Annotated in this window: 48 protein-coding genes and 1 tRNA gene; 29 read left to right on the forward strand and 20 right to left on the reverse strand. The window is 38.1% G+C overall.

Annotated features, from left to right (window positions below):
- Nucleotides 1–1,180: Tex-like N-terminal domain-containing protein (locus M0Q17_RS02195; protein ID WP_295082930.1), on the reverse strand; the 1,180-nt coding region annotated here is incomplete at its 3' end.
- The gene (locus M0Q17_RS02200) at nucleotides 1,176–2,090 is read right to left on the reverse strand and encodes a DUF234 domain-containing protein (RefSeq protein WP_295082843.1); all 915 of its coding nucleotides are present in this window, start codon (nucleotides 2,088–2,090) and stop codon (nucleotides 1,176–1,178) included. The genes M0Q17_RS02200 and M0Q17_RS02195, both read right to left, overlap by 5 nt.
- Before the next feature lie 116 nt (nucleotides 2,091–2,206).
- Between M0Q17_RS02200 and M0Q17_RS02205 the strand changes: the two genes are divergently transcribed.
- From M0Q17_RS02205 to M0Q17_RS02215, 3 genes are all read left to right on the forward strand, one after another.
- Nucleotides 2,207–2,282: transfer RNA gene (locus M0Q17_RS02205), tRNA-Arg, on the forward strand.
- Between the two features lie 61 nt (nucleotides 2,283–2,343).
- Nucleotides 2,344–3,918: a flagellar hook-length control protein FliK gene (locus M0Q17_RS02210; RefSeq protein WP_295082845.1), complete on the forward strand. Its 1,575-nt coding sequence runs from the start codon at nucleotides 2,344–2,346 to the stop codon at nucleotides 3,916–3,918.
- Entirely contained in the window at nucleotides 3,915–4,166 is a 252-nt protein-coding gene (locus M0Q17_RS02215; protein WP_295082847.1) for an EscU/YscU/HrcU family type III secretion system export apparatus switch protein, read from the forward strand. The genes M0Q17_RS02210 and M0Q17_RS02215 overlap by 4 nt, the downstream gene beginning before the upstream one ends.
- Here the strand turns inward: M0Q17_RS02215 and M0Q17_RS02220 are convergent.
- Both M0Q17_RS02220 and rmuC read right to left on the reverse strand, forming a co-directional pair.
- Complete coding sequence (locus tag M0Q17_RS02220; RefSeq protein WP_295082848.1) at nucleotides 4,163–4,393, reverse strand: hypothetical protein; 231 nt, start codon at nucleotides 4,391–4,393, stop codon at nucleotides 4,163–4,165. The genes M0Q17_RS02215 and M0Q17_RS02220 overlap by 4 nt on opposite strands.
- A gap of 22 nt (nucleotides 4,394–4,415) precedes the next feature.
- Nucleotides 4,416–5,639: a DNA recombination protein RmuC gene (rmuC, locus tag M0Q17_RS02225; RefSeq protein WP_295082850.1), complete on the reverse strand. Its 1,224-nt coding sequence runs from the start codon at nucleotides 5,637–5,639 to the stop codon at nucleotides 4,416–4,418.
- 149 nt (nucleotides 5,640–5,788) lie between these two features.
- On the opposite strand from rmuC, the gene M0Q17_RS02230 reads away from it, so the two are divergent.
- From M0Q17_RS02230 to M0Q17_RS02245, 4 genes are read left to right on the forward strand one after another with little or no spacing between them, the layout of a single operon-like run.
- Nucleotides 5,789–5,980, forward strand: coding sequence for a YwbE family protein (locus M0Q17_RS02230; RefSeq protein ID WP_295082852.1), 192 nt, complete (start codon nucleotides 5,789–5,791; stop codon nucleotides 5,978–5,980).
- The gene (dbpA, locus tag M0Q17_RS02235; RefSeq protein WP_295082854.1) at nucleotides 5,980–7,350 is read left to right on the forward strand and encodes an ATP-dependent RNA helicase DbpA; all 1,371 of its coding nucleotides are present in this window, start codon (nucleotides 5,980–5,982) and stop codon (nucleotides 7,348–7,350) included. Before M0Q17_RS02230 ends, dbpA begins: the two co-directional genes overlap by 1 nt.
- A complete protein-coding gene (locus tag M0Q17_RS02240) occupies nucleotides 7,338–7,850 on the forward strand; it encodes a YgjP-like metallopeptidase domain-containing protein (protein WP_295082856.1) in 513 nt (170 codons plus the stop codon). The genes dbpA and M0Q17_RS02240 overlap by 13 nt, the downstream gene beginning before the upstream one ends.
- Nucleotides 7,851–7,887: 37 nt before the next feature.
- Entirely contained in the window at nucleotides 7,888–8,649 is a 762-nt protein-coding gene (locus M0Q17_RS02245; RefSeq protein ID WP_295082857.1) for a hypothetical protein, read from the forward strand.
- On the opposite strand, the gene M0Q17_RS02250 is transcribed toward M0Q17_RS02245, so the two are convergent.
- The 4 genes from M0Q17_RS02250 to gltX form a co-directional block, all read right to left on the reverse strand.
- Nucleotides 8,646–10,577 carry a CHASE domain-containing protein gene (locus M0Q17_RS02250; RefSeq protein ID WP_295082859.1) on the reverse strand — a complete coding sequence of 644 codons (1,932 nt, stop codon included), beginning with the start codon at nucleotides 10,575–10,577 and terminating at the stop codon, nucleotides 8,646–8,648. The two genes, M0Q17_RS02245 and M0Q17_RS02250, sit on opposite strands and share 4 nt — an antisense overlap.
- Before the next feature lie 64 nt (nucleotides 10,578–10,641).
- Nucleotides 10,642–12,477 (reverse strand): ABC-F family ATP-binding cassette domain-containing protein, encoded by a 1,836-nt coding sequence (locus M0Q17_RS02255; protein WP_295082861.1) that lies wholly within the window; start codon nucleotides 12,475–12,477, stop codon nucleotides 10,642–10,644.
- Between the two features lie 92 nt (nucleotides 12,478–12,569).
- Nucleotides 12,570–13,109 carry an alpha/beta hydrolase gene (locus M0Q17_RS02260; protein ID WP_295082863.1) on the reverse strand — a complete coding sequence of 180 codons (540 nt, stop codon included), beginning with the start codon at nucleotides 13,107–13,109 and terminating at the stop codon, nucleotides 12,570–12,572.
- A gap of 4 nt (nucleotides 13,110–13,113) precedes the next feature.
- The gene (gene gltX, locus M0Q17_RS02265; protein WP_295082864.1) at nucleotides 13,114–14,502 is read right to left on the reverse strand and encodes a glutamate--tRNA ligase; all 1,389 of its coding nucleotides are present in this window, start codon (nucleotides 14,500–14,502) and stop codon (nucleotides 13,114–13,116) included.
- Nucleotides 14,503–14,604: 102 nt separating this feature from the next.
- On the opposite strand from gltX, the gene M0Q17_RS02270 reads away from it, so the two are divergent.
- From M0Q17_RS02270 to M0Q17_RS02280, 3 genes are read left to right on the forward strand one after another with little or no spacing between them, the layout of a single operon-like run.
- Nucleotides 14,605–15,438 (forward strand): SurA N-terminal domain-containing protein, encoded by an 834-nt coding sequence (locus M0Q17_RS02270; RefSeq protein WP_295082866.1) that lies wholly within the window; start codon nucleotides 14,605–14,607, stop codon nucleotides 15,436–15,438.
- Nucleotides 15,439–15,441: 3 nt separating this feature from the next.
- Nucleotides 15,442–15,885 carry a dCMP deaminase family protein gene (locus M0Q17_RS02275; RefSeq protein WP_295082868.1) on the forward strand — a complete coding sequence of 148 codons (444 nt, stop codon included), beginning with the start codon at nucleotides 15,442–15,444 and terminating at the stop codon, nucleotides 15,883–15,885.
- Between the two features lie 3 nt (nucleotides 15,886–15,888).
- Nucleotides 15,889–16,431 (forward strand): iron-sulfur cluster assembly scaffold protein, encoded by a 543-nt coding sequence (locus tag M0Q17_RS02280; RefSeq protein ID WP_295082870.1) that lies wholly within the window; start codon nucleotides 15,889–15,891, stop codon nucleotides 16,429–16,431.
- Here the strand turns inward: M0Q17_RS02280 and arsC are convergent.
- A complete protein-coding gene (arsC, locus tag M0Q17_RS02285; RefSeq protein ID WP_295082872.1) occupies nucleotides 16,428–16,781 on the reverse strand; it encodes an arsenate reductase (glutaredoxin) in 354 nt (117 codons plus the stop codon). The genes M0Q17_RS02280 and arsC overlap by 4 nt on opposite strands.
- A gap of 68 nt (nucleotides 16,782–16,849) precedes the next feature.
- On the opposite strand from arsC, the gene M0Q17_RS02290 reads away from it, so the two are divergent.
- Nucleotides 16,850–17,305, forward strand: coding sequence for a hypothetical protein (locus tag M0Q17_RS02290; protein ID WP_295082874.1), 456 nt, complete (start codon nucleotides 16,850–16,852; stop codon nucleotides 17,303–17,305).
- Nucleotides 17,306–17,318: 13 nt separating this feature from the next.
- On the opposite strand, the gene M0Q17_RS02295 is transcribed toward M0Q17_RS02290, so the two are convergent.
- Both M0Q17_RS02295 and M0Q17_RS02300 read right to left on the reverse strand, forming a co-directional pair.
- A complete protein-coding gene (locus M0Q17_RS02295; protein WP_295082876.1) occupies nucleotides 17,319–17,750 on the reverse strand; it encodes a DUF4395 domain-containing protein in 432 nt (143 codons plus the stop codon).
- 9 nt (nucleotides 17,751–17,759) lie between these two features.
- Entirely contained in the window at nucleotides 17,760–18,164 is a 405-nt protein-coding gene (locus M0Q17_RS02300; protein WP_295082878.1) for an Rrf2 family transcriptional regulator, read from the reverse strand.
- A gap of 233 nt (nucleotides 18,165–18,397) precedes the next feature.
- Between M0Q17_RS02300 and M0Q17_RS02305 the strand changes: the two genes are divergently transcribed.
- From M0Q17_RS02305 to M0Q17_RS02355, 11 genes are all read left to right on the forward strand, one after another.
- Nucleotides 18,398–18,844 (forward strand): DUF4395 domain-containing protein, encoded by a 447-nt coding sequence (locus M0Q17_RS02305; RefSeq protein WP_295082879.1) that lies wholly within the window; start codon nucleotides 18,398–18,400, stop codon nucleotides 18,842–18,844.
- Nucleotides 18,841–19,761 (forward strand): cysteine synthase A, encoded by a 921-nt coding sequence (gene cysK / locus M0Q17_RS02310; protein WP_295082881.1) that lies wholly within the window; start codon nucleotides 18,841–18,843, stop codon nucleotides 19,759–19,761. The genes M0Q17_RS02305 and cysK overlap by 4 nt, the downstream gene beginning before the upstream one ends.
- A gap of 2 nt (nucleotides 19,762–19,763) precedes the next feature.
- Nucleotides 19,764–19,994 (forward strand): DUF2061 domain-containing protein, encoded by a 231-nt coding sequence (locus M0Q17_RS02315; protein WP_295082883.1) that lies wholly within the window; start codon nucleotides 19,764–19,766, stop codon nucleotides 19,992–19,994.
- Nucleotides 19,995–20,007: 13 nt separating this feature from the next.
- Nucleotides 20,008–20,721 (forward strand): phosphoadenylyl-sulfate reductase, encoded by a 714-nt coding sequence (locus tag M0Q17_RS02320; protein ID WP_295082885.1) that lies wholly within the window; start codon nucleotides 20,008–20,010, stop codon nucleotides 20,719–20,721.
- Nucleotides 20,715–21,626 (forward strand): sulfate adenylyltransferase subunit CysD, encoded by a 912-nt coding sequence (gene cysD, locus M0Q17_RS02325; protein WP_295082886.1) that lies wholly within the window; start codon nucleotides 20,715–20,717, stop codon nucleotides 21,624–21,626. Before M0Q17_RS02320 ends, cysD begins: the two co-directional genes overlap by 7 nt.
- Nucleotide 21,627: 1 nt before the next feature.
- A complete protein-coding gene (gene cysN / locus M0Q17_RS02330; RefSeq protein WP_295082888.1) occupies nucleotides 21,628–23,040 on the forward strand; it encodes a sulfate adenylyltransferase subunit CysN in 1,413 nt (470 codons plus the stop codon).
- Between the two features lie 10 nt (nucleotides 23,041–23,050).
- Nucleotides 23,051–24,610 carry a nitrite/sulfite reductase gene (locus tag M0Q17_RS02335; protein ID WP_295082890.1) on the forward strand — a complete coding sequence of 520 codons (1,560 nt, stop codon included), beginning with the start codon at nucleotides 23,051–23,053 and terminating at the stop codon, nucleotides 24,608–24,610.
- Nucleotides 24,603–25,922: an aminotransferase class V-fold PLP-dependent enzyme gene (locus M0Q17_RS02340; RefSeq protein ID WP_295082892.1), complete on the forward strand. Its 1,320-nt coding sequence runs from the start codon at nucleotides 24,603–24,605 to the stop codon at nucleotides 25,920–25,922. Before M0Q17_RS02335 ends, M0Q17_RS02340 begins: the two co-directional genes overlap by 8 nt.
- Before the next feature lie 58 nt (nucleotides 25,923–25,980).
- Nucleotides 25,981–26,604, forward strand: a complete 624-nt coding sequence (gene upp, locus M0Q17_RS02345) for a uracil phosphoribosyltransferase (RefSeq protein ID WP_295082894.1) — start codon at nucleotides 25,981–25,983, stop codon at nucleotides 26,602–26,604.
- A gap of 7 nt (nucleotides 26,605–26,611) precedes the next feature.
- Nucleotides 26,612–27,496, forward strand: coding sequence for a methyltransferase domain-containing protein (locus tag M0Q17_RS02350; RefSeq protein WP_295082896.1), 885 nt, complete (start codon nucleotides 26,612–26,614; stop codon nucleotides 27,494–27,496).
- 86 nt (nucleotides 27,497–27,582) lie between these two features.
- The gene (locus M0Q17_RS02355) at nucleotides 27,583–28,239 is read left to right on the forward strand and encodes a carbonic anhydrase (protein WP_295082898.1); all 657 of its coding nucleotides are present in this window, start codon (nucleotides 27,583–27,585) and stop codon (nucleotides 28,237–28,239) included.
- Here M0Q17_RS02355 and asnB read toward each other — a convergent pair.
- Nucleotides 28,236–30,041: an asparagine synthase (glutamine-hydrolyzing) gene (asnB, locus tag M0Q17_RS02360; protein WP_295082900.1), complete on the reverse strand. Its 1,806-nt coding sequence runs from the start codon at nucleotides 30,039–30,041 to the stop codon at nucleotides 28,236–28,238. The two genes, M0Q17_RS02355 and asnB, sit on opposite strands and share 4 nt — an antisense overlap.
- A complete protein-coding gene (locus M0Q17_RS02365; protein ID WP_295082901.1) occupies nucleotides 30,041–30,640 on the reverse strand; it encodes a class I SAM-dependent methyltransferase in 600 nt (199 codons plus the stop codon). The genes asnB and M0Q17_RS02365 overlap by 1 nt, the downstream gene beginning before the upstream one ends.
- 136 nt (nucleotides 30,641–30,776) lie before the next feature.
- On the opposite strand from M0Q17_RS02365, the gene M0Q17_RS02370 reads away from it, so the two are divergent.
- Nucleotides 30,777–31,730 carry an NAD(P)-binding domain-containing protein gene (locus tag M0Q17_RS02370; protein ID WP_295082903.1) on the forward strand — a complete coding sequence of 318 codons (954 nt, stop codon included), beginning with the start codon at nucleotides 30,777–30,779 and terminating at the stop codon, nucleotides 31,728–31,730.
- A 16-nt stretch (nucleotides 31,731–31,746) separates the two neighbouring features.
- Here the strand turns inward: M0Q17_RS02370 and M0Q17_RS02375 are convergent, their stop codons facing one another.
- The 7 genes from M0Q17_RS02375 to M0Q17_RS02405 all read right to left on the reverse strand — a co-directional run bounded on the left by M0Q17_RS02375 (nucleotide 31,747) and on the right by M0Q17_RS02405 (nucleotide 38,117).
- Complete coding sequence (locus M0Q17_RS02375; protein WP_295082905.1) at nucleotides 31,747–32,151, reverse strand: thioredoxin family protein; 405 nt, start codon at nucleotides 32,149–32,151, stop codon at nucleotides 31,747–31,749.
- The gene (locus M0Q17_RS02380) at nucleotides 32,148–32,591 is read right to left on the reverse strand and encodes a hypothetical protein (RefSeq protein ID WP_295082907.1); all 444 of its coding nucleotides are present in this window, start codon (nucleotides 32,589–32,591) and stop codon (nucleotides 32,148–32,150) included. The genes M0Q17_RS02375 and M0Q17_RS02380 overlap by 4 nt, the downstream gene beginning before the upstream one ends.
- Nucleotides 32,578–33,750, reverse strand: a complete 1,173-nt coding sequence (locus tag M0Q17_RS02385) for a cation:proton antiporter (RefSeq protein WP_295082909.1) — start codon at nucleotides 33,748–33,750, stop codon at nucleotides 32,578–32,580. Before M0Q17_RS02385 ends, M0Q17_RS02380 begins: the two co-directional genes overlap by 14 nt.
- Before the next feature lie 4 nt (nucleotides 33,751–33,754).
- Nucleotides 33,755–34,600: a biotin synthase gene (locus M0Q17_RS02390; protein WP_295082911.1), complete on the reverse strand. Its 846-nt coding sequence runs from the start codon at nucleotides 34,598–34,600 to the stop codon at nucleotides 33,755–33,757.
- Entirely contained in the window at nucleotides 34,597–35,118 is a 522-nt protein-coding gene (locus tag M0Q17_RS02395; RefSeq protein WP_295082913.1) for a YfcE family phosphodiesterase, read from the reverse strand. The genes M0Q17_RS02390 and M0Q17_RS02395 overlap by 4 nt, the downstream gene beginning before the upstream one ends.
- A 9-nt stretch (nucleotides 35,119–35,127) precedes the next feature.
- The gene (gene topA / locus M0Q17_RS02400; protein WP_295082914.1) at nucleotides 35,128–37,350 is read right to left on the reverse strand and encodes a type I DNA topoisomerase; all 2,223 of its coding nucleotides are present in this window, start codon (nucleotides 37,348–37,350) and stop codon (nucleotides 35,128–35,130) included.
- 176 nt (nucleotides 37,351–37,526) lie between these two features.
- Entirely contained in the window at nucleotides 37,527–38,117 is a 591-nt protein-coding gene (locus M0Q17_RS02405; RefSeq protein WP_295082916.1) for a hypothetical protein, read from the reverse strand.
- Between the two features lie 151 nt (nucleotides 38,118–38,268).
- On the opposite strand from M0Q17_RS02405, the gene M0Q17_RS02410 reads away from it, so the two are divergent.
- The 6 genes from M0Q17_RS02410 to M0Q17_RS02435 are packed head-to-tail and all read left to right on the forward strand — an operon-like array spanning nucleotide 38,269 to nucleotide 43,385.
- Nucleotides 38,269–38,898: a DUF3313 family protein gene (locus M0Q17_RS02410; RefSeq protein WP_295082918.1), complete on the forward strand. Its 630-nt coding sequence runs from the start codon at nucleotides 38,269–38,271 to the stop codon at nucleotides 38,896–38,898.
- Between the two features lie 11 nt (nucleotides 38,899–38,909).
- Nucleotides 38,910–39,656 carry a metallophosphoesterase gene (locus M0Q17_RS02415; protein ID WP_295082920.1) on the forward strand — a complete coding sequence of 249 codons (747 nt, stop codon included), beginning with the start codon at nucleotides 38,910–38,912 and terminating at the stop codon, nucleotides 39,654–39,656.
- Between the two features lie 43 nt (nucleotides 39,657–39,699).
- Entirely contained in the window at nucleotides 39,700–40,170 is a 471-nt protein-coding gene (locus M0Q17_RS02420) for a hypothetical protein (RefSeq protein WP_295082922.1), read from the forward strand.
- Entirely contained in the window at nucleotides 40,167–41,240 is a 1,074-nt protein-coding gene (locus M0Q17_RS02425) for an ABC transporter permease (RefSeq protein ID WP_295082924.1), read from the forward strand. Before M0Q17_RS02420 ends, M0Q17_RS02425 begins: the two co-directional genes overlap by 4 nt.
- Nucleotides 41,237–41,860 (forward strand): ABC transporter ATP-binding protein, encoded by a 624-nt coding sequence (locus M0Q17_RS02430; RefSeq protein ID WP_295082926.1) that lies wholly within the window; start codon nucleotides 41,237–41,239, stop codon nucleotides 41,858–41,860. Before M0Q17_RS02425 ends, M0Q17_RS02430 begins: the two co-directional genes overlap by 4 nt.
- Complete coding sequence (locus tag M0Q17_RS02435) at nucleotides 41,844–43,385, forward strand: hypothetical protein (RefSeq protein ID WP_295082928.1); 1,542 nt, start codon at nucleotides 41,844–41,846, stop codon at nucleotides 43,383–43,385. The genes M0Q17_RS02430 and M0Q17_RS02435 overlap by 17 nt, the downstream gene beginning before the upstream one ends.

Below are 43,385 nucleotides of genomic sequence, written 5' to 3' on the forward strand. Positions count from 1 at the left end.
CTTTGTTGATTCTCGCAAAAAACTCTTGCGTCTCTCTTGAGCCTGTTCCATTGCCGATAGCTATCCCCGTTATGTTATACTTGTTTGTTAGTGTTATAACCTTGTTTCTAGAGTTCTCATAATCCCTCTGAGGCTCTGTAGGGTAGATAACGCATGATTCAAGGTAGTTTCCATTTTCATCAATAACAGCGAGTTTGCATCCTGTCCTAAAAGCAGGGTCAACGCCTAAAATCACTCTTTTTGTAACGGGAGGAGTCATTAAAAGCTGATTTAGATTTTTGCCAAAAACGGAGATTGCGGCACTATCGGCCCTCTCTTTTAGCTCAACGTGAACTTCTCTCTCAAGTGAGGGAAGCAGTAGTCGTTTTAGTCCATCTCTGTATGCTTCAAAAAGCAGCTCTTTTGATGTTGAAGCATGACGGGGGATTTTGTACTCTTTTATATTTGCTTCTATTTTTTCTATGTCGATGCTTATTTTTACACTCAGTTCTTTCTCTTTTACGCCGCGCATAATGGCAAGATAGCGGTGAGATGGAATGTAGGCTACTTTTTCACTTTTGCCTTCAAAGTTTTTAAAAGTTCCATTTTCATCAAAGTTCTTTGTTTTTTTAATTTCCAAAACGCCATGACGTAACATATTGTTTCTTATAGATTCTCGCTCTTTGGGCATGTCAGCATATCGTTCTGCTAAAATATCCTGCGCACCTTGAACTGCTTCATTAGCGCTATTAATATTCCCTTTTACAAACTCTTTTGCTTTTGATGAAAATTCACTTGTAGTAAGTCGTGCTTTTTCTAAGATGTCAGCAAGAGGAGTTAGTCCATTTTCTATGGCAGTTGCGGCACGAGAGCTTTTTTTCTCTTTATATGGACGGTAAATATCCTCTAAAATTCTTAAGCTATCAGCCTCTTCTATGCTCTTTTTTATTGCTTCACTTAAAGTTGCTCTCTCTGCAATTAGCCTTGAGATCTCCTCTTTACGCTCAAGCAGTTTTTTGGCACTCATGTAGATACTCTCGAACTCACGAAGTACTTCATCATCGGCTCCGCCTGTCATCTCTTTGCGGTAGCGGGCGATAAATGGGATGGTCGCACCCTCATCAAGAAGCTTTAGGATGTTTTCAATATGCTCACGTTTAAGAGCAGTTTTTTGAGTTAGTAAATTGATTAAATTATTAATATTTTTTCCCTACGCACTCTATAAAATCTTTTTCGCTCAAGTCTTCTATAAGTGTTTTAAAATTCTTAAGAGCAAAAAGTCTTACATCTTCGCCTTTTAGGGCTTTTAGCTCATTTGAAAAACCGCCCTTTGAGACGATTATGCTGATATCAGGTTTGAGTTTTGCAAGATGGCACTGCTCCTGAAGTTTTGTAAGAGAACTCTTTTTTGCTTTTTGGTTTGAATATCTGCACGCACCCGCAACAACTTTGCCAGACTTAGTTTTTGCCAAAATATCTATCTGCGTATTTCTATCCCAATAGCTTCCAATCTCTACAATAGGGTCATCTTTAAAGCTCTTTTTTACAAGTTCATGTGAGAGTTTTAAAAATGTAAGTTCGAAAAACTCACTCTTTCGGTTAGCAAATGACTCTTTTGCCTCTTTGAAGTCTCCCTCTTTTATAGTTTTGAAAAATGGTGATACAAAGGCAAACCAAAAACGCATAAAGGGAGTGTTAAAGTTTAGTTTTTCATCTACTTTTTCATCAGCATTTGGCGGAGATTCAAGTGAGAACTCAGTTTTTAAAATTCCCTTATCGCAAAGCGCATCAACAGCATCTTCACCCTCAGCTCTTGAGATACGCGCTCTCTTTAGGGCAGAGTGAATCCGTCCATCACCAACGGCAGCAGCACTTAGAAGTGAGTGGCTTATTTTGTCGCTGTGTGTTACTTTTGTAATGTCGCCATGAATATAGGTATAGTTTTTTAAAACTTTGTTCTCAATGAGCTCTTCAAGGCTTTTTGTCATCTCAACACTCCAGCTCATCCCGCCAAAAACCGCAAAATACTCTATAGCCTGCTCTATATCTTGAGGCTTGTTTTGAAAATAAAAAGAGCGAAATTGCTGTAGTAGGGATGGTTTTTTTGACATGTAAAGCCTTGGAATTGTTTTTGAAATTATACTTGAATAAAGATTATATTGTATAAAAAAGTGCTCTATTTGCATATTGAAAGTTTTTAATGCTAGAATTTCACTCTTTAATATTTCTCCTCATCGCTTAATAGGATAAAGCAGTCCCCTCCTAAGGGATAGCTCGAGGTTCGATTCCTCGTGGGGAGACCAGCTTTTATTTAAAATCCAGCCACATTTTTTATTTTTACTTGATAAATGATATACTTTAAACATGATTAACGTATCTATAAACAAGCATCTTGATATCATTCTTCCAAACACAAACAAAGCTCTTGGCATAGTTTTAAAAGAGGCTTCTTCCAAAGAGATAGAGACGATTTTAAAAGATAAAGATTTAAAGTCCGTCATTGGTTCGCTCTTTAAGGAGAGTGCTCAAAGCTCAGATGCTGACAAGACTCTTTTAAATCTTGCAAAGAACAATCCTACACTAAAAGATTTAGGCAATATAACAAGCACTATCAAGGAGCTTCTAAATGCACTAAAGAGCGAAAAAAACTCTCTGCCAATTGAGCATATGCTTAAGAAAAATTTTGCCGATATCAAGGAGTTAAGTGAGCCGATATTAAAACAAAAATTCCAAAATAGCGGTATTTTTTTAGAGTCCAAACTAAAAAATGTACAAAATTCTCAGCTTGAGTTAAAAAACTTGTTGATTTCGCTTGAGAAAAATATAGCAAAAAGTGATATGCCGGGATCAAAAACATTGGCTCAAAATATTAGGGAGATGCTGGGGATTCAACTGCTAAAAGAGGCGACAAACAGCGCTCTTTTTCAGAATCCCAAGGATGAAAAAGCCGCTTTGAGCGGGCTAGCAAAAGGGGTTGAGAGTATAGTCTTGAAACTCTCTGAACAACTCCGTAGCGTTGATATTATCAGCACCAAAGGTTTTGAGAAGCAGCTAGCAAGACTAGAGCATCTAACCTCTTCAAAGATGCTAGGAGTAGAGAATTTTAAACCCGCGCTACTCCTAGATGCGCTGCAGAATTTAAGCGCACAGATGCAACAAAGTACAAAATTTGAAGTAAAAGGCTTGTTTGATGCACTTGCTAAGATTGTTGAGTCTCTAAAAGTCATAGGGCAAGAGAATCCAGCACCAAAGGCTTCATTAGAGGCTCTATTGGAGAAAAAAATACCTCAAGAAGTCCGCACTGTAGTTGATGCTTTAAAGAGTGCGGTTGAAAAAGTTGATCCGATTTTTTCAAAAGAGACGGCAGCGATAAGTTCAAAACTGGCTACATTTAGTAACCCGCAAAAGCTAGAGGCACATGAGAGCGTCAAAGAGATTTTATCTCAGGATTTAAAGTCGGTTTTGTTAAATGCAAAGGAGGAGATAGTAAAGTCCTCCTACGCAAATCAGGCGGAGGTTTTAAAACATGTAGATAAACTTCTGCTTCAGATAGACTACTTTCAACTGCTCTCTCATCTCTCAAATTCGTCATCGCTCTATCTTCCTTTTTCGTGGGATAGCTTAGAGGAGGGGAGCATCAACATTAAAAAAAATAAAAACTCTATATTTTACTGCGATATAAATTTGAAACTAAAAGAGTATGGGGAGCTAACGCTCAAGCTCGCTTTGTATGAGGAAAATCAGATAAATATTCATATATACTCCCAGAATATTGAGTTTAAAGAGATGCTAAAGGAGGGGATTGCTTCTCTTCGCTCTGCTTTGATTGAGTCGCAGATTACGCCAAGAGAGATACGCATTTTTGATGTGTTGAAAAAAGATTCTCCTTATGAAAAGGTAGAAAATCAAATCGATATGGGTTTTGAGGTAAAAGTATGAAAAAAGCAGCTGCATTAAAATACGACACTACAAAAGATAAAGCGCCTCGCGTTGTTGCTAAAGGGCAGGGAAGAAGTGCCGAAAATATTATAAAAATTGCTGAGCTTCACAATCTTCCCATAAAAAAAGATGAAGACCTCATGGAACTGCTCTCAAAAGTGGAGCTGGACAAAGAGGTTCCAGAGGCTCTTTATAGAGCTGTTGCAGAGGTTTTTAGTTTTATTTATAAAGTGAGCAAGAAGAGTTAAAAATCTTGATACTCTTCTATTTGTGTTACATCTATCCCTTTTTCTTTGAGTTTATTTCCTATCTCAAGGACTATTTGGTTATATTTCTCAGTCTCTAAAAAGCCCTCATAGGCATCCATCTTTTTTTCATATACTTTTGCCGCAATGTTAGTTATTTCGTTAAGCGCTTTTTTGAGCTGCTCGTCTAAATACTCAACCGTATCCCCCAAATATTCTTTTTCTTCCATGTTTTATCCTTAAGTTTTGGTTTTAATCTTCATTTAGTTTGGTTATATGTTCAGGCAGATTTTTACTGTTTGCAGCTCCTAGTTTTTGAAGTTTTTGAAACTGATTAGTTATGCTGCCGCTTCCGGAGTGAAGTTTTGAGAATGTCTCCTCATAACTTTTTTGAACCGTCGTTATTTGATTGCCGAGTTTTTCGACACTCTGTATAAATCCTGCAAATTTATCAAATAGCAGTCCTGCTCGTTGTGCAATCTCCTGCGCATTTTTTTGTTGGCGTTCATATTTCCAGCTGTTTTCAACTGCACGAAGCGATACCATAAGAGTTGTCGGTCCGACTAAAATAACATTCTTTTTAAAGGCATGGTCAAAGAGTGCGCCGTCATACTCCATAGCCATCATTAAAGCACTCTCAATGGGGACAAACATAAAGATAAAATCAAGTGTTTTTACGCCTTTGAGATTTGCATAATCCTTTTCGCTTAGCTCTTTAATATGTTTTTTCACAGAAGCAACATGCTCTATGGCAAAGAGCTCTTTTTGCTCCTCATTTTCAGCCGATACATAGCGCTCGTAAGCAAGAAGAGAGTTCTTTGCATCTATGATAATATCTCTACTATCAGGAAGATGCACCACAACATCGGGGCGGTAGCGGCTGCCGTTGCTCTTGTGCTCTAAACTAACCTCCCGCTCATACTCTTTTCCTAGTCTCAAGCCCGAGTTCTCAAGAACACTCTGCAAAACCATCTCGCCCCAGACACCCTGCTTTTTGTTTTCGCCCTTTAGCGCTTTTGTAAGGTTTTTGGCATCTTGACTCATCTGATGATTTATCTCCTTGATGCTTCTTATCTCAGCTTGAAGCATGGAGCGATCTTTTGCCTCTTTTATATATACATCGTTAATCTGCTTTTTAAACTCGTTAAACTGCTCTCTCATAGGGTTAATCATCTTGGATATGTTTTCTTGATTTTGTATTGATAGTTTTTGGGAGTTGTTCTCTAAAATTTTCTCTGCAAGCTCTTTAAACTCAAGTCTCATCTGCTCTTTATTTTGCTCTAATAGTTCAAACTTTTCTCTGTTTTTCTCATTTATGCCCTCAATGCGCTCTTGTAAAACAGCATTTTGGCTTAGTACAGCGGCTGATTTTTCAGTCTCCTGAGCAAGCCTATTTTTTAAACTATTTACTGCACTAATCCAGACGCCAATCGCGCCAAAAAGCAGACCTATTGTTACGTAGAGGGCTTCAAGCATTGCATGTATTCTCCAAATTATTGGTGTATTGTAGCAAAAATATAATATAATCTAAAGATTTAAAAGTGAGGATTTCAAATGCAAAATATCTATTTAAAATATCAATCGGCTTTTGAAATAGCAGTAGCTTCAATTTAAGGATTAAAGAGATGGGTGGAACAAAAAGGGCAAATATTAGAAGCGGTATGAGTGTGGCAATCGTACTTAAACAAGATCAAGAAAGCGGACGCCTAACAGATGGAATAGTCCGTGATATCTTGACAAACTCTCCAACACATCCTCACGGTATTAAAGTCCGTCTGATGAGCCGTGAAGTCGGACGAGTAAAGGTAATACACTAATGAATAAAACAGATTTCTCAACTCTTGCTCTAAGTAAAGAGATGCTCCACAACCTTAGTGAGATAGGTTATAAGGAGATGACTCCCATACAAGCCCAGAGCCTGCCTTTTATACTTGAGGGCAGAGATGTAATCGCTCAGGCTAAAACAGGAAGCGGCAAGACAGCGGCTTTTGGCATAGGAGTGCTTCATAAACTCCAAGTTAAAAAGTTTAGAGTTCAAACTCTTATACTCTGCCCGACACGTGAGTTGGCTGACCAAGTTGCAAAGGAGCTTCGAATGCTTGCGAGATTTGCTCATAATGTAAAAATTTTGACTCTCTGCGGCGGAAGTGCATTTGGACCGCAACTAGGCTCACTTCACCACGGCGCACATATCGTTGTAGGAACTCCGGGGCGGATTTTAAAGCATCTTAAAAAAGAGACACTCTCTTTAGAAGATATGCAGATGCTTGTATTAGATGAAGCGGATAGAATGCTAGATATGGGTTTTAGCGAGGAGATAAACGAGGTTTTGGCGTTCACACCAAAAGATAAACAGACACTTCTTTTCTCGGCTACATACACGGATGAGATTATGGATATAAGTGCCAAAATCCAAAAAGATGCTATGAATATAAAAACTATCTCAACTGAGATAGCAAATAGTATAACGGAACGATTTTATGAGGTTCAAAACTCTCAAAAGATAAGCACGCTAATAAATATTCTAAGTAACTTCAAGCCTGAGAACGTTATAGTTTTTGCTAACACAAAAGCGGAAGTTGTAGAGATTGCCCAGACTTTGCAAAAAAACAAGATAGACGCACTCGCTATTCATGGGGATTTGGAGCAGTATGAGAGAAATGATGTGTTAGTGCAGTTTGCTAACAAAAGTTGCCCGGTGTTAGTGGCAACCGATGTTGCGGCGCGTGGACTTGATATCAAGGAGCTCTCTATGGTTGTAAATTATGATCTTCCTCACTCCCAAGAGATTTACACCCACCGCATAGGCAGAACAGCTCGTGCGGGAGAAGAGGGATTGGCTTTTACTCTTATAAGTCCATACGAGGTAGATAAGGCTGACGAGTACAAAAATGAAACTCGCCTTTTTGAAGATGCAAAAGAGCTTAAAGAGATGGTTGGGTTTGAGATGAAACCTGCATATGTAACGCTTGTAATAGAGGGCGGCAAAAAAGATAAAGTTCGAGCAGGAGATATTTTAGGTGCGCTTACGGGCGAGGCAGGACTTGAGGGGAGCTTCATCGGAAAGATAGATATCTATGATAAACAGAGTTATGTTGCTGTGGCAAGCAGTAAGGTAGATGAGGCTCACGAAAAGCTAAAAAATGGAAAAATCAAAGGTAAAAAGTTTTCGATTTGGATTCTCTAAAATATATAAACCACTACTCTGAAATTACAAAAAAGCAGGTGCTTGAGCTTATAAAACAGGAGAAGTTGACACAGCATCTAAAAAAGAAGTATCCAAATCCGCACACGATAAAGACGGACAAGGCGCTCTTTGCTTATGTAAATGAGATTAAAAACAGCAATATAAAAAATGCGCCCTCGCTTAGCAAAGTTCTTTATGATGGAAAAATAAATGTTATTCACAATGCTTTAGGAACGCATCACTTTATCTCAAGAGTCCAAGGTGCAAAGCTAAAGAGCAAAAATGAGATTCGTATATCTTCTATATTTAAAGGTGCTCCTATGGAGTTTTTAGAGATGATTGTCGTGCATGAACTCTCACACTTTAAAGCCAAGGAGCATAACAGGGCGTTTTACTCCTTATGCGAATATATGCAGCCCTCTTATCATCAGGTAGAGTTTGATTTGAGGCTCTATTTAACGCATATTGATATTTTTGGCAAGATAGATGAGTGGAATTAAATAGATTGGGCAGTTAAGATAACAAAAGGAGAAACAGATGAAAGAAGAGACAAGTTTAGCGATTATTCAGAGCATTGTTGATTCACAAAGAGATTTGATGGTACTGTTTGAAGAGAATAATCCAGTTCTTGTAAACAGAGCTTTTAAAAATTTTTTCTCTGTCTCCTCTTTAGTTGAGTACAGGGAGGAGTTTGGTCCATTTGTAAACAATTTTGTTCCGCATCCTTCCTACTTTCATGGGGATAAGATTGCAAAAGGTAGTAACTGGGTTGATGCTATTTTAGAGCTTCCAACGGAGCAGCGGATTGTCAGCATGATGACGCCTATGTACGAGCCGCATGCTTTTTTAGTATATATTCAAAAGATAGATGAGTATGTTATTGGCGTATTTGAAGATATTACGCAGACGTTGATTAAACGCATCATGATTGAGAATAATGCGAGCATCGACAAACCAAGCGGTGCTTATGCTAAAAACTACTTTTTGCAGATTGCACAGAGTTTTCAAGATGCGGCTGTTTTTAATAAAAAAACAATCAGTGCGATATTGATTAAAACGGCTGAAAAAGAGGTTATTGAGCCTTTGGAACTGGTAAAACATTTTAAAAGCATCATAAGACAAGATGATATGTTGATTCGCTGGCAAGACAACTCTTTTTTGCTTATATATCTTGTTGATAGCTTGAGCAATGCGCAAAAAATGCTAGATAAAGTTTACACAAAAGGATGCTCGTTTACCCTAATAACTCAACAAGAAAAAGAGGGTATTAAAGAGTTTATAAAGAGAGTTGAGAGTTAATTTAACTCTTTTTTACTAAAAAAACAGAATCCGTTTCGCCCACTGTTTTTTGCTTCATACATGGCTGTATCGGCATTTTTAAAGAGTGTTTTTTGGTCGAGTCCGTCTGTCGGGAAGATTGCAATACCGATTGAAGCAGTTACAAGAAGCTCATTTTTGTTAAAGATATATGGTAAGCCGATGATTTTAAGAAGTTTTTTTGCGAGTAAAGAGGCTCCCTTAGCATCACTATTTGGAAATAAAAATATAAACTCATCTCCGCCTAGACGCGATACGGTATCAACCTCGCGTAAAACAGAGATAAAACGCTTAGAGAGTTCAACCAGTAAAGCGTCGCCTGCATCATGCCCTAGAGTATCGTTAATCTCTTTGAAATGGTCAAGGTCTAGAAACATAACGCTGAGTTTTTTGTTGTTACGTTTTGCTAATTTTATTGCATAGTTGGTTCGCTCTTCTAGCTGAAATCTGTTTGGAAGTCCGGTAAGGGAGTCAAAATTTGCAAGATTATAGATGCGCTCCTCGGAGCGTTTTTTATCTGTAATATCCTCTTTTATAGCAACGTAGTGTGAAATTGTCCCATCAGATTGAAAAATAGGGGATGTCTTGACTTCCTCGACATATTCAACTCCATCTTTTGTCAGATTGACAAACTCTCCATGCCAGATTTTTCCGAGAGTTAGATTAGCCCACATATCCTCGTATGCTTTTGTTTTGGTTTTACCTGATTGTAAAAAACGTGGGTTTTTGCCAATTACCTCTTGTTTTTGATAGCCCGTTACTTGGGTAAATGCGTTGTTTGCATACTCAATATTTCCGTTTAAATCGGTAATAATTATGGTGCTTGGGCTCTGCTCGATTGCTTGAGAGAGTTTTAATAGCTTTTGAGCCTGTACTTTAAGCAGATGCCTGCTTTTTAGAAGCGTTAAGACAATATAGAGCAAAAAGAATTGCACAGCCAACCCGCCGGACGTCATCAAGAGCGGGTACAATGTATCTATGGATTCATCAAACTCTTTCGTACTTAAGAAGTGGATTTGCCACGATACGTTATTTATCTCAACTGTTTTTTTTGTGTAAAATTTTGATTTGTATGAAGATGGTTTATAGGATTCGTAGAGCAGATGCTCTTTGCAAATATTGTTGCTGTCATATATTTTAAAATTTAAGATAGACTTTTGCAGAGTGATTTTATCCATAATGTCATTCATACGAAAAGGGCTGTAAACAAAGCCCTCTAAAGCCTCTTGCCTCTCTTTTTTGCTATCTAATTTTGCATACTTTTTATAGAGAGGCAGGTACATTAAAATACCCGCTTGCACGTCATCATAAATCTCTTGAACAAGAGTGACTCTCCCCGAAATCGAAGTCTTGCCAGTATCTCTTGCTATTTGCATTGCAGCTTTGCGGGTTGCTTCTGAAAACATATCATAGCCGATTGCTGCAATATTTCGTTCGTCCATAGGTTCAAGGTATAAAATAGAACTGTAAATTTCGCGTTTGCCTGAGGGGTGTAATGAAAACGATTCAAATCCACCCTCTCTCATCTGCTGCTCAATTTTCGCCACTTCATCTGGCTGAATCATCTTTGCAAATCCAATACCCTGCATCCCGGGATAGTTTTTCTTGATGTTTATTATTTCTATAAAATCATGCCACTCTTTGCGGGTTACAAAGTCGCTTCCATACAAGAAGCCTACTCCGCTTTGGAGTACATTTTCATATTTTTGCATACGGTATTTTATTTTGTCTATGTTCTCATCTACAGAATCTTCAAATTTTTGTGCAGCAATAGCATTGTAGTAGTTTTGGGTTGTAACCCAGATAGAAGCAGCGACAAGAATTGAAAACAGCACTATGAAAAAAACCGTCACTTTATTATAGATGCAACCATTTTTTAACATCATTAAATAGTGAGGGCGTTTTGTCATCTGCTTAAACCTAGCCGTTTATTTAAATATATTTATATGTTAACATAAATCAAAAATTTGTTTACTATATTTGTTCAAATTCGGCTATTTTTTTCTCATAATCGTTTGTAATTTCATCAAATTCACTCTGTAGTATTTCAAGGAGTTCAAACATCTTCTCAACCTCTTTTTGCTCTAAAGATACGAGTTTTGAGAATTCAATGATTTTAAAGCTATCTCCGCTATTTGAGGCTTCTAGCAGTCTCTTTTGATGAGAAGCCAAAGTCTCTTCGGACTTGATGATAGAGGCTTCAAGCTTGTCAATCTTTTTTTTCATCGGCGAAGTGAGCTTGTTTTTTTCTCTAATAAGGTCAGCTTTTACTTTTTTGTTCTCTTTAAAGCTTGCTTTTGGTTTTTGCTTGATTTTATCTTCTTCCTCCTCTTCCCAGCCCATTTTTTCTAAAAAGAGGTCATATCCGCCATCAAAATACTCTGCCCCATTTTTTGTAAAGATGATAAGTCTATCACAGGTACGGCGTAGCAACTCCTCAGAGTGCGTTACGATGATTACGGAGCCTTTGAAGTTTTTAATTGCTGTTGTGAGTGCTTCTATGGAGTCCATGTCTAAGTGGTTTGTAGGCTCATCCAAAAAGAGAAGATTGACATCACGCGCTAAAATCTGCCCGAGCATTACACGACTTTTCTCGCCTCCTGAGAGTAGAGAGACTCTCTTGTCCGCATTATCTGCACTAAACATCATCGAACCGCAGATACTTCTGATAACTTGAGTAGGGAGCTTTGTGTTTGCGGAGTGAATTTCATCTATTACCGTGCTGTTAGGATGCAGTCTTGCGATATTTGTCTGTCCAAAGTGTGCAAAAGCGGTGCTCGGATGCATGTGAACTTCACCACTAAGCGCTTTTAATTCGCCAGCAATGGTGTTTAAGAGAGTTGATTTGCCTTTTCCGTTCTTACCGATAATTCCAAGACGCTCTCCCTTTTCAAGCACAAAGGAGATGTTTTTAAACAAAATATTATCAGGTGTATAACCAAAACTTAAATTTTTAACATCAAGAAGAACTTTTGCCGGCGTATCTTTGTAGTTAAAATCAAATTTCAAAGATGCGTCGTATCCCAAATCCTCAAGTAGGTCCATCTTCTCAAGCTGTTTTACCTTTGACTGGGCAAGAGCGGCTGTTGAGGCACGCGCTTTGTTTCTTGCAATAAAATCTTCAAGCTCTTTTACTTTTTTATCCTGTGAAATCTTCTGCTTCTCATGCAGCTCATCGCTTGATTTTAGCTGCTCATAATATTTATGCGTATCTCCGGCGATAATCCTTAGATTTTTGCGTACAATTCCCATTGTGTGCGTAGTGACGGCGTCCATGAAATCCCTGTCGTGAGTGATTAAAATAACTTCGCCCTCAAAAGCTTTTAGAAAATTTTTCAGCCATCTAAGCGAGAGGATGTCAAGGTAGTTTGTCGGCTCATCCAAAAGAAGCAGATTAGGCTCAGTTACAAGAAGTTTTGCAAGGTTGATGCGGATTTGATAACCGCCTGAGAAAGAGAGAGGGTCTTTTTCTAAATCCTCTTGCGTAAAACCCAAACCAAATAGAATCTTCTCAACTCTGTAGAGATCATACTTCATATCCTCCTCAAGAGCTAAAGCCGCCTCTTCTATTAGAGTGTTTTGGCTAAACTCAAGGTACTGCTTAAGCGCACCTATTTTATATCCTCGTGGTATAATTACCTCTCCCGTGTCGGGGGTGTCCTCGCCTAAAATAAGTTTAAAAAGCGTTGATTTGCCGCTTCCGTTGCGTCCTACTAATCCGACTTTGTTGCCTGAGTTAAGCTTAAAGGTAAGGTTACTAAAAAGCTCCTGTTTGCCGAAACTTTTTGAAATATTTATAAGTTGTATCATACTCTTCTTCTATTTTTATGTTTGAGACCTCTTGCTAGAGCTCTTTTGGGGTTAAATTTGCCAACTTTGCTGGCAAATCGCTGAAGCAATCTCTACTTAATGAGAGAAGCTACCTCTTCTAGCATCCATGGCCACTGTCCATAGCCGCTTTGGCTGTTTATATGCCCTGCATCTTCTAAAACTATCATTTTAATAGCAAGCATTTTTTGAAGTGTTTGTGCTTCTTGTTGCGTCATGTATGGATCGTTTGTAGAAGTGATAAGCAGGCTCTTTTTTGCATAAAGATTTACAGGAGCCTTACAAGGGAAAAAACTCTCTAACTCTTTTATGTCACACTTCAAACTTGGAGGAACAACAAGAAAAAGATTTTCTATCTCCCTAATTTTGCCCTCATTGCAAAGATGAAACCAGAGTATATTTGCCAACGAGTGGCAAATAACGATATCTGGTTTAAAATCTTCTAATTCTTTGGTTAACTGTATTATCCACTCATTTTTATTTGGAAAGTCAAAGTCACTGAATTTTAAAAAACTGACACAACCGTAATTTTTTGCTATCTCAGCTGAGAGCCAACTCTGCCAATGCGGGAAATCACTTCCGCCCCAGCCGTGTAGTATTAAAACTCTTTTCATTCTTTTAGGAGTGCTTGAGGATAACGTTTTCAATTCTAAGAATAGTCTCATCCCTGCCGATTATCGCCATTACATTATCAAGTCCCGGTCCGCTCATTTTACCTAAAAGTGCGATGCGAAGAGGCTGCCCGATTTTACCAAAACCTATTTTCATCTCATCGACTACCTCTTGCATCAGGTGATGATAATCGCTCGGAAGGTGAAGCTCACTTGCCGCAGATACTTTTGCTTTAAAAATATTTAAAATCTCCAATGCATCACCTTTTAGCGCTTTTTCTGCAGCTGCTTGGTCATAATAAGTTGGCGTGCTAATAACCTCATACACAAGAGATGCCATCTCCTTGAGAGTTTTTGCACGCTCCTTTAAGGCATCTAGCAAAATCTCTTTTTTATCATGAGAAGTTAACAGCAGACCGTACTGCTCAAGAAGTTTTGCAAGTTCGTTATTCGGAGTATTTTTGATATAGTGAGAGTTGAGCCAGTCAAGTTTTTCGGTGTTGTAAATAGATGCCGATTTGTTGATGTTTTTTGGATCAAAAAGCTCTCGCATCTCATCTAGGGAAAAAATCTCCTGATCCCCATGACTCCATCCAAGGCGCACTAAAAAGTTTAAAAGTGCTTCGGGCATATATCCCATCTCTTTGTATGCCATAACATCTGTGGCGCCATCACGTTTAGAGAGTTTTTTACCCTCTGCGTTGTGAATCATTGGAACATGATAAAAATTTGGTATATCAAATCCAAGTGCCTCATAAATTACAATCTGTTTTGGCGTATTTGAGAGGTGGTCGTCTCCGCGGATAACTTCCGTAACTCCCATAAGATGGTCATCTATCGCTACGACAAAGTTGTATGTCGGCGAGCCGTCGGCTCTAGCGATAATAAAATCATCCAAGATATCCTCATGCTTGAAAACAACGTTACCTTTTATGCCATCTCTAACAATAATCTCCCCGTTAAGAGGCGCTTTTATGCGGATGGCAGGTTCGATACCCTCGGGAGGAGTGCCGGTAAAATCACGATATTTGCCTTCATATTTTGTTCTTTGTTTGTTTGCCATCTGTGTCTCTCTAAGTTCTGATAGCTCCTCTTTTGACATGTAGCATCTGTAGGCCTTACCCTCATCAAGAAGCTGTTTTATATATTTTGCATATATTTCATCTCTTTTTGATTGGTAAGTTATCTCCCCGTCATGCTCTAAGCCGAGCCAATGAAACGCATTGACAATTGCTTCTGCTGCTTGTTTAGAATTTCTCGCTTTATCGGTGTCTTCAATTCGAAGAAGAAACTTCCCGTTATGTTTTCTAGCCCAAAGATAAGAAAAAAGAGCTGTTCTCAAACCGCCGATATGTAAATAGCCCGTAGGACTTGGAGCAAAACGAGTGACAACCATAAAAAGCCTTTAGTAAATAGTTGTGGAATTTTAGGCTATTATTTGTTAAAAGCGGGTAAAATACTTCTATAAAAATTATAATAATAGAGTATAGGATAGTAAATGTATAAGGTATTTTTATCTCTTTTTTTTAGCGCACTGCTTAGCGCGGAGCTGATTAACGGGGTTAGTGTTGTGGTCAAGGGAGAGGCAATCACTCTTTATGATATAAAAGAGGAGATGCGAATATCTAATGTCCAAGCAGATGTAGCAACCAATAATTTGATAAGAAAAAAATTAGAAACTGCAGAGATTGATGATAGACACATAAGCGTAACAAGCTCCGATGTTTATGATGATATTAAAAAGATGGCTGCTGCAAATAAAATGAGCATAGATGAGTTTTACGAAGTCATCAGAAATACAAACGGACTAAGTTCCACAGAATTTAAAGAGAAGACAAAAGAGAAGATTTTATCGCAAAAGCTCTACTCGGCGATTGCTTACTCCTCTATTGAACTTCCGGATGAGGAGGAGCTAAAAGAGTATTTTGAATTGCATAAAACAGAGTTTTTACGCCCTAGTGCTTTTAAAGTCTCAATATACAGCTCACAAAATAGAGCTGCTCTTGAAAAAAAGATAACTATTGCGATGTTTCACTCAGATGAAATACAAATACAGGGACAAAATTTAGAGTATGGCAGAATACCTCAGGAGCTCTCAAGACTTCTTGAAAATACAAAAATAAACAGCTTTACCCCTATAGTGGCTGATCCAAACGGTTCATTTGTGAGTTTTTTTCTCAAAGGGATTGATGCTCCAAGTAGTGTAGATTATGAGAGTGTGAAAAATGAGATGATAAATCTTATTATGACACAAAAAAGAGAGCAGGTTTTGAGTGATTATTTTGCAAGACTTAGAAATAGCACGGATATAAAAGTCATTAGAGAGCTGTAGCGCATGTTAAATGATGAAAATTTTATAAACATCGCACAAGAGATAGCGAGTGCTTCTAAATGTGTCTCCAAGCAGGTGGGTGCGGTAATCGTAAAAGATGGAAGAATTCTAAGTACAGGCTATAACGGTACTCCCTCAGGATATATAAACTGTTGTGAACACTGGGAAGACAAATATACTTCAAATCATCATGAGTGGTCAAAAACATACGAGATACATGCAGAGATGAATGCCATCATCTGGGCGGCACGAAAAGGAATCCCCGTTGAGGGCGCAACCATTTATGTCACGCTTGAGCCTTGCAGCGAGTGCAGTAAAAATATAATAGCAAGCGGAATCGCGCGCATTGTTTATCTCAAGCCTTATGAGCACAACCACTCCGCAATAATCTCAAAATTTATAAAAGACAACAATGTAAGCATTGAAATGTTAAGTCACAAAGGATAGATAATGAATGAAGAAAAAGAGCTACAAGCAGAGATAGGAAAACATCTTATGCAGCCCGAAAACTACGGGAAAATTGAAGATGCAGATTGTGTTGGAGTCGGAATAGACCATGCAACAAAGAGCTATGTTATTATGTATCTCAAAAGAGACAATAACTCTATAATAGATGTCAAGTTTGGTTCAAACGGAAATCAGGACACGACAACGTTAGGCTCTATATTTACCGAGATGATTCATGGCGACACGATTGAGGGCGCTTTGGAGACAGCATCAGCACTAGAGAAAGATTTACTAGAGAGTTATGCGGCAATTCCTGCTCCAAAAGTTGATACAAGTAAGCCGGAAGGCGAGCAGGTGGAGAGAGTCTCAACGGAGCATCAAGACAGCGCAAATATGGTGCTTACGGCGTTTCGTGCAGCTATGCGTCATTATGAGAGAAAAGCCGGCGGCATAGAGGAGGAGCAGTTTGAGATAAGTATAGTAAAAACTTGTCCCTACTCTACCTCGGAGTGCAACCTTGTACAGAAGCAGAGTAAAGATTCTTAAGCGTTTAAAAATTGTGCAATTCTATCCGTAGGTCTTCCTATGATTGCTCTATCGCCTTTGATTATGATGGGGCGTTCTATAAGTTTAGGGTGTTTAAACATCGCTTCAATTAGAGCGTCATCGCTATTTTCGTCTTTTAGATTTAGTTCTTTGTATAAATCCTCTTTTGTTCTCATAAGCTCTCTTGGCTTGATGCCTAGCATCTTTAAAACAGTTCTAATCTGATTTTCATCAGGAGAATTTTCTAAATATTTTATCACCTCAGCTTTACATCCGCTATGTGTAACTATTTCCATCGCTTCACGTGATTTTGAACATTTTGGGTTATGCCAAATAGTTACTGCTTGCATTTTGACCTCTTTTTTATTTGTATTTTACACTATAATTGAAAAACAAAAAATATTAAAGAGGAGAGAGTATGGTAGATACAATACTCTATATACATATATTGGCAGCAACTGCATGGATAGGCGGAGCGCTTTTGCTGTTTGCTTTAGGCATTTTGCTAAAAGGCAAGGAGGCTCAAGCGCAAACATATGAGCATCTAGGGCCGTTATATGGATATTTTGAGACCTTTTGGCTTGTAGTCTTACTTAGTACGGGAACATTTCTCTTTTTTAATTTTAATCTTATAGAAGTTTTAACGCTTGATGCTGATGAGTCAAAACTCGGCTACATGATGAGCAACAAGCTCTTTTATGTTGCTACTATTACAATTTTTACGATTGTTCACATGAGGATTGCGCTAAAGACGCATAAAAACGAGCGTTCTATCATCCAAAAGATAGTCTCACGCGCAAGCTCTATGATGATTTTCTTTTTAAACCTTATTGTGTTATGGTACGCAATGCAGCTAAGACACATACTCTCTTAGCAGATGGATGCTTTTAAAAAAGTTTTAACTTTTTTAAAAGCATATAGATTTTACAACCTATGCAGTAGTTAAAAAGTGCCTCTAATAGAGCGCATGCTGTTAGCATAGCGATAACTGCAACAGTGGCAAACATTTGATTTAACAAAAAAATAGCAACTGAGAGCAGTGCAAATAAAAAGCCTATTTTGAGTGCAAACTCTTTTGGACCTGCATCAATTTTATCTTTTTTTACCCCAAAGAGTTTTGATATCACTCTTGCCAGATTGTATAACGGGCTTACTTTTTCATAACCGAGCATACGCACAAAAAAATCGTACAACAGGAGTGCTAAAATAGCAAAGTTTGGATAAATTATAAAAAAAATCCCAAGAGCAGAGACTTCAGAAGCAACTATTCTTATTATATTTTGGTCAACGATTTTATATGTAATTGGACAAGATTTCACCTATTTTTCCTATATAGTGTAATTTAAAAATTTATTTTTGTATTTGGAGAGTTCCATTATGCTAATGTCAAAAATATCTTTTATACTCTCTCTTGAGTCGTCAAAAAAGAGATTAAGTATTGGATGCTCTACTTTTGCATCAACAATCTTCAAATCATCCTCTAGAGCAATTAAAATATCTAAAACTTTTATCTCTTTTGGATCGCACGCCAACATATAGCCACCTTTTGCACCCCTTATACTCTTTACAATTCCAGCACGTCTTAGTTTTCCAAGCAGTTGTTCAAGATAGTTTTGAGGAATATTAGCATTTGTGGCTATCTCTTTTATCTGCATAGGAGACTCCCCCTCATGTTTGCTTAATTCGCAAATTGCGGCTAAACCGTATGTTCCCTTTGTTGATATTAGTGGCATTACAACTCCAATATGTATAAATATCAGCAGAAGTATACACTTTTTTTTTAATAATGTAAAGTAATTTTGTCAGATTTAAAAAATAATTTTTAAATCTATTTAAGCCCTATAATATAGGAGTTTATAGTAATCATAACTAATTTAGTGTATATTAACATTACAATTTTGCTTGACTTTAATTTTAAAATAAATTATACTTTCGACTATTAATGAAAAATAGGAGGATAAGTTAGATGTTACATATACAAAGCAGCATACAAAATATTGTTGATGAGAATCAGACACGCGTTCATGCAGGGGTTGTATTACTGTTTATGAGTGCATATCTATTTAGTGCAAATGAGTTATTTATATATATATTGATTTATGATTTTTTAGTTAGAGTTTATGCGATGCCTTTTATGAGTCCTATATATTTAATCTCTACTGTTTTAGTAAAGTTATTTAATCAAAAAGAGAGATTGACTGATGGTTCTGCAAAGGAGTTTGCTTCACATGTCGGCTTGAGTATGCTCTTTGCGGTATTGATAGCGGATCTTTTAAATGAGACAACAGCCGCCTTTTTCTTAACCATTTTTTTGGCTCTGTGGAAAATTGCAGAGGTAGCAAAAGATTACTGTTTTGCATGTAAATTTTATGAACTATTAAAGAGTAAAAATATTGAGGTGGAGTCACTATGAATTATGCAAAAAATGTAACAGAACTTATAGGAAACACGCCTCTGGTAAAGATAAATATGGCAAGCAAGAGCGCATTGGTACTTGCAAAATGTGAGTTTATGAATCCAACTCATTCGGTCAAAGACAGAATCGGAAATCATATGATTCAAGAGGCAATAAAGCAGGGTTTTATTGATGAAAAAACTGTTGTAGTTGAGCCGACAAGCGGCAATACCGGTATAGCTTTGGCAAGCGTGTGTGCAAGTCTTGGAATAAAACTTATTCTTACCATGCCAAGTTCAATGAGCGTAGAGAGACAGCAACTTTTAAAAGCGCTTGGCGCAGAGCTTGTTTTAACGGACGCAAAAAAGGGAATGAGCGGTGCGATTGATATGGCACATGAGCTAGCAAAAGAGTTGAAAAGCAGCTTTATGCCAAGACAGTTCTCAAATATGGCAAATCCTGAAATCCACAGAAAAACAACAGCGCTTGAGATACTAAAAGATACAAACGGGAGTGTTGATATTTTGGTTTTGGGAGTAGGAACGGGCGGTTCTATTACCGGAATCGGTGAAGTCCTAAAGAGCAAAAATCCAAATATAAAGATTATTGCCGTGGAGCCTGATACCTCTGCGGTACTCTCCAAAGAGCCCGCGGGTTCACATAAGATTCAGGGGATAGGAGCGGGGTTTATACCTGAGGTGCTAAACGGCAAAATTTATGATGAAGTCATAAAGGTAAGCAGTGAAGATGCAATCAACTCCTCAAGAGAGCTGGCAAAAAAAGAGGGTCTTTTGGTGGGTATATCATCTGGGGCGAATGTTTTTGCTTCGACTCAAGTCGCTAACAGGCAAGAGAACAGAGGTAAAACCATCGTTACTATTTTGTGTGATACTGGAGAGAGGTATTTAAGCTGCGGGCTCTACGATGAGGGGTGAAAATGCAGGACAAAGCATATAGATCGGTTATTAAAACCATCTCATGGAGGAGTGTCGGGACAGTAGATACGATTGTGATTTCATACATAATAACCGGCAGCTTTGTAATGGCGGCATCAATAGGCTCCATAGAGGTTGTGACAAAAATGATTTTGTACTACTACCATGAGCGAGCGTGGAATAAGATTGAGCTTGGTAGATACAAAGCCACAGCCAATGACTACCATATATAAGAGGAAAAGTATAGTGAGAGAGAAAATAGCAAAATTAAACCCAAGGTTTAAAAATCAAGAGCCGAAAACACTTCTAAAACACTTCTTAAAGGAGTATGAAGGAAAGATAGCTTTTTCTTCAAGCTTCGGGGCCGAAGATCAGGTTTTAACCGACATGATTTTAAAGATTCAGAGCGAAGCTGAAATATTTACGCTTGATACGGGAAGGCTTCCACAACAGACATATGATGTGATGAACAGAACCAACTTAAAATATAAGACAAAAATAAAGGTTTACTTCCCACAGAGCAGAGATGTCGAAAGGCTCTACCAAAAGCAGGGTATCAACGGTTTTTACGACTCCGCAGAAAATAGAAAAGAGTGCTGTTTTGTGAGAAAAATCGCACCCCTTAAAAGAGCACTCGAGGGTGTTGATATCTGGATAACTGGTATTAGGGCGCAGCAAAGTCCAACGCGCCAAAAAGCAGAGCTGCTTGAGTGGGACGAGGCGAACATGGTTGTAAAACTAAATCCGATTGTTTCATGGAGCCAGAGTGATGTTTGGGACTACATAAAAGAAAACGATGTTCCATATAATGTTCTGCACGACAAAGGTTATCCGAGCATAGGGTGTGCGCCTTGTACAAGGGCGGTTGAAGAGGGTGCAGATATACGAAGCGGAAGATGGTGGTGGGAGAATCCCGAACATAAAGAGTGCGGACTACATATCAAGGATACAAAGTGCTAGATACAAAAAGATTGACACATTTAAAACAGCTTGAGGCTGAATCCATTCACATATTAAGAGAGGTTGTTGCGGAGTTTGAAAATCCCGTGATGATGTACTCCGTAGGAAAAGACTCCGCGGTAATGCTCCATCTCGCACTTAAGGCTTTCTTCCCTGCGAAGTTACCTTTTGCACTTTTGCATGTAGATACTAAATGGAAGTTTAAAGAGATGATTGCTTTTCGCGATAAAAGAGCAAAAGAGGAGGGGTTTGAGCTTCTGGTTTATACTAACCCAGAGGGGGTTGAAAAAGATATAAATCCTTTTGTCCATGGCTCGGCTCTGCATACCGACATCATGAAGACGCAAGGACTAAAGCAGGCACTAAATAAATATAAGTTTGATGCGGTCTTTGGCGGAGCAAGACGGGATGAAGAGAAATCCAGAGCAAAAGAGAGAATCTACTCTTTTAGGGATAAGAACCATAGATGGGACCCAAAAAACCAGAGACCTGAGTTATGGAATTTGTATAACTCAAGAGTGAACAAAGGTGAAAGCATAAGAGTTTTTCCGCTCTCAAACTGGACGGAGCTTGATATTTGGCAATATATTTACTTAGAGCAAATCCCTATAGTTCCACTCTATTTTGCAAAAAAACGACCTGTTGTTCAAAAAGATGGAGTCAAGATAATGGTAGATGATGAGAGAATGCCTATAGAAGAGGGAGAGGTTATAAAAGAGGAGATGGTTCGCTTTAGAACTCTGGGGTGCTATCCTTTAACGGGAGCGGTTGAGTCAAATGCAACGACCTTACCTGAGATTATCCAAGAGATGCTTTTGACAAAAACAAGCGAGAGGCAGGGGCGTGTGATTGATAACGATTCAACAGGTTCTATGGAGAAGAAAAAAATGGAGGGGTATTTTTAACATGTCAGCATTAGAGACAAAAATAGCAACGGATATTGAGAGTTATTTAAAAGAGCATGAGAACAAAGAGATGCTCAGGTTTATAACATGCGGAAGCGTTGATGATGGAAAAAGTACCCTTATAGGAAGACTTCTACATGACTCAAAGATGATTTTTGAAGATCAGCTAGCAGCTATAAAAAAGTATTCCAAAAGAAGCGGCACAACCGAGGGAGAGTTTGACCTTTCACTTCTTGTTGATGGCTTACAGAGTGAGCGTGAGCAGGGGATTACCATTGATGTCGCATACAGATACTTTACGACGGATAAGAGAAAATTTATCATCGCCGATACACCTGGACATGAGCAGTACACGAGAAACATGGCAACAGGTGCGAGTACTGCTGATTTGGCAATTATCCTCATCGATGCTAGATATGGTATGCAAACACAGACAAGAAGACACTCTTTTATAGCAAAATTGCTCGGTATAAAACATATAGTTGTTGCAATAAATAAGATGGATTTAGTGGAATTTAGTCAAGAGGTTTATGAAAATATATCAAAAGACTACCTCTCTTTTGCAAAAGAGCTTGGACTAAGTGATGATATTACGCTTATTCCACTCTCTGCCCTAAATGGCGACAATGTGGTTGATAAAAGTGAAAAATCTCCATGGTACAAAGGCGAGACGCTTTTGCACCTTTTGGAAAATATAGAGATAGGTAGTGACAGAGATTTAGTGCATTTTAGATTGCCTGTACAGTATGTAAACAGACCAAATCTCGATTTTAGAGGTTTTTGCGGAACTATATCTTCTGGTGTCATAAGTGTCGGCGATAACATTACCGTTTTGCCCTCAGGGGAAAGTTCAAGAGTAAAAGAGATAGTTATGTATGATGGCAATTTAAATTATGCATATGCACAGCAGGCAGTTACTCTAAGACTTGAGGATGAGATAGATATAAGTCGTGGCAATATTATCGTTAAAAGTGACGAACAGCCAGATAGTGGGGACTCTTTTGATGTAAACATTGTCTGGATGAGTGAAGGGCCGCTGTTAAAACATAAACAATATTTTATAAAAAGAGCTTCATCTTTGAGTGTTGGAAGTATAGATGAGTTTTACTACAAAACTGATGTAAATACGCTACAAGAGCAGAGTGCAAACCTACTTAATCTAAATGAGATAGGGCATGCAAAGTTAGATTTAGAGAGCACTTTGGCATATGATTCTTACAGTAAAAACAAGGCAATGGGAAGCTTTATAATAATAGACAGAATTACTAACAATACGGTAGGAGCCGGAATGATTGTACAAAAATCAGAGGAGCCTTCAAAAACAAAAACTTCAGAGTTTTCAGAATTTGAGGTGGAGTTAAACGCATTAATGAGAAAACGTTTTCCTCACTGGGAAGCAAAAGAGATTTTTTAGGGATAATAAGATGTTAAAAGAGACAAAAGCAAAGAGAGTTGAGCGGATAAAAATAGAAAAAGATGGCTTAGACGTCTTAGGAGATATACATCGCTATGCACAAACAGGTAAAGAGATTGATCCCGAAGACATAGACAGATTTAAGTGGTATGGTCTCTATACCCAAAACAGAAATCTTCAAGACAAAGATGACAACACTCTCTATTTTATGTTAAGAGTAAAACTTCTCGGCGGCAGACTTGACCTTGAGGGACTTGAGGCTGTAGCGGAGATTTCACAGAGATATGCAAGGGGAACTGCCGATTTTACATCAAGGCAGGATATTCAGTTTCACTATATAAAAGTAGAAGATTTGCCGACAATTTTTAAGCGATTAGAGCAAGCTGGACTCACTACTGTTTTTGCGGCAGGAGATGTCCCGAGAAATGTTGTAACATGCCCTATAAACGATGTTGATGTCGAGCGAATTTTTGATGTTGGCACAATTGTAAAAGAGGTAAATGAATATTTTGATGCAAATAAAGAGGTCTCAAATCTTCCTAGAAAATACAAAGTCGGAATCAGTGGCTGTTCTAAACACTGCGCATCGCATGAGATACAAGATTTGAGTTTTAATGCTACAAAATTTCAAGATGATAAAGTTCTCTTTGATGTCAGCGTAGGCGGAGGTCTGGCTTCAAACAAGCGAATAGCCTCCCATTTAGGTTATGTAGAAGCAGAGCAGGTTTTGGCAGTAGCAAAAGCGGTAACTGAGATATACAAGGAGCATGGCGGCAGAGAAAATAGAAACAGAGCAAGAGTCGGACATCTCCTTGAGACTTTTGGAGTAGATAAATTTTTGCAGACACTGCACTCAAAGTTAGATTTTAGCCTTCAAAAAAAAGGAGTTCAAATCTACACTCCATATGCACAAAGAGGGCATTTTGGCGTTCACGGTAGTGTAAAAGAGGGCAGAAGCTATATCGGTTGTGCGATTAACGGCGGTAAGATAGGCGCTGAGGGATTATATGGACTCTTGAAGATACTTCGAAAATATGAAGCTTCCGCTATAAGAGCGACAATATCTCAAAACTTTGTCATCACAGATCTGCCTAGCAAAAGTGCGCATGCTGCAGTAGAGAAGCTCTCTGCAATAGGCATAGATGCAAATCCGTCCTCTTTTAAAGCAGGAAGTCTCTCTTGTACGGGGAGGAATTTTTGCAAATACGGGGTTTCTGAAACAAAGGATTTGGCAATAGAGCTGGCAGAGTATCTAGAGAAAAAATTTCCAGATTTTAGTGAACCGCTCTCATTTAGTGTTAACGGATGTCCGCACTCATGTGCTCATCCACACATTGTAGATATCGGATTGTTGGGGTGCAAGGTTAAACATAAGGGTGAGACTGTGTCCGGATTTGAGCTTATTTTGGGCGGCAACCTTGAGGGAGACAGAAGCAACTTTGGCAGAAAAACAGGGATAAAATTTATTTCTAAGGATGCATTTAAAATTGTAGAAAGTATAATTGAGAGCTACAGAAGCACTCATTATAAAAATTTTCATGACTATGCAGCAGGGGTTTTGTATGAGTAAAGAGTTATTTAGACCGCTTCTTTTGGAGAGTAAAAAAAACTCAAAAGAGGAGATAAGAAAGAGTATTATCGGAATTCACAAGAGGCACTATTTTGACTATACGGCTTCAGGGTTGGCATATAAAGCGGTTGAGTCGCGCATAGCAGAAGTTTTAAAAACTTATGCAAACACACACTCAAGAGAGGCTTCAATGGCAGCAAAAACAGATTTTTTGTACAAGCAAGCGCGCAGACAGTTAAAAAGCTTGCTAAAGCTTGAGCTAGATTTTGCAATTTTACCAGCAGGTTGCGGGGCAACGGCAGCCATTAAGAAGTTTCAGGAGATTTTAGGAATATATATTCCGCCTGCAACTCGTAAAAGATTTAAAATTCAAAGTCAGAGCTCATCACGCCCGCTTGTTATTGTAGGACCTTATGAGCACCACTCAAACGAGGTAAGTTATCGCGAAGCGTTATGCGATACAGTGCGTATCGGGATTAATAGTGAAGGAATGATTGACCTAGAGCAGCTCGAAGATGTTTTAAAAACAAGTAAGCACACGGAAAAAATAGGTGCTTTTTGCATAGCCTCCAATGTTACAGGAATTATTACTCCGTATGAGAAAATCTCTAAATTACTACGTAAATATGGAGCAATTGTCTGTTTTGATGCTGCCGCCTCATCTCCATATATGAATGTTCCATCCTCTTTTTACGATGTAATGTTTTTGTCTCCGCATAAGCTTATAGGAGGTCCCGGTTCATGTGGGCTTTTGGTAATAAGAAAAGCTCTGATTGATGAGAGTATTGCACCTACATTTGCAGGCGGCGGAACTGTTGAATATGTAGATAGAAACAACCATCTTTTTATTGATGAAAAAGAGGCTCGTGAGGATGCCGGAACTTCCCCTATTTTACAGCTGATTCGTGCTGCACTTGCTTATCAGCTTCGCAATGAGATAGGTTTTACTTGGATTAAAAAAGAGAAGAATGAGCTGATGAAGTATCTTATTAAGGGGCTTTTAGAGATACCTGGGTGTACGATTTACGGAAGTCTAAATGAGGAGAACATCGGGATAGTCTCTTTTAATATAGAGAAGGTAGATCCGTATCAGCTCTGCTCTTATATGTCAAGCAAAAATGGTCTGCAGACTCGTGCTGGCTGCTCATGTGCAGGACCATACGGGCATGACCTTCTGGGACTTGATGATAATCATAATCTTGATGAAAAACCGGGATGGCTTCGCATAAGTATTCATTTCTCACAGGAGATTAGTGATATTGACTACCTGCTTTGCGCCTTAAACAAAAGCATTTGCGAGATAAAAAATTAAGAGCTATTGAATATTTACAATAGTACAATTTAACAAAAGCTTATCTAAGGCACACAAAATGGTTTACGAATTATCAAACCCCGTTACAAAAACGTTGATTACGCACTTAAGAGAGCAAAAGAGTGATGCAATTCGTTTTAGACATACAGTTGCAGAGCTTACAAAGCAGCTTGTTTATGAAGCACTAAAAGAGTCCCCCTTAATCCAAAGGAGTATAAAAACTTGGCAAGGTGAACAAAGTTTTGGCGCTATTGATGAAAAAAATATAATCGTAGCAACGGTTTTGCGAGCAGGTATGCCTATGCTGCAGAGCGCTATAGAACTTCTGAGCGATGCTGCGGCAGGATTTTTGGCGATTAAAAGAGATGAGATTACACATAAGAGCGTTTTGTATTATGACAGACTTCCAGATTGCAGAGGTAAAACTATACTTTTGGTTGACCCAATGGTCGCAACAGGCGGGTCAATGTGTGATGCTATAGAGCTTATTAAGGGCAGAAATCCTAAGAAAATAATTGCGCTAAATATTATCGGCTCGCCTGAGGGATTAGAGAGAGTAAGCAAGGCATATCCAGAGGTGGATATTTTTATTTCGCAAATTGATGAGCGACTAAATAGTGATAAGTTTATAATACCGGGGCTTGGAGATGCGGGTGACCGCTCTTACAATACCCCGGAATAGCCCTTTGATGAGAATTGAATTAAGAGATAAAACTTCAAGAGAGATACTTGAGTGCTTTGAGAATTTGCGTGTAAAAGATGGTGAAGTTGTAGAAGTGGAAATTTTGGAGTCTGATATAGAGAGAATAGGCTTTAAAACTTTTGTTGACTTGGCGCAACTCTTTTTTATGAAACTTTTAACTCCTGTAAAAAAAGATGAAAGAACTACGATTTTAAGATTTCAAAAGCTGCATGTTAAAAACTCTTTTCATAAAAGTCAAGAAAAAGGCAGTGAAAAGTATGGGGTAGAGAGTGAGTTTTTTAGTATCGATAAAACAGCACAGTTTAGTTTTTTATACCACTATCAAAAAGCATTAGAGTTCATAGATATAAAAAGTAAAAAGAGGGTTCTAAATCTCGGTGTTAACAGCGGCGAGGAGTTTATGGTTATAAAAGAGATGCTTACGCAAAAAGAGTTTGAAGATATAGAATTTGTAGGCATCGACTACTCTGAGTCGGCGATAGAGTATGCGAAAAAAGAGTTTTTAGCGTATAAAAATGTGACGTTTTTTTGCCATGACATAAATAGACTTAAGGAGTTGAACTTAGGAAAATTTGACCTTATCGTCTCCATTGGAACACTTCAAAGCTCTAACATAGAGTTCAATGCTACTTTTATGTCTATATATCAAAATTATTTACAAAACAGTGGGGCGATTATACTCGGTTTTCCAAACTGCAGATGGATAGACAAAGAGATGCTCTACGGTGCAAAAGCCCCAAACTACAGCTTTAGTGAGCTTAGTTTGGTTTTAAAAGATATACACTTTTGTAAGAAGTATCTGCAACAAAAGAGGTATAGAGTGGTCGTGACGGGTAAGGATTATCTCTTTTTAAGCGCTAGAAAAATATAAGATGTTTAAATAATGAGTATAAATAATAAGGCTGATTTTTTTTATTTGGATATACTTTTTTATAAAAAAATTATGAGGACTTATATATGGATAATTATAGTCTGATGCTAGGAAATGAACTGTTTCAAAAGAGCTATTTTAAAGCTCATGAAAAAGAGTTTTTGGAGCTTGCCGAAAAAGGTCAAACGCCAAAAGCTCTTTATATAGGCTGTTCAGATTCAAGAGTCATACCCGATTTGATGACAAACAGTGCTCCGGGCGATTTGTTTGTTGTTAGAAACATCGGCAACTTTGTTGCACCCTACAAACCCGATGAAGATTTTCACTCTACTGCTTCTGCTATAGAGTATGCCGTAACTATCTTAGAGGTACAAAATATCATTGTTTGCGGACACACAGATTGTGGAGCGATAAAGGCTTTACACAATAAAATATGCGAGCATAACCCTGAGCTGGTTCATACCAAAACATGGCTAACACTTGGAGAGCGTGCGAAATCTCAAGCACTTTTAGCTCTTGGACTCAGAGCTGATAAAGATGCTTTGTATCGTCTTACCGAAAAACTCTCGGTTATTTCTCAATTAGAAAATCTTTTGACATATCCGTCTGTAAAAAAAAGAGTCGATAGCGGCGAAATTGCAATTCATGGTTGGATTTATGATATTGAAAGCGGAGAGATAGAGTATTACGACCCAGAGATTTCACAGTTTGTTGCGCTTAGCGCATTAAAAAACAGGGATTAAAGAAGCCATTTTTTTATCCAGACACTCAGCACGTAAAGTCCCCAAACATGTTGTTTGAAGCCTCCTCTTGAGGCTTTTTGTATGTACTCCTCAAGCGCCTCTTTTTTAAACATGCCGCTCTGCTCATTAACCTCTTTTATCAACGCTATCTTTTTACTATTTACCAGATACTCCATGTAGGGATTTGAGAACCCTTTTTTCTTACGCGAGAGTATCTTCTCATCTAGGAACGGTTTTAGAATTTTTTTCAAAAGTGCCTTGCTAGCACCATCTTCATAGCGTAGTTTCGGGTCAATAGTAAAAACAGCAGAGGCAAGTTTATGGTCTAAAAAAGGTGTGCGTGCTTCAAGAGAGTGCGCCATACTTACACGGTCAAGTTTTGTTAAAAAATGCTCCGCCTGAAAAAGATTCAGGTCTATGTAGCTGTACCAGATGCTCTCATCTTGATGCAAAGAGTTCTCAAATCTCTCTCTGTAGCTCTTGAGATATTTCAGCGATTCGTTGTCTCGTATGTTTCTTCTCATTAGAGCATTTTTTTGAAGGTCGCTAAAACTCTCTCCTATAGTTCGAAACAGCAGAGTGCTATCAAAAACTCTTTTGTATCTCTCCCACTCTCTGTTCATGGAGAAATTTGCGTGAAAATAGTTTTTTAGCCAGTTTTTGTTTTTCAGCTTTGAAGCACTCTGCACATCAAGATACTCAAAATATTGTTTGTAACCCAAAAACAGTTCATCACTTCCCTCTCCGCTTAAAACGACTCTGATACCATCTTGTTTAATCCTCTCAAACAGCAGGTAAAGAGGAACTGCGGCAGGGTCATTTAGAGGCTCATCCATTGCCTCAAAAACTTTTTCGCTTGAGAGCATAAAATCATTTTGTGAGATAATTATTTCTTGGTTTTTAAGTCCCAAAAGCGCTGCACTCTCTTTTGCATCAGCTCTCTCGTCATACTTTGCAAACTCTTTATAACCTAAAGTATATGTTTGCAAATTTACTCCTTGTTTGAGAGCATAAGCATTTATGGCAGCACTATCAATTCCGCCTGAGAGCAGTGAAGCCATCGGCGCATCAGAGTGAAGTCTGAGTTTTATAGACTCTTCAAGGAGATTTTCCAGCATATAAATTGCTTCATCCCTATCTGTAATGAGGTTTGGCTTTGCATCTAGCAGGTCAAAATATCTTTTGACTTCGATATGCCCATCTTTGAAAGTAAGATACTCTCCGGCTGCGAGTTTTTTGATGTTTTTAAAAAAGGTAAAGGGCGGAGTCGGAGCCAAAAAAGAGAGATAACTAAGAAGTGCTTCCTCGTCCATCTCAATTTTTTGCAAAAACGGCACAAGGGCTTTTATCTCGGAGGCAAAAATAAAAGCTTTGTCATGCATATAAAAGAGCGGCTTTTTTCCAAGTCTGTCGCGAAAAAGATACAGTGTGCCATCATCTAACAAAGCTATAACAAACATACCGCGTAAGTGTGTTATAAACTCCACTCCCCACTTCAAGTAAGCGGCAATTATGACTTCGCCCTCGCTTTGTGTTTTAAAAATAAACTCACTCTTTAGCTCTTCTCTTAACTCTTTGAAGTTATAAATTTCTCCGTTAAATGAGAGCAAAAGTTTCTCATGTAGAAGCGGTTGGTTTGAGCGGGAGTGAGTGTCTGTTATACTTAATCTATGATGTGCAAAAAAAAGATTTTCTCTTTGCACCACTCCGCAGAAATCAGGACCTCTGTGAGTTAAAAGCGAGAGCGCTTTTTTTGCTTTGCTCTCATTATACTCGCCTAAGATACCAAAAACGGCGCACACTATAGAGATTCTTCACTGTTTTTTATAAATAGAACTGTTATATCGTCTTGCATGTAGTCATCTTTCATTATTAGGGCTGATGCCCCCAAATCATTTGCAATCTGCTCTATTTGCGCAGTTGTCATGTAGTTATAGGTTTCACTGATTGTATCTCCGTGAAGAACATTAAAGATAAACCCTATTTGAGAGGCAGCATAGCAATTTCGTATGAAAAGATGTGTTTCAAACTCCTCAAGCACATTCATGGCACCGCTGCAAATATAGTAATCAGCCGAGGGGAGTTTGTCTTTGCAGATGTCGGCAACAACTATCTCACAACCTGTGTTTTCGCTTGCTATAGAGTACATATCTACTAAAGAATCTATACCGACATAGTTTTTAGGCGCTTTTTTCTTCTTTAACATATAGGTGTACAAATCGCCAAACCCACACCCTGCATCTGCTATGGTGTATAAGTTTATATTTTGCGGCAGCATCTCTAGGATAACATCAAACCTGATTTTTTGAGACTCCTTTGAGTGCCAATTTACACCTCTAGCGGTGATGCCGTACTTATCTATGGCAGAGGAGTAAAATTTTTGGCTGTCAATGCGTGGCATGTTGTAAAATTAAAAAAGAGGTCATTGTTTGTTTTTTCCAAAAAAATAGATTTAATTTTTAAATTATAGTATAAAATATATTTAGATTGCTTTTTTATTATGTTAGAATGTTGACAATATGTTATAAGGAATTGTTATGAGTCATATGTATAACCTCGCTATTATAGGTGCCGGTCCGGCTGGAATTGCTACTGCTGTTGAGAGCTATCTGCAGGGGATAAGAGATATTGTTTTACTGGAAAAAGATCAAAACCATAACTCAACGATACGCAAATACTACAAAGAGAACAAAAGAGTAGATAAGGATTGGAAGGGTCAAAAAATTGAACTTGATGGCAGAATCTACTTTGTTGATGGAACAAAAGAGACAACGCTGGATTTTTTTGACGAGATTATAGCGCATCACTCCGTAAAGCTTCAAACACATGTTGAGGTTCAAAGTATAGTTAAAAAAGATGGATATTTTGAAGTTTTTATGGCAGGACAGAGCATAACTGCAAAGTATGTGGTTGTTACTATTGGAAGAATGGGAAAACCGAATAAGCCGGATTATAAGATTCCATTGGAGATTAAAAAAAGAGTGGGTTATACCCTAGATGATTGCAGCGGCGGCGAAAAGATTTTAGTAGTAGGCGGTGGCGATAGCGCAATCGAGTATGCGATTGATTTAAGCGTAGCCAATGAAGTGGCAATTTGCTACAGAAGAGAGACGTTTAGACGCGCAAATCCTACAAATCAAAGAGATATTGCAAATGCCATTATGCACAAAGAGGTTGAGCCGATTTTAGGGGTTGATATAGAGTCGCTTGAGGCAGAGGAGGGCAAAGTAAAAGTGATTTTTAACGAGATAGAGCCTTGCATTTACGATAGGGTAATCTATGCAATAGGTGGGACGACTCCGAGTGCATTTTTAGCAAATTCCGGTATAAACGAGCAAGACGGCAAGCCTGTACATGATGAGAATTATGAGACAAATATAAAGGGTCTTTTTGTCGCTGGAGATATCACGCAAGAGAGCGGCGGGAGTATTGCTCTTGGTTTAAATCATGGCTATGCCATCGCTTGCCACATTCAGGAAAAGGAAGAGTAAGATAGAGCTTTTGGCTCTACTCTAAAACGTTTAAAAGGTTTAAAAAATCTATTTTATTAGAAAATCCGATACTCTCGTGAGTTATCTTCTCCTTGTTCGGCTCCACAAAAAATGTAACTGGAACAACTGGAGCATAGAGATATTTTGGAAAATTTTCCTCTTGTCGGTTGATGATAAGAGGGATATACTTTGATTTTATTTTATCATCAACATTTTTATCCATGAGCGTTTTTTTCTCAAATTTGCTACACCACGGGCAGTAGTTTGTAATCATCAGAACCATAAGGTTTTTCTTCTCTTTTTTTGCTCTCTCAAGAGCCGTTTTGTAGTCCGTTTCATACGCCATCTCTTTGGCAAACTCTTTATATCCCTCAGCAAAAAGTATTAAGCTTAGCGTCATGACAATTACTAATTTTTTCATAAGTTGTCCTCCTTGTACTGCAGCGCAAAATTGTACAAAAGTTCTTGCGCATTATCTAGTAAGTCACTCTCTAACTCTTCCACAACTAAAATCCTACTGCTCATGTAGGAGATAACAAAAATATTTTCTTTTGTGTCGAGTCTTTTTGCACTCTCTCCTAGCATCAACTCTATTTTTAGTGCAATCGTATCTCCCACTCCTATAAAGCCAACAAGAAATGCAAGCGACCTTGTAGAGAAGTTTTGAGTATTTATCCCAAGCTCTGTAGATGTTTGTACAATCATATCAAGTAGGAGCTGTTTATATTTTTTATCAATTTTCTCACTGTTTAACTCTACTACGGGATAGTAGCTTTTTACACCGCTTAGTTCAAAGGGTGTTTGTGCATTTACAAACATAGCAAATAGCGATAAAAATATAAACACTTTAGTGAATTTCATTTTTGATTCCTATTTTCTTTATTTTGTAGTTATTTATAAGTTTAATAATAATCATGATAGAAATTGCTTGAAAAAGTGAAGCTAAAATAAGTGCATAGTAGTGAAGTTCATCTATACTGTTTGCATTATAAGCAAGGGTTGCCATAGCGATGAGTAGTGTTAGCGGCATGGAGTGGGAAAGCCCCATAAGCAAGGAGTCTATAAGCTTTAACTCTTTTATAAACACAAGAGATGCCACAACTCTCATAAGCGTCATTGCGAGTGTGATAAAGAGTGCTTTTTGTATAAGCCCATCCACAAAGAGCATCTCAAGGTTAAAAGAACTTCCTATATGGATAAAAAATATAGGCACTAAAAACCCAAAACCAAAGGAGGCGAGTTTTTCGGGCAGTTCATGTTTATGCTCAAAAAAAGTAGGAATAAATATTCCCGCTAAAAACGCGCCAAAGGCAAGCTCTAGATGCAAGTAGAGCATAGCACCTACAAGAAGAAAAAATATCCCCATGGAGAGCCTGATATCTTGCTCTTTGTTGTCATCATGAGGCATAAGAGATGTTGATACCTCCGGAAACCACCAAAAAAGAAGCTCCATTGCACGAAATAGCAAAAACATAAATAGCAAAAATAGCACAAGCGCAAATATTGTCTTAACAAGTCCCATCCCCAGGCCTGATTGCAGCGCTGCCGAGGTTAGGGTTAAAAAGCCGATGCTTACTATCTCGCCTATTGCTCCTGCTGTCATTGAGAGCGAGAGCCATGGAGTTTTGCCGTACTCTTTTGAGAGCGTTGCGATAAGCCCCACAGAGATAAGCGGCATAAGTACCATAAATATCTTTCCAAGGTTAAGGTAGAGGGAGAGGGCAATAGAAAATGCGTATAAGATAACAAGATAGAGAATGATTTTATTTATTAACTGTTTTGGCGTTTTGAGAGTGTTTTTTAGATTTATCTCAGTTCCGGCGATAAACATTAGATATAAAAATCCAAGTTCTGCCACTATTTTAAAAAGGTGCTCCTCATGTAAAAAGCCGGCATAAGCGAAAACAGCTCCAAAGATAATCTCAATCGGGGTAGTTGGAAGTTTTAAAAGCTTCGCAAAAAAAGGCGAAAATATGATTATAAGAGAAATAGTTACTACTAGTATGACATTTTCATTCATTGGTTTATCGTACCGTTTTTGCTATATTTAGATTTAGTGATTTTAGCATCTCTAAATCTTTGTTCATCTCACGCCCGTTAGTTGTAAGATAATTTCCAATAACTATGGAGTTTGCGCCATGTGAAAAAATCTCACTCTGCCTTTGCCCAAACATAAGCTCTCTACCTCCTGCTACCATTATGCGCTCGGCAGCATCAAGCATATCTCTAGTAAGCTGTATAAGAGATAGAGCCTCCTCAATACTTAGCGGATTTGGAGCGAGTTCAAGGGCTTCGTTGTGATGATAAAAATTTATAGGAACAGATGCAGGATTTAAAGATTTTAAAGACTCAAGCATATTTATTCTATCTTCATGGCTCTCCCCAAGTCCGAAAATTCCGCCACTAATAAGCACTAAACCCGCTTCATTTACATTTTGACAAGTCTCATATCTCTCATCCCAAGAGTGTGTTGTACAGACTTTTTCATAGTGCTTTCTTGAGGTTTCAAGATTGTGGTTATATGCTTTTATGCCCGCTTTTTTAAGAGTAAGAAGTTGTTCAAGTGTTGCGGTGCCGTTGCAGGCGATTAGTCTAAGATGCGGCACCTCTTTTGTCAAAATTTCAGCAATAGAGCAGACAAAAGAGAGAATTTTTTCATTTAGACCTTTATCTGCGCTTACAAGACAAAATCCCAAGGCGCCATTTGCATATGCAGTTTTTGCCTCTTTTAAAATAAGCTCCATATCTTTTTGTTTATACCGTTCTATATCTGCTTTATAGCGTACGCTTTGAGAACAAAACTTACAATCTTCATTACAGGTACCGCTGTTTATGTTGCAGATTGAGCATAAAAATATCTCTTTATTCATGGGGTTTGCCTTGTGTGTCTAAACTCTTCTTTTTTTATCTCGTCACTTTTGTTGGCTCTTGTGTACCTTGTTAGTATAAACTCACTCTCTTTTATCTCCAGCATCGCCCACTCAGAGAGGGGTTTATTTCTAGCACACACCTCCCCGGGGTTCAAAAAGAGGGTGTTGTTAACAAACTCTATAAAAAACTCGTGAGTATGAGCAAATATTATAACATCTGTGTCTGGAGTCATATAAAAAGGGAGATGCATAAGCTTGAATTTTGTATTTGCAAGCTTAAAGTAGTATGGCTCTTGAACTAGATTAAACTCGTCGTGAAACTTTGCCAAATGGGCATCATTATTCCCATAAACCGCTTCATATCTGATGCCGCTTTTATGCAGAAGATGAAGCACTTCCACATCTACTATATCGCCCGCATGGAGCATAAACTCGGCACCGTCGGCCATGAGAGAATCTATCGCTCTTCTGGCTTTTTTTACCTTTGTGTGAGTGTCTGCAATGATGCCTATTTTCATAATCTATTTTTACTCTATATCTTCAATCGGCGTTCGTGCTTTACACTTTATGCACTCATAAACCTCTTTTGCTCTATAGGTTCTTCTTGCCAAAGCGCCGCCGCAACTCTTTTCTTTGCATTTTATAGTTGTTGGTTCAAACTTTGAGATAAATGTACATTTAGGATAGTTCTCACACCCCCAAAATGGACCTCGTCTTGAGTTTTTAAGGCTTATTTTGCCGCCACAATCAGGACATGGAGTCTCGCTTATTTTCTCCTCTATGTTTATGCTTTTTGTGTTTTTGCACTCAGGGTAGCCGCTACATGCTAAAAACTGACCGTTTCTGCCGCTTTTTACAACCATCGCTTTGCCGCACTTATCGCATATCTCATCGCTTGACTCAGAGTTTGCCTGCCCTTTGTCCTCCTCACTACCTTCGACCTGTTCAGTATATTTACACTTTGGAAAGCCGCTACATGCGATAAACTCTCCAAATCTTCCTGAACGAAGAAGTAGCTCCTCTGCACATTTAGGACAAGCACGACCAAGAGGTTTTGCAACTTTTAGCGATACTATTTTATTTTTACCCTCTTCTACCTGCTCTAAAAACGGGAAGTAAAAATCGCTTAAAAGCTTCTGCCAATCATTCTGTCCCTCTGCTACTTCATCAAGCTTCTCCTCCATGTTTGCAGTAAAGGAGACATCGACTATATTTGCAAAATTTTTCTCTAAAATCTCCGTGACGGTAAATGCCATCTCTGTAGGAATAATCTGCTTTTTTTCAATAGTCACATAAGTTCTGCTGCTAAGAGTTGCAATAGTTGGAGCATAGGTTGAGGGACGACCGATTCCCTCGCTTTCTAGTTTTTTGATGAGCGCAGCTTCAGAGTAACGAGCTGGCGGTTCTGTAAAGTGCTGCTCTTGTTTTACTTTTTGTATTTCGGCTGCTTCGCCCTCTTTAAGCGTCGGAAGAAGTTTGTCTTTGTCTTCTGCTCCCGTTAGTGCATAAAAACCGTCAAAAATGAGCTTTCTTCCACTTGCTCTGTACTCGTTCTCTTTGCCGCTAAAGATAATGCTCTGTTGCTCAAAGATGGCATCATTCATCTGACATGCCATAAATCTCTCATATATTAGACGGTAGAGTTTAATCTCATCAGGCTTTAAAAAACTCTGCGCGACCTCTGGGGTAAACTGTAACATAGTCGGGCGGATTGCTTCGTGTGCTTCTTGCGCGCCTTTTGCTTTTTTTGTATAAATTTTAGGCTCATTAGGAAGATATTCTTTGCCAAATCTGCTCTCAATTACGCCGCGAACAGCGCTTAAAGACTCCTGTGCAAGGTTGAGAGAGTCCGTTCTCATGTAGGTAATAACACCGCTTGTTCCGCTTGGAGTTTTTACGCCCTCATAGAGAGCTTGCGCTACCATCATTGTTTTTTTAGGGGTAAATCCTAGTTTGCTTGATGCAGTTTGTTGAAGAGTAGATGTCATAAATGGCGGCGGAGTTGAGCTTTTTCTCTCTTTTGTCTCAATTTTTGATATAACAAAGGAGTCGGCTTTGACACTTTCTACTATTGAGTCTGCTTGTTTTTTATTTGTAATTGAGAGTTTTGAGAGTTTGTCCTGTTTATGCTCTATAAGAGTCGCTTCTATATCTTTTTTAAAAAGTGTATCTATTGTCCAATACTCTTCGGGAATAAACGCTTTTATCTCACGCTCGCGATCTACTACAAGTTTTAGTGTTGAGGATTGAACACGACCTGCTGAGAGTCCTTTTTGTATCTTTGAGCTTAGAAGTGGAGAGAGTTTGTAGCCTACGACACGGTCAAGAATACGGCGAGCTTGTTGAGCATTTACCATATCCATGTCTATTTTACGGGCATTTTGCAGGGCATTATTTATCGCAGTTTTTGTTATCTCATGAAATACTATTCTAGGAAGCGTAAGAGGGTCTCTTTTTATAGCATGAGCTATGTGCCACCCTATAGCTTCTCCCTCGCGGTCCTCATCGGTCGCGATATATATCGTATCACTCTTTTTTGCCAAAGCATTTATCTCTTTGACTGTTGCGGCATTCTCTTTTGCGACACTGTACACGGGAACGAGATGATTGTCTTCATCCACGCTAATTCCAAAACGAGATTTTGGAAGGTCTCGTATATGTCCTTTTGAAGCGATGACCTCATAATCTTTACCGAGAAAGTTTTTAATAGTCTTAGCTTTAGCGGGTGATTCGACGATAATTAAGTTCAAATAATTTTCCTGTTGCGCTATACATTATATATAGTGTAGTAATTTTTAAGTTTGCAAGTGTAGCAAAAAAAGTATAAAAAGAGAAAATAGAAAAAAAGTGACTTGCATCTAAGCTTCACAAACTAGATTTAATCTAGTTTGTAGTTTTAGCGGGGTTATTTTATTTTTGAGAAAAATTAATTTTTGTTTAACTCTTCATCTTTCCAATATTTAGTTCCTTGAATGGTAGCTTGCAGAGCTAAGCCGTTTTGCGTCATTTTATAGAGTCGTATTCCCGGTGCAACCGTAACAGCTGCATTTGCAGAACCCCCTCTCTCCTCATACTTAGCAGCAGCATCAGCCTGCGCATTTGCTTCCCAGCCAGAGTTAACAAAGGTATCATATACTTTTTTATTTTCAAATAAAAAAACTGCTCTGAAATCCTTGATGCCAAGACCAAAGCCAACACCTCCAGATGCCATATTCATATAAGTGTTTATTCCTGTTTTGTTATTGTGGGCAAGACCTTTTCCGCCTTCTGCCGATAAAAAAACAAGGTTGACCCCAACATTACTAAACGTTGCATACCCGTAAGAGCGAAGCACTATCTTTTTTGCTTCAGGTGCATATTTATATAGCAGTTGCATAGTTTGATTACTAGATACGATACGGTTTACTCTCTCAAGCCTGTTCTCTTCTCTGATTTCACGCTTACTTTTACCGGACCAAAAGCCTGAAAAGAGAACAGCAATAAGAAGAAGAGCCAGAACTAATTTTAAATGTTTCATTATGCCAACCTTAAGCGGGTACTCTTAATTTGTAAATAATAATAACATAATTTATTAAAATAGATAAACTTTAAGCTATAGACAGATTTTAATCTATAATGTTATTATTGTGAAAATATAATAACAGGCGTTTTGCCGACAAAGGATTAAATTGAAACTACGAGCAGTATTTGGCGTGATTGTTTTTGGACTAATGTTTTTAATGAGTGGCTGTGCACTTAAGAGTGTTGATGCCAAAAATAGTGGATTTTTCAAAGATTATACGCAATTAAAAAGTGTAGATAAGGTTAAGCTCTCAAAGTACAAAACTATTTTAATTGCTCCGACTCAAGTAATATCTGCAATTGCGCCTAAAGAGCAGACAGCCTCACAAAAGAGACTCTACAAAGAGATTTCAGACTATTTAGATGAGGGATATAAAAGAGAAATTAAAAACAGCTCTGTATACAAAGTAGTAGAGAAAAAAGGAGTGGATACCCTGATATTTGAGTCGGCAGTCTCGGCGGTAGAGGTGCACTTTGATGATAAAAAATGGAATCAATTTTCGCCAATAGCGATGGATATTACCGTAACATCTTACAACTCCTATATAGATGAAAATGTAAGAATGTTAGGCGAGAAGCGTATTGTCGATGCTACAACGGATGAAGTGTTGATAGAGAGCATGGATATAATAAAAGATAAAAAAATTATATTAAATGGCGATACTTTGGACCTTGAAGCTATGAAACCTGCACTTGATGCATGGATAGAGCTTGTTAAAAACTATCTTGCCAACTAGGTTGAAGTAGCGTGTCTTTGCAAGTCGGCTGGAAGCATTTTCCTTTTGAGGAGGTTGCATTAAAGAGCGATACTTTCTGCGCTTCTTTAAAGGGATTGCGTATAGTTCAGCTATCTGATCTTCACCTTGGCAGAAATGTCAAAGTTGATTATCTTAGAACTCTTGTAGAAAAGATAAACAAGATAAAACCTGATCTTCTTCTCTTTAGCGGAGATATACTTCAAACCTCCGCCTTGCTTGTAAAAGAGCATCTTGGATGCTTTAGGGAGCTTGAAGTGCCATCATATTATGTGAGCGGAAATCATGATATTTTTTATGGTCCAAAAGAGCTCAAAATTATAATGCAAGAGAGCGGAGTCGTCTGTCTTGATAATAAAATAGTAGAGCTGAAGATAAAAGGCTCTCTTTTACAGCTAGTAGGGCTTAGTGATAGATATAGTTTTGTGCGCGGAATCAAACGACCCATAAAAGAGCTTTTTTTAGAACTAAATCCTGACGTATCTACAATACTGCTAACGCATCAACCAAAAGATATCTCACATATAGATGATTTTCGCGTAGATATTCAACTCAGCGGACATACTCATGGCGGACAGATATACCCTCTTAGCATTGTTGTTAAATATTTTCAACCCTATATATCGGGAGAGTATAAGCATAAAAATACGCTTCTTTATGTCTGCAGAGGGCTTGGATACTGGGGTGTTAATGTCAGGTACAGAGTTTCATCTCAAATACCGGTTTTTACTATCAATTAACATAATGGTAGTATAATTTTATTTTATTAATTCAAGGAAAAAAATGAATAAATTTTTAGCAGCTTTAACCATAAGCGCTGCTTTATTAGGCGCAGATTCTATAAAAATAGACTCCCCATTAAACGTGTTGGACAACTTTAAGTATGAGACTCCGACAGGTCGTCAGATGAAGATACCGCAAAAAACAAAGTTGGTAATAGTTGCTTTTGATAAAGATACAGGAGCTTTAATCAACGAATATCTTGATACTCAAAATAAGTTTTATCTTTTAAAGCATAACTCTATATTTATAGCAGACATAAACAAAATGCCGTCCATTATTACGAGTATGTTTGCTTTGCCAAAACTTCAAAAATATAAACATCTTATCTACCTGCACTATGGAGATAAGTTCCAAAACAGTATTCCAAACAAAGAGGAGAAAATTACTCTGCTTCGTGTAGAGGATTCAAAAATCAAAGAGATATCTTTTATCTCTTCAAAACAAGAACTCAAAGCAGCGATTGAGAAGTGATATCGCTAAAAGCACTCAGAAAAACCCCTTTTAAAAGCCTTTTAATATTTTCATCCATTACCATCGCGGTAATGGCCATTTTTCTTATAAGTTCGGTATCTCAGGGTGTAATTGGGATGTACTCGAAGATGATAAAAACTGATGGAGATATTATCATTACTCAAAAAGGCATCTCAGACACCTTTTTTTCAAATGTTGATATCGGCTTAATTAAAAAGATAGATAAGCTAGAGAGTGTAGCATCAAGCTATGGAATGATAGTAGGGGCTTCCCCGATAGGGCATATTCCAATAGCCGGAATTTACGGTACAACAGCAAATCATTTTTCACACTATAAGCTCTCAAGGGGAGAGTATCCAAAGGATGGCGAAGTTATTTTGGGTGCAAATCTGGCTAAGCAGTTTGCATCGCAAAGTGTAAATATAGGGAACAAGCGTTTTAAAATCTCAGGCATCTTTAGTAGCGAGATAGGCTTTGAAGAGGGTGGCGTTGTTATGAATATAGAGGATGCAGGGAGACTTTTTAACCGCTCTGCTTCTTTTATTTTAGTCACTTCTGATTCGCCAAACAATACAGATAATATCGCAAAAAAAATCGCTCTGCTTGATGATGAGATAGAGGTAAAGACTACGCAGAATTTTGTAAAAGAGTATAACCAGTTTAAAATCATTGAAAACTCATCTCTTGTAATCTCGACACTCGCTTTTGCTATGGGGCTAATGGGAATTGCTTCGGTTATGAGCATGATTGTTAACTCACGAAAAGAGGAGTTTGGTATTATGCGCGCACTTGGTAAAAGTCGGTTTTTTATCATTAAAAATCTCTTTTTTGAGACGTTTATAATGAGTGTTTCTGCTTACTTGTTTGCTCTTCTTCTAAGTCTTGGCATCTTGGCTTTGCTACCGCATATAGAGATGCTTCAGGGGTATGTAAATGGTACTCTTTCGCTCTCTACTGCCATTTATGTTCTGGCTTCAACACTTTTTATGGCTCTTCTGGGCTCACTGGTACCGGCTTGGATAGCTTCTAAAACAGACCCGATACTTCTTATAAATCAAGGATGTGCATGATAAAAGCATCACATGTTTCACACTTTTACGGAGCTGAGCAGGTTCTTTTTGATCTCTCGTTTGAGATTAAGGGAGGTGAGTTTTTATTTTTAAGTGGAGAGAGCGGAAGTGGAAAATCAACACTCCTCTCTATTCTCTCAACTCTTTTAAAACCATCAAGCGGAGAGCTTTTGATAGATGGTGAGTCGGTTGATAAAATTAAAAATATAGATTATTTTCGTCAAAGCAAAGTAGGATTTGTTTTTCAGTTTCACTATCTCATAAACTATCTAAGCGTCTATGAAAACATAGTATTAGCCGCACTAGATGATAAAAAGCACAATATAAAAAAAATACTTAAGAAACTCGGTATTTTGGAACTCTCAGCGCGTTATCCAAATGAGATTTCAGGCGGGCAGAGACAGCGGGTGGCTCTTGCAAGAGCGCTTGTTAATGAGCCAAAAATCATATTTGCAGATGAGCCGACAGGCAGTTTGGATTCAAAAAACTCAACAATAGTTTATGGACTTTTAGCAGATGCTCTAAAAAATGGCACTACAGTAGTAGTTGCATCTCATGATATGCGGATAGAGAATTATGCAACTCAAATAATCAGGTTAAAAGATGGACAAATTTTATAAACTAGTAGATTTAGTTATGCCTATTTGGGCATTTATATTTTTAGGCTCTATTGTAGTAGGGGTTATCTATGGGGCTCAGATGTTGGGCTTTTCACTCTTAGACTCTACGCTTTTAAATGCTTCGACTACTCGTTCTCTGCATATTACGCTAATGCTTTATGGTCCCATAATGCTTGCTTTGTCGCTGCTTCCTTTTGCACTTTTTGCAAAAGATAAGCTTGATTTAAGCCAAGCTGTAGAGCCGCTTAAAAACTACTTTTTATTGTGGCATCTATTTCTTTTTATGGCTGTTGTCTCTATTTTACTCGGAGTTCAAAGGGGCTTGCCTTTTTATGATTTTGCTTATGAGTTAAATTTTATACTTGTGGCTTCTGGAATTTTTTATATAGTTGCCATATTTAAAACAATAAAGCATTATAAGATTACGCCGTTATGGGTAAAAGTCTCCAAAACGCTTCTGTTTGTTGCTCCTATATCGCTTCTTGTTCTAATGAACCCCACTTTCGGACAGGTTGAAAAAACATTAATCGGACCTCATGGAGACAATACTCTAGGGATGAGTTTTACGCTTATTCCGCTTTTTTATCTTATGATAAAGCTACACGCAAAAGAGAGTTTTACCCCAAAATGGCATCTTTTTTGGATAATTCCGCTTGCCGGATATGCGCTCTCTGTGGGTACTCGAATATTTAGAGGGGAACTCTCGTACGGGGAGGAGTGGGTTTATCAATGGTTGACATTTGCCTATGCTCCGCTTTTGATTAAGTGGTGCAGAGATGCAGAGATAACTTTTAAACAGACACCTTATCTTGTAATCTCCATCTGGGCGTTTTTGTTTGTAATGATTCAGGGAAATATACTGTTTATTCCCGAGATACGCTGGCCATTTCACAGAAATGATTTGATTGTCGCTCATGCTCATGTTGCCATCGGACTAGGTATATTTTTTATGTCACTTAGCATCTTGAAGTATTTTTACAAATTGCCGGATAAGTTTATGTACTTTTGGCTTTTTGTTATAGGAGTTATCTTTGTAGCGCTCTCACTTGCAGGCTTTGATGAAGCGGGAGTTTTCGCAGTTGATGTAATATCTATGTGGTGGATTCGCCTCTTTGGCGGAGTAGTGGCAGTTGGGGGTCTAATTTATTTTATTATAAAAAAGATAAAAATTCCAAAGCCTTCTTTGCTTGAGTTGTATCATATAAACGGCTTTATGTCAGATGGTTTGGGTGCACTTTTACTCTTTATCTCTGCGCCTGTGCTGTTTGAGTTTTTAGGGTTATACTTCACTCCGTACTACTACCTTGTTTTTGGTTTTATGGGTTTTGTTGGTATTTTACATCTGGCTGGAATAACCAAAGAGGCACATTTTTTGGCATACTGCACCTCTATCGCCCGCCTGATTACAGGCACCATCTTTTTCTCTCTATTTTATTTAGGGACAATAGACGCTCTGGGACTTATTGTAGGTTTTTATGATATTTTTTATGCTCTTATATACCTTGTTTTTAGAAGCCGCCTATGA

The sequence above is a fragment of the Sulfurimonas sp. genome (assembly GCF_023229105.1).
In the GTDB taxonomy this organism is placed as follows: Bacteria; Campylobacterota; Campylobacteria; order Campylobacterales; family Sulfurimonadaceae; genus Sulfurimonas.

What these genes read in the sequence shown, in the direction of transcription:
- M0Q17_RS02215 (WP_295082847.1), top strand. Translation starts at nt 3,915, where the DNA reads ATGAAAAAAGCAGCTGCATTAAAATACGACACTACAAAAGATAAAGCG.
- M0Q17_RS02260 (WP_295082863.1), bottom strand. Translation starts at nt 13,109, where the DNA reads ATGAAAAGAGTTTTAATACTACACGGCTGGGGCGGAAGTGATTTCCCG.
- M0Q17_RS02230 (WP_295082852.1), top strand. Translation starts at nt 5,789, where the DNA reads ATGGGTGGAACAAAAAGGGCAAATATTAGAAGCGGTATGAGTGTGGCA.
- M0Q17_RS02335 (WP_295082890.1), top strand. Translation starts at nt 23,051, where the DNA reads ATGTTAAAAGAGACAAAAGCAAAGAGAGTTGAGCGGATAAAAATAGAA.
- M0Q17_RS02420 (WP_295082922.1), top strand. Translation starts at nt 39,700, where the DNA reads ATGAATAAATTTTTAGCAGCTTTAACCATAAGCGCTGCTTTATTAGGC.
- M0Q17_RS02275 (WP_295082868.1), top strand. Translation starts at nt 15,442, where the DNA reads ATGTTAAATGATGAAAATTTTATAAACATCGCACAAGAGATAGCGAGT.
- M0Q17_RS02280 (WP_295082870.1), top strand. Translation starts at nt 15,889, where the DNA reads ATGAATGAAGAAAAAGAGCTACAAGCAGAGATAGGAAAACATCTTATG.
- M0Q17_RS02300 (WP_295082878.1), bottom strand. Translation starts at nt 18,164, where the DNA reads ATGCCACTAATATCAACAAAGGGAACATACGGTTTAGCCGCAATTTGC.
- gltX (WP_295082864.1), bottom strand. Translation starts at nt 14,502, where the DNA reads ATGGTTGTCACTCGTTTTGCTCCAAGTCCTACGGGCTATTTACATATC.
- M0Q17_RS02220 (WP_295082848.1), bottom strand. Translation starts at nt 4,393, where the DNA reads ATGGAAGAAAAAGAATATTTGGGGGATACGGTTGAGTATTTAGACGAG.
- upp (WP_295082894.1), top strand. Translation starts at nt 25,981, where the DNA reads ATGGTTTACGAATTATCAAACCCCGTTACAAAAACGTTGATTACGCAC.
- arsC (WP_295082872.1), bottom strand. Translation starts at nt 16,781, where the DNA reads ATGCAAGCAGTAACTATTTGGCATAACCCAAAATGTTCAAAATCACGT.
- M0Q17_RS02270 (WP_295082866.1), top strand. Translation starts at nt 14,605, where the DNA reads ATGTATAAGGTATTTTTATCTCTTTTTTTTAGCGCACTGCTTAGCGCG.
- cysN (WP_295082888.1), top strand. Translation starts at nt 21,628, where the DNA reads ATGTCAGCATTAGAGACAAAAATAGCAACGGATATTGAGAGTTATTTA.
- M0Q17_RS02435 (WP_295082928.1), top strand. Translation starts at nt 41,844, where the DNA reads ATGGACAAATTTTATAAACTAGTAGATTTAGTTATGCCTATTTGGGCA.
- M0Q17_RS02390 (WP_295082911.1), bottom strand. Translation starts at nt 34,600, where the DNA reads ATGAATAAAGAGATATTTTTATGCTCAATCTGCAACATAAACAGCGGT.
- M0Q17_RS02250 (WP_295082859.1), bottom strand. Translation starts at nt 10,577, where the DNA reads ATGACAAAACGCCCTCACTATTTAATGATGTTAAAAAATGGTTGCATC.
- M0Q17_RS02355 (WP_295082898.1), top strand. Translation starts at nt 27,583, where the DNA reads ATGGATAATTATAGTCTGATGCTAGGAAATGAACTGTTTCAAAAGAGC.
- M0Q17_RS02245 (WP_295082857.1), top strand. Translation starts at nt 7,888, where the DNA reads ATGAAAGAAGAGACAAGTTTAGCGATTATTCAGAGCATTGTTGATTCA.
- M0Q17_RS02305 (WP_295082879.1), top strand. Translation starts at nt 18,398, where the DNA reads ATGTTACATATACAAAGCAGCATACAAAATATTGTTGATGAGAATCAG.
- M0Q17_RS02370 (WP_295082903.1), top strand. Translation starts at nt 30,777, where the DNA reads ATGAGTCATATGTATAACCTCGCTATTATAGGTGCCGGTCCGGCTGGA.
- M0Q17_RS02210 (WP_295082845.1), top strand. Translation starts at nt 2,344, where the DNA reads ATGATTAACGTATCTATAAACAAGCATCTTGATATCATTCTTCCAAAC.
- M0Q17_RS02380 (WP_295082907.1), bottom strand. Translation starts at nt 32,591, where the DNA reads ATGAAATTCACTAAAGTGTTTATATTTTTATCGCTATTTGCTATGTTT.
- M0Q17_RS02385 (WP_295082909.1), bottom strand. Translation starts at nt 33,750, where the DNA reads ATGAATGAAAATGTCATACTAGTAGTAACTATTTCTCTTATAATCATA.
- M0Q17_RS02315 (WP_295082883.1), top strand. Translation starts at nt 19,764, where the DNA reads ATGCAGGACAAAGCATATAGATCGGTTATTAAAACCATCTCATGGAGG.
- M0Q17_RS02255 (WP_295082861.1), bottom strand. Translation starts at nt 12,477, where the DNA reads ATGATACAACTTATAAATATTTCAAAAAGTTTCGGCAAACAGGAGCTT.
- M0Q17_RS02365 (WP_295082901.1), bottom strand. Translation starts at nt 30,640, where the DNA reads ATGCCACGCATTGACAGCCAAAAATTTTACTCCTCTGCCATAGATAAG.
- M0Q17_RS02395 (WP_295082913.1), bottom strand. Translation starts at nt 35,118, where the DNA reads ATGAAAATAGGCATCATTGCAGACACTCACACAAAGGTAAAAAAAGCC.
- M0Q17_RS02375 (WP_295082905.1), bottom strand. Translation starts at nt 32,151, where the DNA reads ATGAAAAAATTAGTAATTGTCATGACGCTAAGCTTAATACTTTTTGCT.
- M0Q17_RS02430 (WP_295082926.1), top strand. Translation starts at nt 41,237, where the DNA reads ATGATAAAAGCATCACATGTTTCACACTTTTACGGAGCTGAGCAGGTT.
- cysK (WP_295082881.1), top strand. Translation starts at nt 18,841, where the DNA reads ATGAATTATGCAAAAAATGTAACAGAACTTATAGGAAACACGCCTCTG.
- M0Q17_RS02200 (WP_295082843.1), bottom strand. Translation starts at nt 2,090, where the DNA reads ATGTCAAAAAAACCATCCCTACTACAGCAATTTCGCTCTTTTTATTTT.
- rmuC (WP_295082850.1), bottom strand. Translation starts at nt 5,639, where the DNA reads ATGCTTGAAGCCCTCTACGTAACAATAGGTCTGCTTTTTGGCGCGATT.
- M0Q17_RS02405 (WP_295082916.1), bottom strand. Translation starts at nt 38,117, where the DNA reads ATGAAACATTTAAAATTAGTTCTGGCTCTTCTTCTTATTGCTGTTCTC.
- M0Q17_RS02290 (WP_295082874.1), top strand. Translation starts at nt 16,850, where the DNA reads ATGGTAGATACAATACTCTATATACATATATTGGCAGCAACTGCATGG.
- M0Q17_RS02350 (WP_295082896.1), top strand. Translation starts at nt 26,612, where the DNA reads ATGAGAATTGAATTAAGAGATAAAACTTCAAGAGAGATACTTGAGTGC.
- dbpA (WP_295082854.1), top strand. Translation starts at nt 5,980, where the DNA reads ATGAATAAAACAGATTTCTCAACTCTTGCTCTAAGTAAAGAGATGCTC.
- M0Q17_RS02340 (WP_295082892.1), top strand. Translation starts at nt 24,603, where the DNA reads ATGAGTAAAGAGTTATTTAGACCGCTTCTTTTGGAGAGTAAAAAAAAC.